This is a genomic window from Endozoicomonas sp. (assembly GCF_031844845.1).
Lineage (GTDB): Bacteria > Pseudomonadota > Gammaproteobacteria > Pseudomonadales > Endozoicomonadaceae > Endozoicomonas.
Window position 1 is genome coordinate 1 of record NZ_JAVRMB020000149.1, and the last position, 41,897, is coordinate 41,897.

Below are 41,897 nucleotides of genomic sequence, written 5' to 3' on the forward strand. Positions count from 1 at the left end.
GGGCACCAATGACTTGAATCAGGATAGCCTGAATGCCGGTGAACTGTTGTCTACCTACAAGTCGCAACAACATGTTGAGAGAGGATTTCGTTTTCTGAAAAGCCCGGATTTTCTGGTCTCATCACTCTATCTGGAGAAGCCGGAACGCATTGAAGCGCTGTTAATGGTGATGACACTGTGTTTGATGGTCTATGCTGCTATTCAGCACAGAATAAGGCATGAGCTGAAAAGACAAAGCCGGTTCTTTCCGAACCAGAAGAAAAAACCCTGCCAGAACCCCACGGCAAGATGGGTATTCCTCTGTTTTCAGGGAATTAATGTGTTAACGGTCAATAATAAGGAAAGTCATGTGGTCGGTTTGCAGGAAAGACAGTGGACGATCATCCAAATTTTAGGCGTTTTTTACGAGTCGGTATATTCCTGATAGGGGTGATGAACGACAGTTATAAACACAAGGATGTTGAACAGGGAATGATTCGTGCGGGTATTTATAATCGCCGACTGGCCGTTATTTATTTCCCGGCAAAAATGGTGATTGCCATCCTGATATTTGCTGCTGTATTCCTGTTTGGTGAGCGGCTGGGTTTAACAGACCAGACTCAGCAAATCGCCGCTGCTTTTGCAGGTATGGTGGTGGTCATTCTGTTGCCGGATATGTGGCTGCATCATCGTCAGAAAAAGCGCATCCGGAAAGTGTCCGCCGAACTGCCTTATGTGTGTGACCTGATGGCGGTCTGTGTTCAAACCGGTATGACTATTGAGGCTTCTGTCTCCTACCTTGGGGATGAACTGAAAAGCTTCGATAAAGATCTTGCCTTTGTGATGAAACGGGTGGATTCAGTTTCCCGGATTGCAGGTATGCAGCGCGCCCTGGATGAGCTGGTAGAACAGTTTCCCACCAACCAGGTTCGGAGCTTTTCTTATACGCTTAGCCAGAGTTTGCAGTATGGCAGCTCAATTTTTGATGTATTGACCCGGTTGTCAGCCAATCTGCGGGAAGTAGAAATGCTGGAGCTTGAAGAGAAGGTAGGTAAGTTGTCGGCAAAAATGTCAGTGCCACTGATTCTCTTCATTATGTTCCCTATCGTCATCCTTATCACGGCTCCGGGAATCATGAGGATGATGAGCAATGGATAAATACCAGAATGTTACTGGTCAGGTTCGCCATGTTGTTGTTATTGGGCTTACTCTTTCTGTTCTTTGGCTCCAGGGTTGTGCTTCTGTTCCTGCCGCAGATAGCGGTGGTTCTGATCCTGTGGCAGGTCCGGTGGCTAATGAGCCGCTGCTGAAAGCGGCCGGTAACCATGCCGGATTGATTGAACTGTATAAAGACCGGTTACAAACGGCCAGTGACGTACAGACTGCAGATAGTAACCGATACCAGCTGGGTGTGACTTATCTGGAGGCTTATGATGCTGAATCCACGCTGTTTTATATCAACCCGGTTATCGAAGCCGGTCGGGCTGATGCCAGCATCCTGTTACTGCAATCCAGGGCTTTTCTGGTTCTGGATCAGCAGGGCAAAGCACTGCAGGCTGCAGTAGATGCTATGGGAAAGGATGCCAAAGACCCTCGTATCGCCAACCAGTTGGGGCTGATTTATGCGGATATGGAGTATTTTAGCGAAGCAAAACGTTTTTTCCACAAGGCTCGTAAGGGAATGCTGGATGATGCCATTGTGATGAACAATCTGGCGATGATAGACATTCTCGAAAAAAACTATCGCAGCGCGGTGGAACGCCTTATGCCGTTATACAACACGGGTCAGGCAGACGACAGGGTTACTGCAAATCTGGTAGTCGCCCTGGTGCAGGGGGGGATGTATGAGGAGTTTAAGTCGGTATACACAGGCGCAAAAACAGAACAAGAGAGAATGGATTTATATCGGGCTATTTCAACCATGGAGCCCCGGCGTTTATCAGAATCTGAAGAATAATTATGAAACGGTTAAAGCAAAAGCTGTCAAAACAAAAGAAGTCAAAACAAAAAGGCGTTGTCGCCATTGAAACAGCCCTTGGGTTGTTTGCCTTTTTATTGATGATTTTCTTCTGGATGGAAGTGAGTTATATGGGGTTTGTGTCGGCGCTGATGGATTATTCGGTGACTGAAGCGGCTCGCAATGCTAAAGCATCGAGAAGTGACGATTATAGTGACGTGTTTCGGGATGCCATTCAGGAGTCTGACTCTCTGTGGGGTTCGTTTATTGATGTGGAACAGATTAGTTTTTCTACTCATTATTACGAAACCGTGGATGCCCTTGCCGATGAAACCTGCGATGGCGAAGATGCCCTTCCTTTTTGCAATGAAACACCAACTGCTGAGGACTCCCCTATAGCCATTTACCGGGTTTCCTATCCTTACCAGCCACTATTTATTTCTTTGTTTATTGATCCGGATAAACCCATGACTATTAGCAGGGAAGTCATCACTATCCAGGAATATGAGAGGTCAGCATTTAATGGCTAATCATAGATCTGATGTTTTCAACAGACAAAAACAGCAGGGTGTGTTTGCGGTTGAGTTTGCCCTGGTGGGATCAATCATAGCTCTGTTTCTCATGTTTTTATCCGATATTGTGGTTAAGGAAAACACCCTGGGGCACTTACAACGGTTGAGCTATTCAGGCGTTAATGTGATCAAAGAGCGCACCCAGCTTTACGATGAAAGTGGCGAAATTGTGGATAAACAGGTGACGCAGCTTTATACGTTACTGAGTAATTCTCTGCGCCGAACCATGAGCAGTTTTGAACCCGGTTCATTTGGAATGCACCTGGAGCAGGTGATTTTCACTGATGCAGATTGTGAAGGGTCTTCTCCCTGTTTGAAAGAAGATGCTAATGAATTTCATAAAGGGCTTCAGGGCTGTGCATCCACCTCCTCACTGGCAAATATGACTGAGTTATATCTGGAAACCAGTTGGGGGCGAGCCCCCACGCTTTATCAGGTCACACTATGTTATGACGGTCAGAACTGGTATGGCGACCTGATCGATAAGGATTTCAGTTTGATACGTGCCAGCTCTGTGATGTTGGGGCGGTGAAGAATAAACAGCCATGAGCGAATAAACAGCTATGGGCAAATAATAGCTATAAGTGCGAATGAAAAGGAGGTAATCATGAACACTGTAAATCGGCGATTCCTTCGTTATCAGCGAGGAGCCGCCGCAATTATGTTTATGCTGATGCTGCCGGTACTGGTTGGATTTATGTTTCTTTCTATTGAGGGAGGGCGTTACCTGCGGCTTAAGGCTCAGATTGCAGATGCGGCAGAAGTGGCCACCCTGGCAGTGAGTGCTCAGGACAGTGTATCGGAAGCAGAAGGCAAAGCCCTTGCAGAAAAGTATCTGTTAACACTGGTACCTGATTTGGAAGGTAAGCAGAGCAGAGTGACGGTTGGCGTTAAACGATTAGATTGCAGCGAAAATGATCAGTGTAATGAAACCGGGCTTGGTGAGGACTCCGGGTTTGTTGAGTATCAAGTAACGGTGGATACTACCCATTTGAGCTGGTTCCCGAAAAGTGAAAGCAATCAGTTTGGCTTTGATCCTGAAGTGAATTTCAAAGCTGATTTTGCCTCTCGTAAGTATCAGGGTGGGGCAGTTGATGTGGTGTTGGTGGCGGATTTTTCGGGGTCTATGAATGATAGATGGCGTGCAGCAGGTAATAAAAAAAAATTGATGTACTGAAAAGTGTTGTTAAAGATGTATCTGAAGAATTAGAAACATATGCTCACGAAGGTGAAGGAAATAGCACATTAGGGTTAGTGCCTTTTAATTTATATACTAAGGAAGATACAAGGAAGACATGTCAAATAACTCAAGTGATGACTACAGGGAAGTTGTTCAGGAAAAAGGTAGACATATCACAAACAAAGGAAAACATATTTATTGAAAAATCATGTGCGAATGGTTCTGGTTCCGGTGGTGACTTTCACACAATTAACCTGACAGAAGTAATGAATGACATAAGCGATGCAATAACAGGAATGAGTGCTAACAGCGGAACAGCTATTTATGAGGGTATTATTCGAGGAGCACAGATAGTTAGTAAAGGTAAGAATGCAAGGCGTCTTATTATTATTTTATCCGATGGAGATGATAGTGGAGATGTTTATAACAAAACCGCAGACTGGGTTCATGAAGAACTTAATGGTGTTGATTACTGTGGCGAAATAAGAACAACGCTTGATACGCAGGAAGTGGATGGTATTCCAGTTCAATCAACAATAGCGGTTGTTGGTGTTGATTATAATGCTACCAGCAACCCTAACCTGCAAACCTGTGCTGGAAAAGGCAATGTGTTTGATGCAAGAAATGCTGATGAATTATACGATATTATCATCGGCCTCATTGCTGAAGAAATCGGCCATTTGCACACCCTGCCCGATGCGTAAGTCTTTCTCGTTCCCATGATCCCCGTGGTATGCCTATCGGGTACGTTACGCTCCCGCGCAGAGCCCGGGAATGATTTTGACGCAGTGCCTCTACGAATTTCCATGAGAGCAAAGGCAACTTCCCTCGTTCCCAGACTCTGCGTGGAATTCATATAAATTCACAGGGTTGATCCACCACTCACTCATTGTCCCTGACGCTTGTGTCTGGATCAGAAGAGGCGACAACTATGGTGGCATAGGGGGTTCAGTCCCATACAAAATTCACCACTAAAATAGACGACTTTATACTGAGACTGATGCCCGTCAAAAGAGGCTTTTGCAACAGCCTCCTGTGCGGGTATGACGGTTGGGTGTCAGAGTGAGTAAGGACTTCCTGGTGGAAGCCCTTACTCAAGGATGGAGACATTACAGTTGTCCAGCCCCCTGAGAAGCACGGCAGACATAGATATCTGCTGTCAGGCCATTGGAGTATTCCGGATAGTGCTGGTGGACAGCCTGTTTGACAGCATCGACCTTTTCTTCAGGAATCAGTGCTACAACACAGCCGCCAAAACCACCGCCAGTCATTCTGACACCACCGGCAGAGCCAATAACTGCCTTAACGATCTCAACAATACCGTCAATAGCCGTTACGGTAATTTCAAAATCATCCCGCATGGAGGCGTGGGACTCTGCCATCAGAACCCCCATGGTTTCCAGATCGCCTATGGCTAAAGCTTCTGCTGCTGCCAGGGTTCGTTCGTTTTCGGTGATCACATGACGGGCCCGGCGGTAAGTGAGTTCGTCAAGGTCATTCCGTGCGGCTTCCAGCTGCTCAACAGTTATATCCCTGAGAGCCTTGACCCCAAAGTGTTCGGCTGCTGCTTCGCACTGTGTACGGCGGGTGTTGTATTCACTGTCTACCAGGCCGCGCTTTACATTAGAGTTAATGATCACTACCGCTGCACTTTCAGGAATGGATACCAGACGTGTGTCCAGAGATCGGCAGTCCAGCAGCATGGCGTGGTCTTCCTTGCCACAGGCTGAAACCATCTGATCCATAATGCCGCAATTGCAACCAACAAACTGGTTTTCAGCTTTCTGGCCGATGAGTGCCAGCTCTTTCAGGCTGACATCCAGTCCGGACATTCTGGTCAGTGTCAGGCCGGTTACCACTTCGAGACAGGCTGATGAGCTGAGCCCTGCTCCCTGGGGAACGTTGCCAATAATGGCAATATTGACACCCTTCAGGCTCATTCCTTTTTCCATCAGGACGGTAGCAACGCCACGAACATAGTTACTCCAGAAAGCCTCTTCGCTATGAGGTACTGGCAATGAAAGTTCAAATTCGGAAACCTGGCCATTATAACTGTGAGCGGTTGCCACCACTTTCTGGTCATCCCTGGGGGATACGGCAATCATGGCCTGATAATCAATGGCACAGGGCAGCACAAAACCGTCGTTGTAGTCCGTGTGTTCCCCGATCAGATTGACCCGGCCTGGCGCCTGAAAATAGTGGGTTGGCTGATGGCCAAAGGTTTTTCCAAACAGTTCGGTCAGCGCTTGCTGTTGGTTCATTTTGCTTTCCACTTTCCATATTCCAAAATAGTGATTAATTTTCCAGATAATGTTTTTCAGGCAGTTCCCGCAGACGGGCAGCGGCCTGCTCGGCAGTGAGATCACGCTGGGTTTCTGCCAGCATTTCGAAGCCCACCATAAATTTACGGACGGTGGCTGATCTCAGCAGAGGTGGATAAAAATGGGCGTGCAGTTGCCAGTGACTATCATCGGAAGCCCCTTCACCCTGATGGCAGGGCGCACCATGCCAGCCCATGGAGTAGGGGAAAGATGTTTGAAACAGGTTGTCGTACTTTGTCGTCAGCTTTTTCAGGATAGAGGAAAGTGTATCCCGCTCTTGTTCCGTCAGATCAGGCATGCGCAGCACATGTCGTTTGGGCAGTAACAGTGTTTCAAATGGCCAGGCAGCCCAAAAGGGTACAACTGCAATCCAGTGGTCATTCTCAACCACGGTGCGTTCGCCGGACTCTGATTCCCGCAGGGCGTAGTCAACCAGCATATTAACGTCTTTTTCCTGCTTCCATTGACGTTGATTGTCGTCTTCCTTGCGGGCCTCGTTAGGCAGAAAGTTGCTGGCCCAGATTTGACCATGGGGATGAGGGTTTGAGCAGCCCATTACCGCCCCCTTGTTTTCAAACAGCTGTACCCAGGGGTAAGTCTCGCCCAGCTCAATCACCTGGTTAGCCCAGGTGTCTACCACTTTGCGAATTTCCTGTTCAGACAGCTGTGGCAGGGTTTTACTGTGATCTGGCGAATAGCAGATAACCCGTGCCTCACCCCTGGCAGCACTGCTCTGAAACAGGTCAGAATCACTGGTTGCTGCTGGTGTATCCGTCAGCAGAGCCGGGAAATCATTGGGGAATACATAAGGATCGGTATAGTCCGGATTATGGTCACCGGTGATGCGATCATTTCGTGGGCAGAGAAAGCAGTCGGGGTCGTGCACAGGACGAACGCCGGATGCCGTTTTTTCTATCTGACCCTGCCATGGGCGTTTGGCGCGATGAGGTGATACCAGTACCCAGTCGCCAATAAGTGGGTTAAAGCGACGGTGTGGGTGATCCACAGGGTTGAATTGCGTCATTGGGTTACCTGTTTCGGTTATTTGTTGCCCGAAAAAGACAATCTTTTCTTTTTCGGGTTGCGGGCAGCGGGATGCGGACAGCGGTTTTATTCGTTAAAGCCGTTGGGGTGCTGTGACTGCCAGCGCCAGGTATCCCGGGTCATATCTTCAACGGTGCGGGTGGCTTTCCATCCCAGCTTTTGTTCTGCATAACCCGGGTGGGCGTAACATTGTGCAATATCACCGGGACGGCGGGGGTGAATCTCAAAAGGCAGTTGTTTATCGCAGGCTTTTTCAAAGGCGTGAAGCATATCCAGTACGCTGCTGCCGGTACCCGTGCCCAGGTTGTAGATGTGGACTCCCTGATCGATCCAGTGGGTTTTCAGTGCAGCCAGATGCCCCAGGGCAAGATCGACCACATGGATATAGTCACGGACACCGGTGCCATCCGGGGTAGGGTAGTCATTGCCAAAAACATTCAACTGCTGCAATTTGCCAACCGCAACCTGGGCAATATAGGGCATCAGATTATTGGGAATGCCACTGGGGTCTTCTCCAATCATGCCGGATTCGTGAGCGCCTACCGGATTGAAGTAGCGAAGGATGCTGAAGTTCCAGCGCTCATCAGAGGCAGCGGTATCCTGAAGAATCTCTTCAACCATAAACTTGCTGCGGCCGTATGGGTTGGTGACCTTGCCCACCGGGAAGTCTTCTTTAATAGGCACTTCATGGGGGTCACCATAGACCGTTGCGGATGAACTGAAGACCAGATGTCGAACATCAAACTCTGCCATGACTTCCAGCAGTGTTACCGTGCCACTGACGTTGTTATCAAAGTAGGCCAGCGGAATCCGGGTAGACTCGCCCACCGCTTTCAATCCAGCGAAGTGAATGACCGCTTCTATGGATTGCTCAGAAAATACAGTGCGAAGTGCATCTCTGTCGCGAATATCAATGGGGTAAAAGGCCGGTTTTTTTCCTGTCAGCTTCCGGACTTTTTCCAGCGATGTTTTATGGCTGTTGCACAGGTTGTCGACAACTACCGTGTCATAACCTGCGTTGAGTAATTCCAGACAGGTGTGGCTGCCAATGTAGCCAGCGCCTCCGGTGATCAGGATGCTCATAGTCTACCTCTTTCAGGCATTTCAGATGCCTGTTGAATCATTGTTGGTGAACATTTTAATGGCAGTGACAGAGTGGTTTCTTTTACGGTTTTTCATCAGTTTTTCCCGAAAACAAAGATTTTACCGGGGGTTGCAGTTATCATCTGGCCGGGTGTTGATGAGGATCAATAGTTGTGGGTAGTCGTCATATTTCATCTATCAGAGAGTCAACGGGGACAGAAGGTGTTGTTCCTATGCCCGGATCTATTTCAGATATCCAGGGCGATATTTTCTATATTGAAAATCGGGCCCCTTATATTATGGGCAGTGGTCATGTACACGGCCATGTGGAGCTGAACTATCTGTTGAATTGTTCTGCTACCTATATTGTTAATGGACAAATACAGCATATTCCTGAAAACCGGCTGGCTATTTTCTGGGCCAATATGCCCCATCGACTGGTGGATATTCAGGGAGAGGGGATGCTTTATAACCTCTATATACCGTTGCCGGAATTTCTTCAGTGGCCATTGGCAGAACAACTAAGGCAGGAGGTTATGACAGGGCTTATTGCTCTGGTGAAACCGGATCATGACTTTCTGGTGATGAGGCTACGTCGCTGGTATGAGGACTTTAAGAGTGATAACCCGGAACTGAAAGAGATTATTCTTGCTGAGCTATCACTTCTGTTGAAAAGAGTTAGTCTTCTGGGTTGGGATCACCCTGAGCGTGTTTCTTTCGGTATTGCAGAAGATCAGGAGGAGGGCGATCAATGGCTGAATAATCAGGTTTCAGTTCACCAGGGAAATGCCCGTTTGAAAGGTGTACATCATGTATCTACCATGATTCACTTCATCGGTGAAAACCTTCACAGGCCTATTTCAACGGCAGATATTGCCGCACATCTGAGCTTGCATAAAAATTATACGACCAATCTTTTTACCAGTGTGATGGGGGTATCCATAAAGCAGTATCTGCAATTTCAACGGCTGCAAAAGGCCCAGATATTGCTTCTGGACAGTGAGCGACCCATTGCTGATATAGGTTATGCCTGTGGTTTCAGCTCACTCAGTCGCTTCTATGAAGCATTTCAACGTTACTTTGGTATGCCGCCGGGGCAGTTTCGCAAGAAGTTACTTTAAAGTTGTGGGGTGTTATTAACTACAGATCTCAGAACCCGGTTACTTTCAAAATAGATGGTTAGGTTATGTTCCGGGTAATGCCAGCGAGTGATCACTGGCTCGCCAATGACATCTGTTTTTTGGGGAACTCCCAACATCTCTTTAACCATTTCCATAGTCTGCCCATGTTCTGGCAGAGACAGCGATTGGCGTAGCTGATGGGACTGACTGCCCACGGGAATCATGATGGTGCCATCGGCGCGTTGGATTTCCCGGGAAGAGTCATTGGCAGCGACTTTGGCAGTAAAGGGCAACATAACAGTAATCAGGGTTACTGATAAAAAGTTCAACAATGTCTTTAATAAAGTTCTGGTCATCGGTGAGGTCTGCCTTATTCCTATGCTGGTGCTGGTAGTTTTTCAGAATGGAGCTAATATGGAATATTGATGTCTTTGAATTCCAAAGGTTGTAAAAAATCAATGGGTAAAAATATAGGGTTTTTCTGTCAAAGACATGCCGGATAGACTTATATGGATCCCTCACAAGTATGGGGCTTCCCCACAAGTACCGGCAAGCAGTACACATCTAAAGGTACTGTTAACCATCATTCAGAGGCTTGGAGTTACAGGAAAGTTTGCCCTTATCACGGTCAGTCGGCGGACCTCTGGACATTGGATCAGGATGAGGGGAGTTCGGACTCTACCGATAATCAGGATCCTCGTGAAAGGACGGTAACACTGGCTTATTGCGACACTTGTATATTGTTGAGTGATTTTGAAGAAATCATTAATGACGGTACTGCGCATACTGAAGATATTCCTGTTATCGATTCAAACCAGCAGATGACGGCTGCTTCAGGTAGTCGTTTTTCAATAGACCAGAATGACACTGTTGAACTAAATAGTAAAAATCTGGTTTTTTTCTTTCCGGAAACAACCGGGTTAAGCGAAGCTGTGGAATCAGGCCACTCTATCGTATCCACTGATAGTGAGAACGCAGCCGACTTGGATGCCTGTGACCTTCTCAGCATGTGTCAGGATGGTGTATCTCAACCACCGGCAAAGACGCGGAAGTTCGGAAATAATTTTCGGTCAACTATGGGTGGGGGCTGCCAGTTGGGCGCACAGGGGAGGCAAATGGAAGGAGTAACCAGAGAAAAATATCAGGATCAAAACAACCCGTTACCGGAGAATACAGATCGTACAAATGAGTTGGCAAAGAATGAAGCGGATTTTCTTGAGCTTCTGTCAGAAATCGATTTTTTTTGTGACCCCAGTTACGAACAGCAGGAGGCGAACCAGGAGGTTGCCCATCTGAAGGCTCAACTGGCAGAAGTGCAGGGACAATATGAATCGCAGAAAAAACAGTTCGAGGCTCTGGAAGCAAGCTATCGCAGTATCAAAGATAACTGGCAATCTGAGGTGCAAGAAAATATGGCCCTTAAAGGGCAGAGCCAGAAGCCTGTGCGAGAAAATGAGGTGCTTCAATTGGTGCAGAGTGATGATCCGCAAGCAGGGAAGCAAGCTGAAAAACTGCAGGCAATACTGGCGATGGAGCGAGCCAGAAATAGCAGCGATATGATATTTAGTTTTCAGGAAAATCAGCCAAATAAAATGGTGGTGGGCAGTCTATCTTTTACTGAATTAAATTTGAAATGGAAAAAAAAGAATGGAAAATATCAAGCACAAGTAGCTACGCAAAATTTGGCGGATGAAATTAGCAGACCTCCTCTGCAGCCCGGTAAAACTGTTGAGAAAAGTTCAAGTACTGAAACTGTGCCACCAAACAGTGAGCAGTTACAATATCCATGTCCTCTTTGCCAACGGGTTTTCGAGGATTCCACGGGCTCTGTTAACGTATCCAATGATAATCATAAAAGAGGCAGGGGGGAGATGAATCGTTTACATGATCTTTTCGATCACATTCGATCAATGCACGGTAATATTGAAGATCAAAAATCATTAGCTCGAAAGCTCGTCGAATGGCGAACTGACGACACCGCCTCCAATGTTGACCGTTCGAAAAACAGGGTTTACACATTTTTAAGTAATCGACGGTGTCTTATGAGCAGTGAAGGGGTGATCTGTGGTAAGACATTCAGATATCCATTCGAACTAAAAAAACATCAACGAGTATCCTCTTTGTGCTGTCCTTCCGCACCTTCCAGAACTATGAAATGGGATAGTGGTAAGGCAGACAGACGTAAGGCAGACAGACAGTACACAGCGTGTCCAGGCAAACCAGTAAATGCTGACCCGGCAAAACCTTTTTCTGTATGGCGTGAGGAGATAGGTAGGGGAGACGATGACCTTACCTGGGTGAAATTGATCACCGGCTGTTTACAGGGAGAAAGTCTGTCACTTGATCATTTAGTCACAACAGTATCCAGAAAGCTTCATGTATATGGACTTTCCTCAACTAAATTTAAGGAAAAAATCAGTTATTACTTACACGGGTATGATTGCTTTATCGATACTTCACGAGGGAGTACAGTGAAGGCGTATGGGGGATTCTGGCAGTATACGGAATCTCTGGTGACAAACAGCGAGACGCTGGACAAAAGGGGGAAAGGAGATCCATGAGGCACTCCCTCCCATGAGGCATTATCCTGCGTTAAGAATGGCGTTCATATCTTGTTCAACAGTTGTCGTCAGTTTCAGGTCAAACTTCTCGACCAGTAAATTCAACAGGTTATCCGTCAGGAATGCCGGTGCCGTAGGTCCAACATGGATATTTTTTATGCCCAGCGACAGCAGCAAAAGCAGAATCACAATGGCCTTCTGCTCAAACCAGGACAGAATCAATGTTAGTGGAAGATCGTTCACGCCACATTCAAAGGCATCCGCCAGCGCAAGTGCCCGCTGAATGGCAGAGTAGGCAGCGTTACACTGACCGACATTCAGTAGACGCGGAATCCCGTTTATATCACCAAATGCCAGCTTATTGAATTTGAATTTGACGCAGGCCAGGGTCAGGATCATAACAACGAATGTTGCGCTCGTTTCGGTTTGAATCAAGAGTTGGGCTATCTGCGTAATGTCCGGGGAAATGGGGGCGGTATTGAGCTGGGTATGCCTCCGGAGCAAATCAATATTGGCCCGGTGGTGCGGGATATGGAAGCCAGCCTGAAGGTGATTGATTGCAGTACACCGTATTGTCGCTTGCCCATGTCGGCATTTTTTGGCGTACTGGATAAATATACGCTGGCCGACCTTTTTGGTAACCGCGAGGAGCTGATCCACCTGTTGGATCTTGACGTTTCTGCCTGAGTACCCGCTGATAAATTACCAGCGGGTGTACACCGTTACCGGGTGGAATACAGCTGCTCACCTCTATGATCCGGGTCTGACCAGAAGTTGATATTGAATTGAGCATCCCCGCTTAACTCAATACGATGCCAGTACTGCGGAGGACTGGTGGCAAACTGGCCTGCTTTAATCACAACCTCTACTTCGGGCGTTTCACTGTTTTCATCAGGAAAACCAAAATAAGTGACAACGCCTTCCATAACACAGATCTGTCCGAATACGCCTGCTGCCGTATTGTGATGGGTGAGTAACGCCCGGGGCACATTCTCTCTGGTAAAGAATGGGGTTGAGCGTTGAATGGTCCAGTGAGTAGGAATTCGCTGATGACTCATAGCCTCTCCATAAGCCTTAATTCAGGCTGCTAATGGTTTCCTGAAGCGTAAAATATAGTGGTCCGGGCAGCCATTTATATCCATGTCTTCAATTACAAATCCGGATTGAGTGACTTCATTCATGGCTTGATGAGGTGATACCCGGGCATGGCTGCCTCGAAAGTCTACAAACATAATTAACGTGCCATGGCTGACCTGTTTATACAGGTTGGCAAGAAACATTTCCCGCTGCTTAATAAAACGATAGACGTTGGCGAGAAAAACCACATCGAGTCCCGCAGGCAGGCGAGGATCCAAATGTTCAGAAACCCTGGGCTGGATATTGGTTTGTCCGCCATCAGCAAACCGCTTCTCCATATAACTGATCATATTGGGCTCAGGATCCAGAGCATAAACCATGCCTTCAGGCAATAATTCAGAAAACAGGTGGGTAAAATACCCGGTACCTGCTCCCACATCGGCCACCACCATATCGGGTCGCAGATTGAGGGTGTTAAGAATATGGGATGTTCCCTGCCACTCTTCGCGATTCTCAGAATCAAAGATGACACTCAATCGTTCAGCTTCTGAGAAGCTGATCGGCTTGGGTTGTATCATGTCATTGCACCTTCAAATTTACGGTGTCTGCGGTCAGCAATCGTTGTTACGTATCTGGGTAATACGGTTTACTGTACATAAGGTTCATCTTAAATGAATCTTTAAAAAGATTAAATACTCACCATGATTCTGTCCATAAGGAGTTACCGGTCAGGCCAAAATGGCTAAACCGATTTGATCGGTACTGTACCCAGTGTTGTGCTGTTGGCAGAAACGGATGCAAAGGTCAGGAAAATTCAACAGGATTCGCCAGTGTTTATGGCATAATAGAAATCTTGTCCTCACTGATACAGCACAGCGTGTTTTCTTTTAGTGACCATTTAAGGAAATTAAGGGAAACAGGCAGAACTGGCAGCATAAATGTTTAGACCATTACCTCTATTTATAGGTTTGCGCTATACCCGCGCTAAACGACGGAATCACTTTATTTCCTTTATCTCGGGAACCTCCATGGTGGGACTGACCCTGGGTGTTTCTGTCCTGATTATTGTGTTGTCAGTGATGAACGGTTTTGACCGCGAACTCAAGCAGCGAGTGCTGGGCATGGTTCCCCATGCCACGATTACAGCGGCTGGCGGTGGTATTGAAGACTGGGAAGAACTGGTGACCACAATCCCTGAAAAAGAGGGCATTGCCGCCGCCGCCCCTTTTGTCGATGCCCAGGGGATGCTGACCAATGGTGGCCAGGTCCGGGGAACGCTGGTGTATGGTGTTGACCCTGCCTATGAGAGAAAGGTATCCATTATCTCCGATCATATGAAGCAGGGCGCTTTGGAAGATCTGAAGCCGGGCGAGTTCGGTATTCTGCTTGGGGAGATTCTGGCCAACTACCTGGGGGTTGCTGTTGGCGATAAAGTGACCATGGTGTTGCCGGAAGCCAGCGTTAACCTGGCAGGCGTTTTACCCCGGCTCAAACGTTTTACGGTTGTGGGTACTTTTTCTGTTGGCGCTGATGTAGATGGTAACCTGGCCTATACCCACCAAGAAGATCTGGCCCGTTTTCTCAGGGTGCCTGAAGGTGTTACCGGTATTCGCCTGAAAATGGATGACCTCTTTGCTGCGCCAAAACTTGCCTGGGATGTTGCGGTCACCTTGCCAGGGCGTTACTACGTTCAAGACTGGACACGTACCCATGGACGTTTATTTCAGGCTATCCAGATGGAAAAGACCATGGTCGGGCTTCTGCTGACCCTGATTGTTGCGGTAGCTGCCTTTAACATTGTTTCCACATTAGTAATGGTGGTGACCGACAAGCAGGGCGATATTGCGATACTCAGAACCTTTGGCGCCAGCCCGAAAATGATTATGGGTATTTTTATGGTACAGGGATCTCTAATCGGAGTGATTGGTACACTTCTGGGGGTTGCGCTGGGCGTTGCAGGTGCGCTGAATGTTTCTGGAATTGTCAGTGCCCTGGAGAAGCTTCTGGGTATTCACTTCCTGAGTCCGGACGTTTACTTTATCAGCTATCTGCCCTCAGAGTTGATGTGGCAGGATGTTGCGGTAATCAGTATTTCCGGTTTGCTGATGAGTTTCCTGGCAACCCTTTATCCGGCGTGGCGTGCCTCAAGAATCCAGCCAGCAGAGGCTCTGCGTTATGAATAATTCTGAAATACGGCCGGAAGTGATGCCGGAAGTTAAAAAAGCTGTGCTTGAGTGCCGGAAAATTACCAAAGAGTTTTCGGAAGGGCCTGAAAAACTGGAAGTTCTGAAAGGCATTGACCTGCTGGTGATGCCTTCAGAAAGGTTGGCAATTGTTGGTTCATCGGGTTCCGGTAAAACAACATTGCTGCAGTTGTTGGCGGGATTGGATCACCCATCAAGCGGAGAGGTGCTTCTCTGCGGTCAGCAACTGATGAATGTTTCAGAGCATCAGCAGGGTGAGCTTCGGAACCGACACTTGGGCTTTGTTTACCAGTTCCATCACTTGTTACCAGAATTTACGGCGCTGGAAAATGTTGCCATGCCGCTGTTGTTGCGCAAGGAGGTGTCGGTTCGACAGGCAAGCAATCGAGCTGAGAAAATGCTCGGCATGGTAGGCTTGTCGAAAAGGGCGGCTCATAAACCGGCGGAGTTATCTGGTGGGGAGCGACAAAGGGTTGCTATTGCCCGGGCATTGGTGGCCAGGCCAGACCTTGTACTGATGGATGAACCAACGGGCAATCTTGACCCCCATACGGCCAGTAAAATCCATGAACTCATGGAGTCTCTCAGTCAAAAGCTGACAACCAGTTTTATAGTGGTGACTCACGATATGGATTTTGCCCGGCAGATGGACAGGACGTTACGCCTGGAAGATGGGAATCTTGTTCCAGCATAAACAAGGCCCTCGATTGATGGTGTAATTTAAAGTGTTACCCGAGGGTGATTACAGTTAAGAATTTACCATCGTCCTTCCCGCGAAAGAGGTTGTTGCAAAACCTCGAAACCCTCCAGGCAGGTATGATTGCCCCCATACCTGCTGACCCGGTTTTCATAGGGTGTAAGTCTCATATTGATATGATTCACAGGCCTTGCGGGATAGTAGCTGATAATTCCTGCAAATTTTATAACCGGTATAGCCTCTAAATTCTTTTGAAGGCTGTCTGAATGGTACAACCCCGTACAAAGCCCTCCGCTAAAAGAAGATTGCCTGTTGTGGTTTAATGAAATATTTGGGCTATAATCTGTCATCCAACAAAAAATACACATTGACCTTTTTTCATTATGAATACATCAAACTTGATAGTAAAAACGAGAATAACCGAGGCTTGGCAAAGTCTGCAGCTTCAGGCTGGCAAGGCGGAAATGCATAGTGAATGGAAAATTAGGAATTTAAAACCGAAGTATGTAAAAAAACACACTCTGAATGAATCAAGAGACCGTATGTTTACAGGCGTTCAGGTAAGCCAGAACCCTTGCTTCTGCAGGGAATGCAAGATTGTTGGTGGAATCCCACAGTTTTTCCCAAAGGTTGGTGGAATCCCACAGTTTTTCCCAAAGATAGATTTACCTATCTACCGGGATTTAAACGAATATCAAATTCCAGCGATGACAGAATCATTAAGGGGGTTTACTTCAGAACACATTAAACAAGAAGACTTAATGGCTGTTTATCGAGCATCGTACGTCCTTTGCCATAAAGAAAACGTTGCCTCAGAAAGTCTTCAGTTTTGGCTGAAAAATACCCCCATAAACGAGATATATGAAGATGAATTCAAGGATTCCGAGCTGGAAATGTTTGAGAAACTTGCTTTATTAACCCTTGATATTATAGTGCATAACAAAGCTAGGGGGTACGTTAACAAAGAGCTGCTCAAAAAAAACAAGGATGGGTTATCAACTATCTACTTTGACCCTAATACCACCGGGCTGTTTATTTTTATAATGTCCATCCTGATAAAAAATACATTTAAGACAACTCCTGATATCAAACATACCATTAACGAGATTTGCTCAGATCTTTTCGCGATGAAAGAATTTAACCGCTCTAGCTCTCAGGAAAATAAATCAACCACGAGAACTCTGAACTCATTTGTCACTGACAAAAAGATTATACTTGAAAAGCTCGTGGACATATATTTTGACAAAAAAAGAGGTAGTTTTTACCGGAAAAATTATGATGATATTTTCAAAATAATAAATAGCGAAAAAACGATTAACAACGAAGGAACTATTAATGATATGTTAATTGCGTCAACTGCGGCTCTCAATGTTCATGATCAAAGCATTGTCGCTTTTTTTCTTATTCAATGTATAAGATATGTCTTCGAAAAAATTCTGACAGAAAAACCTGTCCAAATGGCTATCGAATCTGGAGATCCTGAACAATTCCCTTCTCTAACTAACCAGTGGTTGGAAAATATTTCCATAAAAGTTTCAAGTAAGATGGAAAAAAAATGTCACGATAAGTTAGCTAAAGATGAAGGCAGGGTAAACGCAAGACTTGTAGCAGAAGAACAGTTTAAATATGCCACATCCAAACCTCCGGAAAGAATTGCTGAAAAAGATCAGCATCAGAAAAACGTGTCGATAGGACTATTCATGGGAATTATGCCAAGATTAAAACAAAAAGATATCGAATCTCTGTTGTCAGCCCTTGAAACGATATTCGTTCCCAGGGTGGATTTATTCAAAGAAAATCAATCGACAAATTTTAAAGAATGGAAAACTGCACGGTGTAAAATCAATTTATATATGCAGGACGACAATGTTTTTCTTTTAAAGGGTATTTTAAAGCTGACACCTTGGCATAGTCTTGCCAAAGCAAATCAGGTGCTAACCGAGTATACCTGCTTAAGTAAGGACGATGCTTATTACAACAAAAGCATAATCACTTTCAATGACGAAAAAATATGTAAACTATTTGATAAGCTGCCTGATAACGAAAAAATGCCACCTTACATTGATGCCTGCAAACATCTGAAGGAAAATCTGGGGTATGGCGGCTCTAAACTCTGTATTCACATTTTGATCTGGAAACTTGTTGGTGACATTGACTGGGTTATGCAAGAGATTTATTCAAGAAGTTGCCCTGTTTTAGCCAAAACCAATGAAAAAGATGTTTCCCAGTCGCCAGAAGTATCCGGTTTGCAAGTTAACCCGGAAACAGTCGAAGGTTTAACTTCTCAAATGGTTTCCGAGGCTCAGAAAAAACAGGGGGCCATTCCAAAAAGGCGAACAACCTCGATTTAAAGAAAGAGTGTAAATCATACTTGTGAGGGTAGTTGTTCCATTTTTCAGCGTGCCTGAGTCTTAGTCTTGCCAAAGACGTTCCGTTAAAGGCGTTAAACGTTGAATTGCAAGTCTTGCAGTGGTAGCGCTGCTGCCCGACCCCAGCGATCAATGCTATTGTGGTAGCAATTTTGATGATCATAGTTAGTACTTTTAGTTTGGTTTTGCGGTGATTTTTATCGTCCGGAACTGCTGTTATATGAATTTATAGAGTGGTTTCTGAACGTAAAAATCGGTATGCATATTTCAATTAAAGCCGGGGTTCCAGTGTTAATGGTCGTGTATCCAGTTTATTCCAGAACCAGCTTGTACTTTCCGGGATCAATCTTGAGCGGGCATCAAATCGGGCATGATAGTTCTGAAGCAGGTAGTGAAGGAACCTGGGAAGAATATAAGTGCTGTAAGGCCTGGATGGGCATTTCCTGGGTTGATAGCCAAAGGCATGCCCTTTAATAGAGTTGGTTATCAAGATTTTATCACCTGCCTTGAACAATAGGCTGTGTTCGCCAGCTTCTGATGTTGTTGTTACCGAAAATGGTCTGTTGACGTTTCGTGCAAACAGTGTTGCCAGAGCACGAAGGTTATGAACTTCATCAACAAAGAGCTTATCCATATCAACAAGGTGCTGGTTTTCCTTATAATGCTCTGCAACGTGAATGATGAAATTCATTGCGGTATTGCTGATATTTAATGAATTATCAATCCAGGATAATAAATTAAAAACAATATTGAGAGCCTCTTCTGGAGAAATGTTCTGGATATCTTGTGTTAGCGAGGGGGCAAATACTGGCAGTACGGCAGCATTGTTGGTTCTTAATAACTCTACTGTCCTTAAGGCGATCGTTTCTCGTACGGTCAGGTCGTGAGAGTCATCTTGAATGACTTCGAACGATGGGGGTACTTCATATAAATGGCATAGGATATTGTAGAATTTTTCTAACAGTAGAATATTGCTGTACGGATGTGTTTTTGGGAAAGGTTTGTAGCCTCTTATAAGAATATTTGCCGTTAGATTGTATTTACCGGTGTGCGCTTCAAGTAGTTCGTACAATGCTTTTATCTGATGGTGATTCTCTTGCACATTTTTTTGGATGTCTCTATTTACCGGATATGCGGGAGTGACGCTTGAAAAGAGTATTTGGAAATATATCTGGGTTAATAAATTGCTTACCAAATCTTCAGCGTGTTGTCCGTATAGATAACCAGATGTTTTTGTATTAACAAATAATGCTGATATATCTGATAAATGTTGTAATCTCACAAATGCATAATGGAACAGTTCAGATTGTTTTCTTCCGTAAGTATGGTGCTGCATATCTCTGGCAGCAACCGGATTGTTCTCCAATAGAAACCAGTTCTGTAGCGAGCGTAATCGTCTGTCAGTGAAATTATTGGTTTCCTGTCCTTCGAGAGCAATCAGCTGGTTTGCAAGGTCTTCACTCGCTATGAAATACAGTCTCTTGCCGCCGGAAGATATCTCGTAGTAGCCATGCTTTGTGGTTTTAGCATAGTCATTGATTGTCTTTATATCCTGATAGGTGACTGTATAGCTGTTGTTTATACGGGAAACTACCTGTAGCGTTTTTAACAGGCTGCTTCTTAGTGCCCATGAAAGTAAAGGTAATGTCGAGTGTAGCCTGTCAATGGAAAATAAAGTCCTTGCTACAACAGGTGCTGCTTTTTTGCTTATGGAGTAATACCAGTCTTGATTTTCTGTATAGTTAGTTAGCGAATAAGCGTGATTTTTAAAAAACAAAATTGAAAATAAAAATATGAGCTTCAGTAACTTTGAGGTGATGGTTTTTCCGGGCGCGATGAAAAGCTTTTTATTTTTATGGCTGCGTACGGATTTTCTGTGATATAGCATTTTAAAAGAATCCTCTCTTATTAGTGGTGCTATAATCAGGCCGCGATTTTTTAGTTCAAGTTGTTTTGGAAACCGTTGATAAATAGCGGTGCTTGCGTAACCTTTGTGGTCAAGATGAAAGCCTGTGACTGCTCCCCGCCCTGTCGGACCCGAGGACTCGAGAGCCTAAAGGCCTAAAGGCGAGGGTTTACGACTATTTTGCTAAGGTAACGGTTAGGCTGATAATTGGGAAAATAGTTCCACGGTATTTGAAGAAAAATCAGTTTTACGGTTTTTTGTCTTTTTTAAAGATAAAAGCGGAAGGTGGTTTAGGTATAAGTGTCCACACTAAAATAGCGGATTTCTTGCTCAGCAGGTGGGAAAGGGGTTTTTCAGCAATGGGTGAGCTGATCTTCCGGGTTGCTGAAGATCAGCCTGAAAGTTTCGGATCAAGAGTTATTCCCTGATGCGAAACTTTCAGACGATTTCAGTGTCTGGTGAAATCTCAGGGGCTTTCCTGAAGGTACTGGCTGGGGTCGATATAGATTCCAAGGGAGCGCTTATCGATACGCTTTTCCTTTTTGTCGGTTTTGCCGACTTCCTGATACCTGAACACGACAGTGTCACCAATGTTGACATCCAGCAATTTATTAGCTGACAGGTATTTGTAGTCTTCGCCGGCCACGGTCAGGGTATGGATGTAGTAGTCGGGCATCCCCAGCCATTCGTTGTGAGGACCATCGGAGGTGACGGCTTCAAGCAGACCACGGCCTTCCAGCTTTGGCTGGCGCTTTTGGAAACTTCTTTGCATGGGGGGTTATCTCAAGAAAGTGTCGTATAGCGGTTAGTTTAATAAATCAGGTCAGGTCAGGAGCGACGCTTATTTCTTTGGCGCCAGTTGATCACAACATTCCAGCGCCAAACGACCCGAATCAACAGGTAGCTGGTGAAACCGAACACCAGACCTGACACCAGCGATCCCAGGTAAAGCGGCTTCCACACCCGGGCAAGGCCGGAACCCAGACCCTGAATGGTAAGTTCAAAGGAAGCATCGCTTACCGGTACATGAAGGATAAAACAGCCAATTTTGTATGTAAAATAGAATATCGCTGGCATGGTCAATGGGTTCGTAATCCAGACCAGCGCAACAGAAAGCGGTAAGTTGCAACGAAAGACAATGGCCAGGCAGGCTGCCAGGACCATCTGAAAGGGCATGGGAATAAACGCAACAAAAATGCCCACAAAGAATGCAGTAGCGGCAGAGCGACGATTCAGTTGCCAGAGGTTTGCATTGTGTAATGCAGAACCCAGAAACCGAAGATGGCGATGTTCCTTGATTTTCTTTGGTTCCGGCAAATACCTTTGAATCAGTTTTCTCGCCATATCCTTCCACTTTTTTTACAACGTTTTACAACGTTATTTACAACGATAGCGCTATTGTTACGTCTACTCGTGAGTATTCTCAGCTATGACTTTAGTTCATGGTCTGCAGAGGTCGCCAGCTTTTGCAGTATGAAAACCGTAACCTGGGTTATTCCCTGTCCCTGAACCACAGCTCCAGCCCGAAATTGATCTATGCTTGCTGCTTTTTCATCGGCTGTGACGGACCATTTTTTAAAATGGTTTATCACGGTAGGGTGAGAGTCAGTCAGGGTCAAAAAGTGAGCACCTGATTGAACGTAAAGCAGGGGATTATGCACTGAAACAGCAGGCAAGGCTACGTGGTTAACAACGTGGAAAATACTCGTTATACAATAAAGCCGGCGGCTGGGTTACTGATATTATCACTGACAATCGGTCTTGCATCGTGGCTGTTAAACCTTTGTGCGCTTCTGCTGATCAGTCTCCCTGCACTTGGCCTCTCAGTTTGGGTTCTTTTTTCGATTCTTTTTTCGAACAGTAGTTCCCGGCTTCGCTGGTGGTTACTTCCGGTGATAATGGGAGTGTTGATCAGCTCGTTTTATGCCGCACACTTTTTCATAACCCGTTTTGATGACAGACTCCAGGGAAAAGACCTTGATATTCAAGGCTATATTGCCAGTCTGCCGGTAGTAAATGGTGCGGTTACCCGTTTTGATTTTGATATTGATCGTCCACTGCCAGAGCAAAAAGAGCCAGGCCAAAAAGAATCTGGCCAAAATGAATCCGGTCAATCCCCCAAAAAGGTCAGGCTGAATTGGTATGAAGCTCCAGTGGTGAAAGTCGGTGAACGCTGGCGCATGACGGTTCGGCTGCGCCAACCTCACAGCTTTGCCAGTCCCGGTGCTTTCGATTATGAAGTCTGGTTATTACGCCAGCCTATCCAGGCAACTGGGTATGTAAGATCAGGGGCTTTACTCTCGGGTAGTGTTTTATCGAAATATCCTGTCCATCAAATCAGGGCAGAGCTTCGTGAATGGCTGGTAAATACGGTTTCTCCTGAAAGCGTGGGTGTTCTGGCTGCACTTTTACTGGGTGATAAATCAGCGGTTACGGCTCAGCAGTGGCGCCTGTTTAATGAAACCGGTACAACCCATTTGATGGTAATTTCTGGCCTTCATATTGGTCTTATGGCCTGGCTGGGTTTCTCTTTTGCAGCGCTAATGGGAAAAGCGGGCGCTTTACCACTGCGCCGACTTCCGCTGCCCGTTATCAAGGCATTTGTTGGAATGTTGTTTGCGCTTTGTTATGCATTGCTGGCAGGGTTTAGCATTCCTGTACAACGGACTCTGGTGATGACACTTGCTGCACTGCTGGCTCCATTGTTTGGCATTCGGGCCTCCCCCCTGACACTTTGGCTTCTGGCTCTTGCTGCCGTTCTCACTATTGATCCACTGGCGGTAACCAGTCAGGGTTTCTGGTATTCCTTTATTGCTGTAGCTGCACTTTTGTTCGGGATGGCCGGGCGTCAGAGTGTGCAGGATTGGCGAGTAAAGGCATTTAAGCCTCAATGGCTGGTATTTTTAATCTTAACGCCCTTGTTGCTGGTGAACGGGCAGCCTGTCTCGCCATTTTCTCCTTTAGTGAATCTGATCGCTATTCCATTTATTGGTATTGGTGTTGTTCCCCTTTTGCTCTTTAGTGCGCTGTTGCAGTTTCTGCTGCCAGATGTGGCCAGTTTTATACTGTTTGGGGTTGATGCTCTGGTAACAGGCTTTCAATGGTCGCTTCAGTGGGTCTTTGACTTTATGGTCTTGATTCCGCCAAGGCAGTCAGCTCATTGGCCTCCAATTATTCTGGCAATGGCGGGGATGTTGTTGTTGATTTCACCGGGGGCTTTACGCTTACGATGGCTTTCTCCGGTCTTGCTTCTTCCTCTTTTGTTTCCAGGGCAATATTTACCGCCAACAGGACAGGCTGAGGTGACTGTGCTTGATGTTGGTCAGGGGCTTTCGATATTGATAAAAACTCACCGGCATCTTCTGGTTTATGATACCGGTGATCGCTTTTCTGAGCATTTGTCAGCGGCAGAAAGTGTTATTTTTCCTGCATTGGCGTTGTCCGGTGTCACCCGGATTGATCGAATTATGATCTCGCATGGTGATAAAGATCACTCCGGTGGTTTGTTACCGTTACTGTCCAGATATGATGGGGTTCCGGTGGTCAGCGGCACTGAGTTGCCACACTATAATGGTAAGCTCACCCGGTGTAAGGCTGGTGATCATTGGCAATGGGACGGTGTCGACTTTCAAGTGATTTCCGGGGGCGTTTATCGCAGAAGTAATGATGCTTCCTGTGTTCTGAAAATTACGGCAGGTTCCGAGAGTATTCTCTTGCCAGGTGATATCAGCGGACGTATAGAAAGGCATTTGCTTGATCAGGGCGCTGACCTTAAAGCAAATGTATTGGTTGCAGCTCATCATGGCAGTCGGTTTTCCAGTAGCCCGGAATTTCTGGCCAGTGTTCAGCCAGAAGCGGTTATCTTTTCTTCAGGATTTGCCAATCGTTTCGGCCATCCCACGGCGGAAACGGTTAAGCGTTTTCAGAAAATAGGTGCCCGGATCTATAACACGGCTTCAGATGGCTCGCTGTCTCTAATCCTCGGCAGTGGCGAACCAGCCATTTCTGCTTACCGGAAAAAACACGCACGTTACTGGTGGCGCTAGACCGCTTCCCGCTTCCCACTTCCCACTTCAGTAGTCCGTTGTCCGAAAAAGCCGGGTTTGCCTGCGCTTTTACGGGCAACGGGTAGCGGATAGCGGACAACGGCTTTTCTACTTAAATGGCGCCAATCTCTGTGATACAGTCATGCTAATAACCTTGAAAGCCGGTTGGGTGGAGACTTACATTCCTGCTTTTATGAATCTGTCATTGTAAGGGAAGATTATTGTGTTCGAACTGGTGAAATCTGGCGGTTGGCTGATGATGCCTATTCTATTGTCTTCGGTCATTGCCATGGCGATCATCTTCGAGCGGCTCTGGACGTTGCGGCCCTCGCGTATTGCGCCAAAGAATACTCTTTCACAAGTCTGGAAGTGGATCAAAAGCAATGGTCTGGACAGTAGAAAACTGGAGCAGCTGAAAGGCGGCTCGCCACTGGGTGAGATTCTGGCTGCTGGTTTGAGTAATGCCCGCAATGGTCGGGAAATCATGAAAGAGAGTATTGAGGAACAGGCAGGGAAGGTGATTCACGACCTTGAGCGTTACCTCAATACGCTGGGGACAGTAGCAGCCATTACTCCATTGCTGGGTCTTCTGGGAACCGTGATCGGCATGATCGACGTGTTTACCGTACTTATGGTTGAGGGAACCGGTAATGCCGGTGTTCTGGCCGGCGGTATTTCCAAGGCACTGATCACCACGGCTGCCGGCCTGACGGTTGCCATTCCCGCATTGATTTTCCATCGCTACTTTACCCGCAGGATTGATGAGCTTGTGGTGGCTATGGAGCAGGATGCGATTAAACTGGTTGAAGTTTTGCAGGGTGATCGTAAGGGCTCATCGGCTCTGGGCAGTGAGGTCAGGAAGTAATGAATTTCCGACGACAGAGAAGTCAGGAGGAGGTGTCTGTGAACATGACACCTTTGATCGATGTGGTGTTCCTGCTGTTGATTTTCTTTATGGTCTCAACCACCTTTACCAAGGAAACTCATCTGGCCATTGATTTACCGGAATCTTCCGGAGAAATCCTGCAGCAACAGCCAAAGCAAATTGAGATTACTATCAGTAAATCCGGCGATTTTGCCATTGATGGGCAGGGGCTGGTTAATAGGCAGCTGGATACCATTAAGCGGGCTCTTGGCAAAGTAAGCCAGGGCGACAGCAAACTGCCTCTGATTATTACTGCAGATGCCAAAACGCCTTATCAGTCGGTGGTAACCGCTATGGATGCTGCCGGTCAGTTGGGCTTCGTTAACCTGAGCATGACCACCCGTAAAGATACCGAGACCGATCAGTGAGTCTGTGGCAGTGCTTTAGCCAGTCAGTCACTGACTCCTGGTATAACTCTTCAGGCGGCTGGACTCTTATTCTCAAGCCGCTCAGCTCATTATTTACCTTTCTGGCAGAAAGAAGAAAGCAGCGGTATTTACGTTTGTCCCGGTGGTCACCGCCTGTGCCTGTCATTGTGGTGGGAAATATCTCTGTGGGGGGGACCGGTAAGACTCCCCTGGTTGCAGCCCTGGTGCAGGAACTTCAGGAAAGAGGTTACAGGCCGGGTATTGTCAGTCGTGGTTTTGGTGCTGAATCCGGGGATTATCCTATGCTGGTCACTTCGGGCAGCGATCCGGCTGAAGCAGGGGATGAGCCGGTTATGCTCGCCCGGCAGTTGGATGTGCCATTGGTCGTGGATGTTGATCGGGTAAAAGCAGCCCAATATCTCTGTAGTCAGACAGATTGTAATCTGATCATCGCAGATGATGGCTTGCAGCACTATAATCTGCAACGGCACATTGAGCTATTGGTACTGGATGGTGAAAGGTTGTTGGGGAACCGGCTGTGTCTGCCTGCTGGCCCTCTGCGTGAGCCACCGGAAAGAATGAACTCGGTGGATATGATACTGGTCAATACCAATAGTACTCCAGTGTCTATGAAAGTAGACGAAGTGGAAAGTGCTCTCGGGCGAAATCTGCCGGGGCGAGATAATCCGCCGGGGCGAGATAAAGAGCTGTACTATTTTTCCCTTGAACCTTCGATGCCTGTAAGAGTGACTGGTGTTTCTCAGCCGGCTCCGGGATCAGGTCAGGTTCATGGTGTGGCCGGTATTGGTAACCCGACACGTTTTTTTAATACACTTCGCTCACTGGGATTTGATGTGATTGTGCATCCTTTTCCTGACCACCATGCTTTCACACCGGAAGACATTACTTTCAATGATGATCTGCCGGTGATTATGACGGCAAAGGATGCCGTCAAATGCAGTGAATTCGCTGACGCGCGTCACTGGTACTTGCCAGTGACTACCCATTTGTCGGACTCATGCATTGAGCAACTGGTGGCAATGATTGAAGCGCGTAAACCAGCCACTTCGAGCTTATAAAGGTTGTTTAGAGAAACATTATGGATAAGACACTGTTTGAAATTCTGGCCTGTCCACTGTGTAAAGGGGAAGTGCGTCTGGAGAAGGATCGTCAGGAGTTGGTTTGCAGACCCTGTGGCCTTGCTTACCCGATACGTGATGGTATTCCTGTAATGCTGGAAGGCGAGGCACGCACCTTAACTGTTGACGAACGTTTAGATGAGGCATCCTGATGACTCAAGGCTTTCAATCGGCTGAAGGCTCTCGCTTTACCGTTGTAATCCCCGCCCGCTTTGCTTCCAGCCGTTTGCCTGGTAAGCCTCTGGCTGATATTGCCGGAAAGCCCATGATACAGCACGTTTATGAGCGTGCCCTGGCCAGTGATGCCCGGCGGGTCATTATTGCCACAGATGATGATCGAATCATGAAGGTGGCAGAGGGCTTTGGGGCCGAAGTGTGCATGACTCTGCCGGATCATCCTTCCGGAACCGACCGGTTACAGGAAGTCGCCAGAATCTATGGCATGAAAGATGATGAGATCATTGTCAACGTTCAGGGAGATGAACCGTTGATACCGCCTTCGGTCATCAACCAGGTGGCGAAGAACCTTAATGCATCGCCAGAAGCCGGTGCGGCCACATTATCTAGCCCATTATTACAGGCTGAGCAGGTTTTCGACCCGAATGTGGTCAAAGTCGTGACGGATGCCAGGGGTTATGCGCTCTATTTCAGTCGCGCACCTATTCCCTGGGCGCGGGATGATTTTGCCGCGGGTGAACAAAAAATACCTGCTGAAGCGTGCTTCCAGAGACATATTGGTATCTACGCCTATCGTGTAGAACTTTTGAATCACTTTGTGACCTGGGGAGTCAGCCCCATTGAAAAAATGGAATCTCTTGAACAGTTACGCCTGATGTGGAACGGCTATCGCATTCATGTAGCTGAAGCGGTTGAAACTCCACCCCATGGGGTTGATACGGAGCAGGATCTGGCAGCGGTTCGCCTGCTATTGGAAACAGGGAGCCTGGCAACAGGGAATAGTGAACCTATTGAGAAAGCGGTGAGGGTATAAGTAACCATGGTTAAGGTACTGTTTGTCTGTCTGGGTAATATCTGTCGGTCGCCCACAGCTCATGGTGTTTTTGCTCACCAGGTGGCTGAGTCAGGGCTTTCGGATCGGATCAGGATTGATTCTGCAGGGACCAGTGGTTGGCATAAGGGTGGTGTGCCGGATAGCCGGTCCATGGCTTATGCTGCGGATCATGGTTATGACCTCTCGTTTATTCGTTCCCGGCAAGTATCCTCCAGTGACTTCGTCGAGCAGGATCATATCCTGGCCATGGATAAAGCAAACCTTAAGAATCTCAGAAAAGTCTGCCCACCGGAATATGCCCACAAAGTTCGGTTGTTTCTTGATTATGCTGACTTGCCTGTATCAGAAGTGCCAGACCCATATTATGGAGGCGATGACGGTTTCACCCGGGTTCTTAACCTTGTGGAGCTGGGTGGGCTTGCGTTGCTGGATCATTTAAAGAAGACCATTTAGCGAGTCGGCTTGAAAGGCTTCGGCCACTGTGGCTATCGAATGGTTAAACTTCCCAAATATTGTCGTATTAATTATTACATGAACTCCCCTCTGAAAATTCACGAAAATTACTCCCTTAAACACCAGAACACGCTGGGTTTATTAGCTTCTGCCAGATATTACGTCGAAACTCATACTGTGGCCGAATTACTGGAAGCACTGGCTTTTGCCAGGGATAAGAAACTGCCTGTTATCCCCCTTGGTAGCGGAAGTAATGTGGTATTGGGAGAGTTTCTCAATGCCCTGGTTATCCATATAAATCTTGAAGGGCGGTCGGTTTTGCAGCGTGACCAGAATCGCGTTGTGGTCAGGGCCGGGGCCGGAGAAAACTGGCATGAGTTGGTGCTATGGGCATTGACCCATGAAGCCTTTGGTCTGGAAAATCTTTCTCTGATACCGGGGACTGTGGGTGCCGCACCTATCCAGAATATAGGGGCCTACGGTGTTGAGCTGAAGGATTATTTTGTTTCCCTGGAGGCTGTGAATGTTGAGTCCGGAGAGATTGAGTGTTTCGACCGGCAGGCATGCGGTTTTGGCTATCGGGATTCCGTATTCAAGGGTGAAAAGCTTGATCAGTACATTATTACTTCTGTAATTTTGGAGCTTGATGCAGTATTAAAGCCCCGTCTTGGTTACGGTCAGCTGGGAGAACTTGTTGTAAAACGGCTGGGCAATGATGTCCCATCGGCTTTTGATATCAGTCAGGCGGTTTGTGATATCCGTCGGGAAAAACTGCCGGATCCAGCGGTGATTGGTAATGCCGGTAGTTTTTTTAAAAATCCCGAGATTTTGCCGGAAGAGATGGATAACCTGAAAAAACTGTATCCGAATATTGTCGCCTATCCCGTGGGGCAAAAATGGAAGTTGGCTGCCGGCTGGTTAATAGATCAGACAGGTTTGAAGGGAAAGCGGGAAGGGGCTGTTGGAACTTACCAGAATCAGGCGTTAGTGCTTGTCAATCACGGCGGTGCAACTGGTCAGGATGTGCTCTCTTTTTCCAGTATGATTCAACAGAAAGTTAACGAGAAGTTTGGCGTGCTGCTGGAGCGGGAACCCCGGTTTTACAATGCTTGAGATCTGGTAATTGTTATTCATGCCTTGCGTACATTCCTTTCTGATCTCCATATTTGATCTATATTGAAAAGCTTCGGACGATGACCCTGAGGTTCTTTCTGAGTGCGAGCTTATGGGAATTTGTTACCAGGAAATACTCGGACTGGCTGTTGAGAGTAGCTGTGACTCTTAGGGTAGACATTAAGAAATTCTTCCTGATGGTACAGTTGCCCCATCTTTCTTTTAGCATCTGCTGAGGGGCGCTGGCGGTTGGCTGATACGTGTTGCGGGTCTTGAGCTGGAACCACAAAGGACACAAAGAGCACGAAGAAGAGCTTTTCTTTTCCTTTGTGCTCTTTGTGTCCTTTGTGGTTCAAACAGAAGCCAGTACCCCCCCTGAAATTAATGGCTAGATGCTTAATGTCTACCGTAAGAACTGTGACTTACCTATGACCAATGCTGCTGACAATAGGGGCAGACATCCCGGTCTTGCTGTCGTTATTAACCAGGGGACTCAAAATAAACGCCGGGCAGTGAAGCAGGATTGCAGTTCCAACCCCACGTTGAGTGGCAAGCAGGTGGCCGTGGCAGCTGCTACCGATAGAACAGGCACTTTTGATCGTATCAATCCAGAAAAACTGGAGAGCGCCTACTGGGATAAAATAACCATTAATGAACGAACCATCAGTGCTTTGGATGTATTTGATCGGTATCAATCCGATTACTCTTCACTGAGATCCGGATACTTCCTTAAAAAGCTTTGGCAGAAAAGTATCCCCCTTGGGTCAACAGAAATATCCCCCAACATGATAATTGACGAATATAACAGGGTACCTGATAAGTACAATAAATGTCAGTTCGCCATCGCCCGGTTTCAGCAGCACTGTTTTTTCTCTTGCGTGCCGTTGAGCAGCAGTGCTGGCAATCCGATTACAGGAGAGGATGTTCTTGGCAGCTTCCCGTCCAGTCAAGATTGCAAGCTGGGCAGGGCACGCTTTATGGAGAAATGTCTGGTGAAGGGCTGGTCATTGGAAAGGAAGAAAGGCCATCTGATCACAAGGCAGGATGTGTTTGACGCTTATGAGGAAAGTGGTGCTCAACTGGAGTCAGCACGCTGGATTGCGGATTGTTTTGTGTGGAGCCAGCCATTGAAAGACAGGGATGGCGATTTGATCACAGGGGAGGATGTGCTTAAAGCGTATCAGGAAATCAAGGCGCAGCTTGAGCTGGCGCGCTTCAGGGCGGCATGCTTTGAGAAGAGGCTGCTGTTGAAAAAAAGGGATGGCACTCAGATCATGAACACAGGGGCGGATGTTCTTGATAGCTTCCCGAAAACTCAGAAAGGGAAGCTGGGCGAGGCGCGCTTCATGGGGGCGTGTTTTGTGGAGGGACGACCACTGAACAAAAAGAATAGCAATTTGATCACAGGGGAGGATGTGCTTAAAGCTTATCAGGAAATCAAGGCGCAGCTGGAGTCATCGCGCTTCATGGAGAAATGTTTTGTGGAGGGTCTGCCATTGAAAGGCAGGGATGGCCATCCGATCACTGGGAAGGAGGTTCTTGACAGCTTCCCGGCAAGTCGGGAAGGCAGGCTGAGCAGGGCGCGCTTTATGGGGGGATGTTTTGAGAAGGGCTTGCGATTGGAATACAGGAATGGCAAGCGGATAACGATCACTGGTGAGGATGTGTTTGGCGCTTTTGAGGAGATCAATGCAAGGCTGGAGTCAGCGCACCTCATGGAGATATGTTTTCGGAAGGGGTGGTCGCTGCGATTGAAAGACAGGGATAACAAGCCTGTCGCGCTCACTGGTGAGGGTGTGCTTGAAGCCTATCAGGAAATCAACGCAGTGCTGGATTCAGCCTGCTTCATGGAAATATGTTTTCAGGAAGGGTTGTCACTGCGATTACAAGACAAGGACGGCAAGCCGGTCAAACTCACCGGTGAGGTTGTGCTTGAAGCTTATCGGGCAATCAATGCAGAGCAGGAGTCAGCGCACTTCATGGTGAACTGTTTTGTGAAGGGCCAGCCATTGAACGGCAGGGATGGCCATCCGATCACTGGGAAGTATATTCTTGACAACTGTCCGGCAAGTCGGCAAGGCAGGCTGGTCAGGGCGCGCTTTATGGGTGAATGTTTTGTGCGGGACCTGCCATTGAAAGACGAGGATGGCGAGGCGATCACGATCATTGTTGAGGATGTGCTCGGGGCTTATGAGGAAATCAGTGCAAAGCTGGAGTTAATTCGTTTCAAAGAGGCATGTTGCCTGAGAGGCATAAGGCTGCCAAACAAGGATGGTCAATACTCTCAGGTTATGGCTGAGGATATCATTAAAGCCTATAAACAGGGTCACTGGCTGCTGGAAGCTGCTATTTTTATGAGCCAGTTGGCGTTATGGGGCATCCCCCTGGATGGCCATCATCTGGTTGACAAACAAATTATGGATGCTTTTGCAGGGCTGCCGGGAAATCACACCAGTCGACAGGTTGATTACTTGATTCGCCGGCTGAATACGCTCCCGGAGATTGACGAAACCGGCAGCTATCTGACGGTCTTTCAACAGGCCTGGCAGCTTTTGCTGGACCACCCTCAGCCCGGTGAGCAGGTACGCTGTCAGCAATGGATGTTGCGGTTTATAGCAATGCGACAGGGGCTGACTGTGGATGGCCAGTTATGCCTTCCTGACCAGGTACTGGAACATCTTGACAACCTGAGGACATCTTTCCGCAAAACCCGACTGAAATTCTACTTTCTGGTAGACATTTATTTCACAGGTCGCCATCTCAAGGGATTACCGGTTAACAAAAAAAGCTTATCCACCTGCCTTGAGGAACTGCCAAAAGGGAGTAGACGGCGTGTTGCATTGGAGCTCTGGCTTGAACGACAGTGCCTCAGTCAGTCGCAACCGGATGTGTTGGCCAGGCTGATCGGTTCATCGCACCGCAGGTTGCGCGGACGGGAGCCAGCCGGGGGCAGGGGTGACTGTCCATCTCCGGCAAACCCGACTCCCCGGGGGGGGCATCCTGAGATCAGACAATCCGGTGGCCGGGTCCCCGGAGATCATGCAGTAACAGATAATGCTACTTATGGCATGAAGCCATTATTATCTACCAGTGAGGCTGCCGGAACAGTGCGAACCGGTGAATTGGTCATCAATGACCTGATAAAGCGTGCGTTGCACATTATTCAGGAGGTTAATGCTACTGGTTCCTGTCCCGCCATCCTGGTCACCGGCTCATTCTCCCGTTGCTTACAGGGACTTTGCACTTCGTTCAATGATATTGACCTTATCGTTAAACAGGAGGCCGTCAATGCCTTGAATCAACAACTGCGGTGCCAGCTGAGCAGCGTCGATATTGGACAGGATTATTCACTCTCCGTGCAGGTCAATACATATCCCATGCCGGGATGCAGGGAAATCGCGTTACCCTGGTGCGTAAATACCGTTTTGGGTGAAGGTGATTTTAACCAAAATAAAACCATTCTTCAGGCCAGTATCCAGAGCGAGTTACCAGCGGATACAGTCTCAATCTCTGTGCCAGGAGTAGAGCACCCGGTAATCTGTCTGTCATTTTATGCAGAAATGCAATTGATGGTTAATGCATTGACGCATCTGACCGATAAGCTGGAACCTTTGACAGGGGAGATACAACGTGGGGCCTGGTTGTATATCCCCCGCGCTGTGGTTTTCTACCGCCAAAACACTGCTGAACAGCGGGTACATGCCCTGTTGATGCGCTGTCTGCTAACACTGGATAAGGCTGAAAAACTGGTGAGTATACCGGAGCCGGGGGAAACCGGCGGTGATACTCAAGGGGTTGCACTCAGGCTGTCCATCAGGCGGTCAATCAATAGCCTTCAGGAAAAACTGCGCGACCATTCACATCGTGATAGCTTTCGTCAGTCACTGTGTGACTGGCTATCGCAAGCAGAATCCGCAGAAGTCCATGATAGGAAAAAGAATGAATTTGTCAGGAAACTATATGACCGCATGGGTGAAATAGCAGCGTTGGGTATAAATGAGGATATAAAGGGCATAGAGTCAAAAGTGCTGACTCACGTACAAAGCATGATCAATGAAGTCAATGCAACTGCCCAGGAATGGGCTGTCATTCTTGTTTCAGGTTCATATGCCCGTGGCTGGCAGATGTTTCACCGAAGTATTGACTTTAAAGAGATTGAATTGACCGCAACCTCAGGAGGAATAAAACAGTTGAGGCAGCGGTTAATGGAAACCATTGGCGACAATAATACAATACCGTTGTCCGTTATCTGTGCCAGTGAAACTATTCACGGATATGATCCGTTGTATGTGCCGGATCAGGAATGCATCGAAATCAGGACGGTAGGCAATCGTCATCTCCTGACCGTACGGGCAAATATATGGCAAGAAATACCTGTATATAAATCAGAGTGCCGTAGAGTCCATCCGGCAGACCGCAGTGAAGCATTTTGCGATCTGGTATCATTCTATGGCGAGGCTGTACTCTGGCTGACCACTGCGGATGCCTATTTGAACTATACGGCAGCCCACCAGTCCGGTCAGGGGCAGGGGCAGGGGCTGGACGATATGCCGGAGTCTCTGGTATGCAAATGGCCGTTTGCCTTGCGCCGGCCAGTTTTTGCGCTTTTAATTCAAGGCGTCTCCACGCTGATGCGGGGAGAGGCATTGGGGGGACAGATACAAGGTTACTTCGGATATACAAAAGGCGAATTATCAGAAAATTCAATATTGCAATCTGAAATATCTGATCGTATTGAAAAAATGAAAGCGAGTATCGGAAAGGCTGTTGCGTTGAGTAATCTGATCCATGCGTTGGACTGCTGGCTTCTTCAAAGCCTGTCTGAATCTGGCTGTACAGGAAATTATGATATGGCTAAAAGCCTTAAAGATAAGATGGTAACCCTCAGGGACGGTTATGGTCAAAATCCGGTTAGAGATGTTTCCCTGGTGGGTTAAGTGTTTTGCAACAGTCAGGGAAGACACTTCGGCAGTGGCAGGACTCCCCTGGAAGTTTCAGTTTTATAAAACCCAAAAAGGGGTGGAAGAAATCCACCCCTTTTCAGATCAGCAGTTAGCCTTAAAGATTGCTTTCCTCAGTGCGAACTGGCTGGGCTTCCTGCGTTTCCCTGGCTTCAGGCTCTACAGAGACTTCAACCGGTTGAGTCAGACGCTTGGCTCTTGGATCATTATGCGCCCTGCTGCGACGGAGGAGGGATTGATCAAGTGTGGCGTCAGCAGTGGTTACTGCTTCTGTCTCATTGTTAGTATGAGCAGTTGCAGTGCTTGCATCCCGGCTCAATGAAGGCTGGTATTCAGTAGCTTTTTCCTTAGCCCGGGTGTCAGTCTGTTCTTTACTGACAGGTTGGGTTACTGCCTTAATCTCGCCTTCACCCGTACCGCGGTTAGAAGTTTGCACTTCAGGCTTAGCTTCTGTTTTCGTTTCTTCAGACTGGTTCAGAGCCTGTTTCAACATTTCTTCCGCTTCATTGGCTGTGACAGTGCTCTTGTTCCCGGATGCTTCAGCTTCCGTTGTCGCTGGCTTCTCAAAAGCCTGAGGCATAGGCGTAAATGCCGGCTTATCATGGTTGTGAGAGGCTGCTACGGCTTTGGCCATTTCAGTCATCTGAGGGCGAGATGCCTTTACAACAGGTTCTGCCACCGTACTTTCATCGGTGTTGCCAGTACTGGTGGACTCGCTGGTCTCCTTTGCTGTAACAGGCGCTTCAGTTTCAGGTTGCTGAGAGCCTTCCACTTCATTGCCTGCTGCAGAAGTTTCATCTGAAGTCTTCTCTTCGGCTTCTTTAGATGCAGAGGCTGCTTGCTGCTCTTTTCTGAGTAAGCGAGGGTCATTCTTCACTCTTCTGGAGCGACGAAGCCTTGCTGCTTCTTCAGAAGTCGGAGTTTCCCCGGCAATGACTTCTTGAGCTGGCTTTGCAACTTCCTCTGCTTTGTCTTCTGTAACAGCGCGTGCTTCGACAGTATCCTGCTTTGGCGTGGACTCTGAAGTCCTTGTGTCAGAGGCAGGCTTGATGTTCTGAAGCTCAGGCTTTTCAGTAACAGGCTCTTTTTGGTCTGCAATAATTTCCTGGGAAGCCGGTGTGCTTACTGCGCTTTTGGCATTCTCAGGAAGTAGCGGTTGCAGTTGTGGCTCGTTCTGTTGCTGTCGCTGTGACTGACGGTTATTACGGCGGCGTGGCGCTGAACTTGGGCGACGACGACGGTCACTGGCAGAGTCCTGCTCGGAATCCTGCTCCTGACGATGCTCCTGCTTGTATTCCTGCGGCTCAGAGCTGTCCAGCTTTTCACGGGGACGACGCTCCTGCGTGTATTGCTGCTCAGAGCTGTCCAGCTTTTCACGAGGGCGACGCTCCTGCGTGTATTCCTGCGGCTCAGGGCTGTCCAGCTTTTCACGAGGGCGACGCTCCTGCTTCTCAAAGCGATTTTCCTGCTTATTGAAACGGTTGTCAGAGCGTTCCGGCTGGCTTTTTTTCCGGTCTTTCTGAGGGCGGTTATCCTTATCCTGTCTGTCCCGACGCTGTGAATCAGTCCGTGGCTTTTTTCTGCCCTGTTCTGGCTGGTTCTCACGACGAGTCGATGGACGCTGCTGGATAGGCTTGTCCTTGCTGGCAGGTTTCTCTTCTTCGTTTTCAGGGTTGAAGAGACTGCCAATGGACTTAAACAGACTGCCAATAAATCCAGACTTTGCTTCAGCAGCGGATTTGATGGCTGGAGCAGGTTGAGCAGGTGCTACATTTTGCACTGCTGCCTGTGGTCTGGGTTGTGGTTTGGCCGGTTTAACCTGATCTTCTGAAGCGGCTTCTTCACCTTCCAGAATGATTTCATAACTGCTTTCATGATCCTGCTGGTTGTCATCACGGAGACGTTGTACGTCGTAGTGAGGTGTTTCCAGGTTGGCGTTTGGAATCACGATAATACGAGCATCATGGCGCTTCTCGATCTTGGCGATCATTTTGCGCTTTTCATTCAGCAGGAATGCCGCTACCGGGACAGGAACCTGGGCTCGAATCTCGGACGTTTTATCCTTCATTGCCTCTTCTTCCATCAGGCGCAGAATGGACAGTGCCAGTGATTCAATATCACGGATGGTGCCCTGACCGGAGCATCGGGGGCAAACCACACCGCTGGTTTCTCCCAGGGATGGACGCAGGCGCTGACGGGACATTTCCAGCAGTCCGAAGCGGGAGATCCGGCTGGTCTGAATCCGGGCGCGATCTACGGACAGAGCCTGGCGAATACGGTTTTCAACGTCTCGCTGGTTTTTGTTGCTGCTCATATCGATAAAATCGATAACAATCAGTCCACCGATATCGCGCAGGCGAAGCTGGCGTGCAATTTCATCAGCTGCTTCGAGGTTGGTGGTGCAGGCAGTCTCTTCGATATCGCCGCCACGGGTAGCCCGGGCAGAGTTGATATCGATGGATACCAGTGCTTCAGTAGGATCGATAACAATAGAGCCGCCAGAGGGCAGTTTTACTTCACGCTGGAATGCGGTTTCAATCTGACCATCAATCTGGAATCGGTTGAACAGGGGGACGCTGTCTTTGTAGAGTTTGAGTTTGTTCTGGTACTGAGGCATTACCTGCTTAACAAACGCCAGCGCTTCCTCATAAACAGAGGTTTTATCAATCAGTACTTCACTGATATCCTGACGCAGGTAGTCACGGATGGCTCGAATAACGACATTGCTTTCCTGGTAGATCAGGAAAGGGGCCGGTTTTTTACCGGCGGCATCCTTGATGGAGTGCCAGAGCTGTAGAAGGTAGTCCAGATCCCACTGGAGATCTTCTGCGGATCGACCAAGGCCTGCAGTACGGACGATAACGCCCATCTCGGCTGGAATCTCCAGTTTGCTCATGGCTTCACGAAGTTCGGCGCGCTCATCCCCTTCAATGCGACGGGAAATACCGCCGGCACGAGGGTTGTTTGGCATCAGGACCAGGTAACGACCGGCCAGACTGACCAGAGTTGTCAGCGCGGCACCCTTGTTGCCTCGCTCTTCTTTATCAACCTGAACAATAACTTCAGTGCCTTCCTTGATAACATCCCTGATATTCGGGCGGCCACCGGAGTGACCCACGAAATATTCCCGGGATATTTCCTTCAGAGGAAGGAAACCGTGTCTGTCGGCACCAAAGTCGACAAAAGCGGCCTCGAGACTAGGCTCGACGCGGGTTATTTTTGCTTTATAGATGTTGGCTTTTTTCTGTTCACGGGCTCCGGATTCAATATCCAGATCGAACAGGCGCTGTCCATCGACGAGTGCAACCCTCAGCTCTTCTTGCTGGGTTGCGTTGATCAACATTCTCTTCATAGAGTACCAATTTGCTTATGGCTACCCTAATCAGTCGCTTATAACGAAAAGCTGTTCATGACATTCGGTCAATCCAGTGCATCCAAAGATTAAGAGGGGAATCCATATTATTTCTGGGATAACCCGAACTTTACCACTGGGCATATAGCTGTGGCTGGTTGTGCAACTGGCTTGCTTCAGTTTCAGTACAAACTCTTCGGTGCTACCCGATTGTAAACAGCCGGCTGTCATGGAAACACGAACCGCCGGTTATAACCTGCTATCAGTCTTACAGCCTGACTTATTTCAGGTTGAGGCTGTAACGATATAGCAATATGCATCCATTTTATTGCCGGATGCAAAGGGGAGATGCGATAGTCGGGCGCTTCTGGCTGGCTATGGATACGTTGTCAGGTATCCCCAAACCTTTCACTAGCATATAACCCGTTCGCTTTTCCTCATCCCTGGTATCGGGAGCGCAACCACTGATTACGGGTGGCTCTGTTTGTCTATCACGGCTTATGCCGTGGTCTTTCATCATTTAATCGTGGCAGGGTCTTTCTACCCAAAGGGCAGAAACTGGCCCTGTTGTCACGATATGTGCCTGAGCATGTATATTCCTGAAGCCACCTGATCCGAATGTTTCTCTCGGGTAAAAAGCGTGTCTTCAGTTTATTTTTCGGACCTGTTCAGCAGAATTTGAATGAAAACTTCCGCATCGGGTCTTGCTCAGACTTCGTAAATCGAACTGCCCCTTCGGATAGATACAGGGCAGTGCCGCAACTATATCAGTAATCTGTAAGTGCTTCAAATGGCTCAAAGCTGATAAGATTACCTGAGCGTGAATAGTGATAAGCCGATAAAGTCTATTTATCTCAAGTAGTTAGTATGACGATTTTCGGTGATGGTTTTGTATAAACAGATATGTGGTCAGGCGATTGAAGCAAACGCGTAGTATTAAAGGGGAATTTCGTTCCTCAAACAGGAAGGGGCGCTCGGAGTCCGGGCGTGTGAAACCTTTGGCTGCTGAGCATTCAGCCGTTAGGGAGCCCTCAGCTAATAGAAAGCCCTCAGCTAATAGAAAGCCCTCAGTTAACAGAAAGCCTTCTGTCGGGAGGGGATCTTCTATACCCAGAGAATTGTCAGTTGAAAAAGAGCTTTCCTCGCGGGAAGGGGAGCAGACTGCGAAGGTTTACTTTGTCAATATAGATGAAGATACAGCTGGCCAGCGAATCGATAACTATCTGATGAGAATTCTGAAAGGTGTTCCCAAAACAAGGGTTTATCGTATTGTTCGAAAAGGCGAGGTTCGTGTCAACAAAAAGCGGGTAGGGGCTGACTATCGACTGCAGTCAGGCGATGTTGTCCGAATCCCTCCTGTCAGAGTCGCAGAGGCTAGCGCACCGGTACGACCTGCTGACAAGGTTATTGCACAGCTGGAAAAATCGGTGCTTTATGAAGATGATCAGTTGTTGATTATCAATAAACCATCCGGATTGGCAGTTCATGGAGGTAGCGGTCTCTCCTATGGTGTGATTGAAGCTCTGCGTCAGTTGCGGCCGGAAAATCGCACGTTGGAACTGGTGCATCGGCTGGATCGGGATACATCCGGTTGTCTGGTGATTGCCAAGCGGCGAAGTATGCTGCGCCACATTCATAACCTGTTGCAGCAGAAAGGGAAAGTTGAAAAGCTGTATCATGCACTGGTGGTGGGTAAGTGGGCTGCCAGAAAGCAGTTGGTCAATGCGCCTTTATTAAAGAATGTTTTGCAATCTGGTGAGCGGATGGTCAGGGTTCATATAGATGGCAAAAAGTGCCGAACGGCTTTTCGGGTGATGGAGCGTTTTCCGAATATGACTCTGGTTGAGGCTTATCCGATCACCGGGCGAACCCATCAGATTCGCGTTCACTGTCTGCACGCGGGACATGCCATCGCGGGAGACGAAAAGTACGGTATGGATGAAGATAACCAGTCGCAAAGGCAGTTTGGTTTGAAGCGTCTGTTTCTTCATGCGGCCAGTATCCAGTTTGAATTGCCTGATGGGCGCCTGCTGAAAGTTGAGGCGCCTCTGCCGGATGAGTTAGCGGGCGTCCTGTCTGTTTTGAGGGGGAAGTGAGGTCAGGGATGTCAGTTCAGGTAACGGATAAATACTCACATTGATTCGGATTTATAGGGGTGGTTATGGACGATAAGTGGCGAGAGTCTTCGTCAGAAGCGGCTTCCGAAGGGGAAGGGCGCATGGAAAGTGACCGGGCCTGGGGCCTGGTTGAGTCTCTGGCTAAAGGGGCTTTGCTGGAGCAGCGTCGCTCAAGACGATGGAGTAACTTTTTCAAACTGTTGACGTTTGGCTGGCTGTTCTTCTCTGTTGCTGTGATATACAACGCCACCAGTATCAGTGATGTTGCTGTGAGTGCTGACGGTTCGGGGTCGCATACTGCGCTTGTTGACCTCGATGGTCAGATTGGTGGTGGCGATGTTGATGCTGATACGGTGGTCACCGGTTTGCGGTCCGCTTTTGAAGATCCGGGTACCAAAGCGGTTATTCTGAGAATTAACAGCCCAGGTGGCAGTCCGGTTCAATCCGGCTATATCTATGATGAAATTCTCCGTCTGCGTGATACCCATAAGGAAATACCTCTTTATGCGGTAATTATGGATATTGGGGCTTCCGGTGGTTATTACATTGCAGCGGCAGCGGATGAAATATACGCGGACAAAGCCAGTCTGGTGGGTTCCATTGGCGTTATTTCTTCAGGATTTGGTTTTGTCGGGGCGATGGATAAGCTGGGTGTTAGCCGTCGAACGTACACCTCCGGTGAAAATAAGGCGTTCCTTGATCCTTTTCAGAATGTTGATAAAGATGCAGCAGTCCTGTGGCAGCAATCTCTGGATACTATTCATCGGCAGTTTATTGATGCGGTGAAAGCAGGGCGGGGTGATCGTCTGGTTGATGATGCTGATATTTTCTCAGGCATGGTCTGGTCTGGTGAACAGGCTAAAAAGCTTGGGCTTATTGATGGATTGGGTAGTGCCGGTTATGTAGCCCGGGAGGTGGTTGGTGAGGAAGAGATTGTTGATTACACCTCCCGCCTGTCACCGCTGGAGAAGTTTGCCAGAGACTTTGGTGTTGGGGTGAGTGCCACTCTGGTAGAGGCCCTTGGTGGTGGTTTTCAGCTGATGTAATTTCTTTAAGAGGCCTCCTTTGTGTGGTCTCTTTTTCTTTACCTTCCCAGCGGATAGACGCCTTCATTGATTAGCATGGTTGTCAGGGTGATCAGTGGTAACCCAATCAGGCTGTCAGGGTCGTCTCCTGCCATTTTCTCAAACAGGGTTATGCCCAGTCCTTCGCATTTGAAGCTTCCTGCACAATCCAATGGCTTCTCTACATCTATATAGGTAGTAATTTGTGTGCTGGAAAGTGGACGAAACCAGACGGAATAATCAACACATTCCAGTTGTTGCCGGCCTGTGGTTGTGTTCAGCAGGCAGATTCCTGTATGGAAAGTGACCTGTTTGCTGCTGCAGCGGGTGAGTTGCTCGATGGCCTTATCCCGATTGCCTGGCTTACCAAGAATCATGTTGCCCAGTGAGGCGCACTGGTCTGAAGCGATAATGAGTGTGTCCGGGTATTGGCTGGCCAATGCCCGGGATTTTTCCAGAGAAAGCCTGAGAGAGAGCTCTTGTGCGCGCTCACCCGGTTGAGGGGTTTCATCAATATTGGGAGAGGCCTGCTGGAATTTCAGGTTGAGTCGTTTGAGTAGTTGTTTTCTGTAAGGTGAGCTTGAAGCTAGAAGAATATTCATGGTCTGGGATTTATGACTTGGGTTTATGAGAAGTAACCTGATGATACGGATGGTCGGGCATAGTATGCATGGCCTCGAATTTTTGTGGAATGACCTTGCGTATTCATGGCTGAGGATTGTGAAAAATACGGAGCTGAGGCCAGTTACTCGTGAAATAGATTGAGAATCTGATAAATCTGACAGAAAAGGATGTTTGACAGAAAAGGGGCATCGCCCTATGATTGCGCGCTTATGTTATCAGGCCAATTACCAAAAACCGTTGATCCGCGAAAACTCGCGCGTCGAGGGTTACAGTTCGAAGGTTCGCTGGCGCTTAAGCAGTTTGAACGACTGGTTGCCAGTCTCACTGACGATCAGGGTGAAGTGAAGGTTTCCCTTCATTTCAGTATGAGTGAAGACCATCGTGTGGTTGTTCAGGGGTATGTTGAAGCAAATCTGAAAATGATTTGTCAGCGCTGCCTTGATGTTGCAGAACTTACCGTGCGTTCAGAGCTCAACCTGATGGGTGTGTTGACCGATGAGCAGGCTCAATCCCTGCCAGAGGGTTATGAACCCCTGATGCTCCAGGAGGAGCCGATGGAGTTGATACCCCTGTTGGAGGAAGAGCTTTTATTGAGCCTTCCGATTGTGGCTTATCATCCGATTGAAGCCTGCCAGATTCAGCAAAGCTTTAC

The 41,897-nt window shown here is 47.8% G+C and carries 37 protein-coding genes; 25 read left to right on the forward strand and 12 right to left on the reverse strand.

The genetic code is table 11. The features are described 5' to 3' along the window. From RM811_RS07450 to RM811_RS07480, 7 genes are all read left to right on the forward strand, one after another. The coding region (locus tag RM811_RS07450; protein WP_402522451.1) for an IS1634 family transposase at positions 1 to 424 on the forward strand (424 nt) is incomplete at its 5' end. Between the two features lie 8 nt (positions 425 to 432). Continuing rightward, positions 433 to 1,137, forward strand: a complete 705-nt coding sequence (locus tag RM811_RS07455; protein WP_402522454.1) for a type II secretion system F family protein — start codon at positions 433 to 435, stop codon at positions 1,135 to 1,137. Beyond that, positions 1,130 to 1,936, forward strand: a complete 807-nt coding sequence (locus tag RM811_RS07460; protein WP_402522456.1) for a tetratricopeptide repeat protein — start codon at positions 1,130 to 1,132, stop codon at positions 1,934 to 1,936. Before RM811_RS07455 ends, RM811_RS07460 begins: the two co-directional genes overlap by 8 nt. A 2-nt stretch (positions 1,937 to 1,938) precedes the next feature. After that, on the forward strand, positions 1,939 to 2,466 hold the full coding sequence (locus RM811_RS07465; protein ID WP_402522458.1) for a TadE family protein: 528 nt from the start codon (positions 1,939 to 1,941) through the stop codon (positions 2,464 to 2,466). Beyond that, entirely contained in the window at positions 2,459 to 3,040 is a 582-nt protein-coding gene (gene tadF / locus RM811_RS07470) for a tight adherence pilus pseudopilin TadF (protein WP_402522461.1), read from the forward strand. The genes RM811_RS07465 and tadF overlap by 8 nt, the downstream gene beginning before the upstream one ends. Positions 3,041 to 3,115: 75 nt before the next feature. Further along, entirely contained in the window at positions 3,116 to 3,685 is a 570-nt protein-coding gene (locus RM811_RS07475) for a TadE/TadG family type IV pilus assembly protein (RefSeq protein ID WP_402522463.1), read from the forward strand. 137 nt (positions 3,686 to 3,822) lie between these two features. Then, a complete protein-coding gene (locus tag RM811_RS07480; RefSeq protein WP_402522465.1) occupies positions 3,823 to 4,392 on the forward strand; it encodes a hypothetical protein in 570 nt (189 codons plus the stop codon). 405 nt (positions 4,393 to 4,797) lie between these two features. Here the strand turns inward: RM811_RS07480 and galK are convergent, their stop codons facing one another. The 3 genes from galK to galE form a co-directional block, all read right to left on the reverse strand. Next, positions 4,798 to 5,949: a galactokinase gene (gene galK / locus RM811_RS07485; RefSeq protein WP_402522467.1), complete on the reverse strand. Its 1,152-nt coding sequence runs from the start codon at positions 5,947 to 5,949 to the stop codon at positions 4,798 to 4,800. A 34-nt stretch (positions 5,950 to 5,983) separates the two neighbouring features. Beyond that, entirely contained in the window at positions 5,984 to 7,033 is a 1,050-nt protein-coding gene (locus RM811_RS07490; protein WP_402522470.1) for a UDP-glucose--hexose-1-phosphate uridylyltransferase, read from the reverse strand. A gap of 86 nt (positions 7,034 to 7,119) precedes the next feature. After that, positions 7,120 to 8,136 carry a UDP-glucose 4-epimerase GalE gene (gene galE / locus RM811_RS07495; RefSeq protein ID WP_402522472.1) on the reverse strand — a complete coding sequence of 339 codons (1,017 nt, stop codon included), beginning with the start codon at positions 8,134 to 8,136 and terminating at the stop codon, positions 7,120 to 7,122. A 233-nt stretch (positions 8,137 to 8,369) separates the two neighbouring features. Here galE and RM811_RS07500 point away from each other — a divergent pair, with 233 nt between their 5' ends. Continuing rightward, on the forward strand, positions 8,370 to 9,257 hold the full coding sequence (locus RM811_RS07500) for a helix-turn-helix domain-containing protein (protein WP_402522475.1): 888 nt from the start codon (positions 8,370 to 8,372) through the stop codon (positions 9,255 to 9,257). Here RM811_RS07500 and RM811_RS07505 read toward each other — a convergent pair. Then, positions 9,254 to 9,613, reverse strand: coding sequence for a hypothetical protein (locus RM811_RS07505; RefSeq protein ID WP_402522477.1), 360 nt, complete (start codon positions 9,611 to 9,613; stop codon positions 9,254 to 9,256). The two genes, RM811_RS07500 and RM811_RS07505, sit on opposite strands and share 4 nt — an antisense overlap. A 153-nt stretch (positions 9,614 to 9,766) precedes the next feature. Between RM811_RS07505 and RM811_RS07510 the strand changes: the two genes are divergently transcribed. Beyond that, the gene (locus tag RM811_RS07510; protein ID WP_402522480.1) at positions 9,767 to 11,818 is read left to right on the forward strand and encodes a hypothetical protein; all 2,052 of its coding nucleotides are present in this window, start codon (positions 9,767 to 9,769) and stop codon (positions 11,816 to 11,818) included. 21 nt (positions 11,819 to 11,839) lie between these two features. On the opposite strand, the gene RM811_RS07515 is transcribed toward RM811_RS07510, so the two are convergent. Then, entirely contained in the window at positions 11,840 to 12,217 is a 378-nt protein-coding gene (locus tag RM811_RS07515) for a hypothetical protein (protein ID WP_402522482.1), read from the reverse strand. A 27-nt stretch (positions 12,218 to 12,244) separates the two neighbouring features. On the opposite strand from RM811_RS07515, the gene RM811_RS07520 reads away from it, so the two are divergent. Next, the gene (locus RM811_RS07520) at positions 12,245 to 12,505 is read left to right on the forward strand and encodes an Rrf2 family transcriptional regulator (RefSeq protein ID WP_402522484.1); all 261 of its coding nucleotides are present in this window, start codon (positions 12,245 to 12,247) and stop codon (positions 12,503 to 12,505) included. A 35-nt stretch (positions 12,506 to 12,540) separates the two neighbouring features. On the opposite strand, the gene RM811_RS07525 is transcribed toward RM811_RS07520, so the two are convergent. Further along, positions 12,541 to 12,876 (reverse strand): DUF1971 domain-containing protein, encoded by a 336-nt coding sequence (locus tag RM811_RS07525; RefSeq protein WP_402522486.1) that lies wholly within the window; start codon positions 12,874 to 12,876, stop codon positions 12,541 to 12,543. A 21-nt stretch (positions 12,877 to 12,897) separates the two neighbouring features. Next, a complete protein-coding gene (locus RM811_RS07530) occupies positions 12,898 to 13,473 on the reverse strand; it encodes a class I SAM-dependent methyltransferase (RefSeq protein ID WP_402522488.1) in 576 nt (191 codons plus the stop codon). Positions 13,474 to 13,833: 360 nt separating this feature from the next. Between RM811_RS07530 and RM811_RS07535 the strand changes: the two genes are divergently transcribed. The 3 genes from RM811_RS07535 to RM811_RS07545 all read left to right on the forward strand — a co-directional run bounded on the left by RM811_RS07535 (position 13,834) and on the right by RM811_RS07545 (position 18,147). Then, entirely contained in the window at positions 13,834 to 15,078 is a 1,245-nt protein-coding gene (locus tag RM811_RS07535) for a lipoprotein-releasing ABC transporter permease subunit (RefSeq protein WP_402522490.1), read from the forward strand. Then, entirely contained in the window at positions 15,071 to 15,793 is a 723-nt protein-coding gene (lolD, locus tag RM811_RS07540; RefSeq protein WP_402522492.1) for a lipoprotein-releasing ABC transporter ATP-binding protein LolD, read from the forward strand. Before RM811_RS07535 ends, lolD begins: the two co-directional genes overlap by 8 nt. A 386-nt stretch (positions 15,794 to 16,179) precedes the next feature. Continuing rightward, positions 16,180 to 18,147 (forward strand): hypothetical protein, encoded by a 1,968-nt coding sequence (locus RM811_RS07545; RefSeq protein ID WP_402522494.1) that lies wholly within the window; start codon positions 16,180 to 16,182, stop codon positions 18,145 to 18,147. Positions 18,148 to 18,436: 289 nt separating this feature from the next. Here RM811_RS07545 and RM811_RS07550 read toward each other — a convergent pair whose 3' ends face one another. The 3 genes from RM811_RS07550 to RM811_RS07560 all read right to left on the reverse strand — a co-directional run bounded on the left by RM811_RS07550 (position 18,437) and on the right by RM811_RS07560 (position 21,415). Next, positions 18,437 to 20,053, reverse strand: a complete 1,617-nt coding sequence (locus RM811_RS07550; protein WP_402522497.1) for a hypothetical protein — start codon at positions 20,051 to 20,053, stop codon at positions 18,437 to 18,439. 484 nt (positions 20,054 to 20,537) lie between these two features. Then, positions 20,538 to 20,843, reverse strand: a complete 306-nt coding sequence (locus tag RM811_RS07555) for a hypothetical protein (RefSeq protein ID WP_402522499.1) — start codon at positions 20,841 to 20,843, stop codon at positions 20,538 to 20,540. Positions 20,844 to 20,899: 56 nt separating this feature from the next. After that, positions 20,900 to 21,415: a DUF2062 domain-containing protein gene (locus RM811_RS07560; protein WP_402522501.1), complete on the reverse strand. Its 516-nt coding sequence runs from the start codon at positions 21,413 to 21,415 to the stop codon at positions 20,900 to 20,902. 350 nt (positions 21,416 to 21,765) lie between these two features. Between RM811_RS07560 and RM811_RS07565 the strand changes: the two genes are divergently transcribed. The 9 genes from RM811_RS07565 to RM811_RS07605 all read left to right on the forward strand — a co-directional run bounded on the left by RM811_RS07565 (position 21,766) and on the right by RM811_RS07605 (position 34,064). Next, on the forward strand, positions 21,766 to 24,117 hold the full coding sequence (locus RM811_RS07565; RefSeq protein ID WP_402522531.1) for a DNA internalization-related competence protein ComEC/Rec2: 2,352 nt from the start codon (positions 21,766 to 21,768) through the stop codon (positions 24,115 to 24,117). A gap of 223 nt (positions 24,118 to 24,340) precedes the next feature. Further along, complete coding sequence (locus RM811_RS07570; protein ID WP_402522504.1) at positions 24,341 to 24,982, forward strand: MotA/TolQ/ExbB proton channel family protein; 642 nt, start codon at positions 24,341 to 24,343, stop codon at positions 24,980 to 24,982. After that, positions 24,982 to 25,410, forward strand: coding sequence for an ExbD/TolR family protein (locus RM811_RS07575; protein WP_402522506.1), 429 nt, complete (start codon positions 24,982 to 24,984; stop codon positions 25,408 to 25,410). The genes RM811_RS07570 and RM811_RS07575 overlap by 1 nt, the downstream gene beginning before the upstream one ends. After that, entirely contained in the window at positions 25,407 to 26,489 is a 1,083-nt protein-coding gene (gene lpxK / locus RM811_RS07580) for a tetraacyldisaccharide 4'-kinase (RefSeq protein ID WP_402522508.1), read from the forward strand. Before RM811_RS07575 ends, lpxK begins: the two co-directional genes overlap by 4 nt. 20 nt (positions 26,490 to 26,509) lie before the next feature. Next, positions 26,510 to 26,701: a Trm112 family protein gene (locus tag RM811_RS07585; RefSeq protein ID WP_402522511.1), complete on the forward strand. Its 192-nt coding sequence runs from the start codon at positions 26,510 to 26,512 to the stop codon at positions 26,699 to 26,701. Continuing rightward, on the forward strand, positions 26,701 to 27,540 hold the full coding sequence (gene kdsB / locus RM811_RS07590; RefSeq protein ID WP_402522513.1) for a 3-deoxy-manno-octulosonate cytidylyltransferase: 840 nt from the start codon (positions 26,701 to 26,703) through the stop codon (positions 27,538 to 27,540). The genes RM811_RS07585 and kdsB overlap by 1 nt, the downstream gene beginning before the upstream one ends. Before the next feature lie 6 nt (positions 27,541 to 27,546). Beyond that, complete coding sequence (locus RM811_RS07595) at positions 27,547 to 28,014, forward strand: low molecular weight protein-tyrosine-phosphatase (protein WP_402522515.1); 468 nt, start codon at positions 27,547 to 27,549, stop codon at positions 28,012 to 28,014. A 39-nt stretch (positions 28,015 to 28,053) separates the two neighbouring features. Then, entirely contained in the window at positions 28,054 to 29,127 is a 1,074-nt protein-coding gene (murB, locus tag RM811_RS07600; protein ID WP_402522517.1) for a UDP-N-acetylmuramate dehydrogenase, read from the forward strand. A gap of 392 nt (positions 29,128 to 29,519) precedes the next feature. Beyond that, entirely contained in the window at positions 29,520 to 34,064 is a 4,545-nt protein-coding gene (locus RM811_RS07605) for a hypothetical protein (protein ID WP_402522519.1), read from the forward strand. Positions 34,065 to 34,185: 121 nt separating this feature from the next. Here RM811_RS07605 and rne read toward each other — a convergent pair whose 3' ends face one another. Continuing rightward, the gene (gene rne / locus RM811_RS07610) at positions 34,186 to 37,440 is read right to left on the reverse strand and encodes a ribonuclease E (RefSeq protein WP_402522521.1); all 3,255 of its coding nucleotides are present in this window, start codon (positions 37,438 to 37,440) and stop codon (positions 34,186 to 34,188) included. Positions 37,441 to 38,558: 1,118 nt separating this feature from the next. Between rne and rluC the strand changes: the two genes are divergently transcribed. Further along, positions 38,559 to 39,536, forward strand: a complete 978-nt coding sequence (rluC, locus tag RM811_RS07615; protein WP_402522522.1) for a 23S rRNA pseudouridine(955/2504/2580) synthase RluC — start codon at positions 38,559 to 38,561, stop codon at positions 39,534 to 39,536. Between the two features lie 65 nt (positions 39,537 to 39,601). Next, entirely contained in the window at positions 39,602 to 40,603 is a 1,002-nt protein-coding gene (locus tag RM811_RS07620) for a S49 family peptidase (RefSeq protein WP_402522525.1), read from the forward strand. Between the two features lie 38 nt (positions 40,604 to 40,641). On the opposite strand, the gene RM811_RS07625 is transcribed toward RM811_RS07620, so the two are convergent. Then, positions 40,642 to 41,223 (reverse strand): Maf family protein, encoded by a 582-nt coding sequence (locus RM811_RS07625; protein ID WP_402522527.1) that lies wholly within the window; start codon positions 41,221 to 41,223, stop codon positions 40,642 to 40,644. Positions 41,224 to 41,412: 189 nt separating this feature from the next. Between RM811_RS07625 and RM811_RS07630 the strand changes: the two genes are divergently transcribed. Beyond that, the coding region (locus RM811_RS07630; RefSeq protein WP_402522529.1) for a YceD family protein at positions 41,413 to 41,897 on the forward strand (485 nt) is incomplete at its 3' end.

Excerpts from the sequence above, each read along its gene's own strand:
- RM811_RS07460 (WP_402522456.1), top strand. The coding sequence starts at position 1,130 with ATGGATAAATACCAGAATGTTACTGGTCAGGTTCGCCATGTTGTTGTT.
- RM811_RS07620 (WP_402522525.1), top strand. The coding sequence starts at position 39,602 with ATGGACGATAAGTGGCGAGAGTCTTCGTCAGAAGCGGCTTCCGAAGGG.
- RM811_RS07625 (WP_402522527.1), bottom strand. The coding sequence starts at position 41,223 with ATGAATATTCTTCTAGCTTCAAGCTCACCTTACAGAAAACAACTACTC.
- RM811_RS07525 (WP_402522486.1), bottom strand. The coding sequence starts at position 12,876 with ATGAGTCATCAGCGAATTCCTACTCACTGGACCATTCAACGCTCAACC.
- RM811_RS07535 (WP_402522490.1), top strand. The coding sequence starts at position 13,834 with ATGTTTAGACCATTACCTCTATTTATAGGTTTGCGCTATACCCGCGCT.
- galE (WP_402522472.1), bottom strand. The coding sequence starts at position 8,136 with ATGAGCATCCTGATCACCGGAGGCGCTGGCTACATTGGCAGCCACACC.
- rne (WP_402522521.1), bottom strand. The coding sequence starts at position 37,440 with ATGAAGAGAATGTTGATCAACGCAACCCAGCAAGAAGAGCTGAGGGTT.
- RM811_RS07555 (WP_402522499.1), bottom strand. The coding sequence starts at position 20,843 with ATGCAAAGAAGTTTCCAAAAGCGCCAGCCAAAGCTGGAAGGCCGTGGT.
- kdsB (WP_402522513.1), top strand. The coding sequence starts at position 26,701 with ATGACTCAAGGCTTTCAATCGGCTGAAGGCTCTCGCTTTACCGTTGTA.
- RM811_RS07530 (WP_402522488.1), bottom strand. The coding sequence starts at position 13,473 with ATGATACAACCCAAGCCGATCAGCTTCTCAGAAGCTGAACGATTGAGT.
- RM811_RS07515 (WP_402522482.1), bottom strand. The coding sequence starts at position 12,217 with ATGATCCTGACCCTGGCCTGCGTCAAATTCAAATTCAATAAGCTGGCA.
- RM811_RS07575 (WP_402522506.1), top strand. The coding sequence starts at position 24,982 with ATGAATTTCCGACGACAGAGAAGTCAGGAGGAGGTGTCTGTGAACATG.
- RM811_RS07545 (WP_402522494.1), top strand. The coding sequence starts at position 16,180 with ATGAATACATCAAACTTGATAGTAAAAACGAGAATAACCGAGGCTTGG.
- murB (WP_402522517.1), top strand. The coding sequence starts at position 28,054 with ATGGTTAAACTTCCCAAATATTGTCGTATTAATTATTACATGAACTCC.
- RM811_RS07550 (WP_402522497.1), bottom strand. The coding sequence starts at position 20,053 with ATGCTATATCACAGAAAATCCGTACGCAGCCATAAAAATAAAAAGCTT.
- RM811_RS07465 (WP_402522458.1), top strand. The coding sequence starts at position 1,939 with ATGAAACGGTTAAAGCAAAAGCTGTCAAAACAAAAGAAGTCAAAACAA.
- RM811_RS07510 (WP_402522480.1), top strand. The coding sequence starts at position 9,767 with ATGGATCCCTCACAAGTATGGGGCTTCCCCACAAGTACCGGCAAGCAG.
- RM811_RS07605 (WP_402522519.1), top strand. The coding sequence starts at position 29,520 with ATGCTTAATGTCTACCGTAAGAACTGTGACTTACCTATGACCAATGCT.
- RM811_RS07560 (WP_402522501.1), bottom strand. The coding sequence starts at position 21,415 with ATGGCGAGAAAACTGATTCAAAGGTATTTGCCGGAACCAAAGAAAATC.
- tadF (WP_402522461.1), top strand. The coding sequence starts at position 2,459 with ATGGCTAATCATAGATCTGATGTTTTCAACAGACAAAAACAGCAGGGT.
- lolD (WP_402522492.1), top strand. The coding sequence starts at position 15,071 with ATGAATAATTCTGAAATACGGCCGGAAGTGATGCCGGAAGTTAAAAAA.
- RM811_RS07505 (WP_402522477.1), bottom strand. The coding sequence starts at position 9,613 with ATGACCAGAACTTTATTAAAGACATTGTTGAACTTTTTATCAGTAACC.
- RM811_RS07585 (WP_402522511.1), top strand. The coding sequence starts at position 26,510 with ATGGATAAGACACTGTTTGAAATTCTGGCCTGTCCACTGTGTAAAGGG.
- RM811_RS07475 (WP_402522463.1), top strand. The coding sequence starts at position 3,116 with ATGAACACTGTAAATCGGCGATTCCTTCGTTATCAGCGAGGAGCCGCC.
- RM811_RS07500 (WP_402522475.1), top strand. The coding sequence starts at position 8,370 with ATGCCCGGATCTATTTCAGATATCCAGGGCGATATTTTCTATATTGAA.
- RM811_RS07595 (WP_402522515.1), top strand. The coding sequence starts at position 27,547 with ATGGTTAAGGTACTGTTTGTCTGTCTGGGTAATATCTGTCGGTCGCCC.
- galK (WP_402522467.1), bottom strand. The coding sequence starts at position 5,949 with ATGAACCAACAGCAAGCGCTGACCGAACTGTTTGGAAAAACCTTTGGC.
- RM811_RS07455 (WP_402522454.1), top strand. The coding sequence starts at position 433 with ATGAACGACAGTTATAAACACAAGGATGTTGAACAGGGAATGATTCGT.
- RM811_RS07480 (WP_402522465.1), top strand. The coding sequence starts at position 3,823 with ATGACTACAGGGAAGTTGTTCAGGAAAAAGGTAGACATATCACAAACA.
- RM811_RS07490 (WP_402522470.1), bottom strand. The coding sequence starts at position 7,033 with ATGACGCAATTCAACCCTGTGGATCACCCACACCGTCGCTTTAACCCA.